59 protein-coding genes (1 of these 59 running past the window's edge) are annotated in these 55,070 nt (G+C 63.0%); 25 read left to right on the top strand and 34 right to left on the bottom strand.

All coding sequences use genetic code 11. The features are described from left to right. The 13 genes from cyoE to NAV32_RS04175 form a co-directional block, all read right to left on the bottom strand. Nucleotides 1–321 carry the beginning of a heme o synthase gene (gene cyoE, locus NAV32_RS04235; protein ID WP_256051552.1) on the bottom strand. It extends 579 nt beyond the left edge of the window, so only the first 321 of its 900 coding nucleotides appear in the window; its start codon is at nucleotides 319–321; its stop codon lies beyond the left edge, outside the window. A 16-nt stretch (nucleotides 322–337) separates the two neighbouring features. Then, nucleotides 338–1,426: a COX15/CtaA family protein gene (locus NAV32_RS04230; protein WP_256051551.1), complete on the bottom strand. Its 1,089-nt coding sequence runs from the start codon at nucleotides 1,424–1,426 to the stop codon at nucleotides 338–340. A 32-nt stretch (nucleotides 1,427–1,458) separates the two neighbouring features. Next, on the bottom strand, nucleotides 1,459–2,034 hold the full coding sequence (locus NAV32_RS04225; protein WP_256051725.1) for a hypothetical protein: 576 nt from the start codon (nucleotides 2,032–2,034) through the stop codon (nucleotides 1,459–1,461). After that, nucleotides 2,009–2,746, bottom strand: coding sequence for an SURF1 family protein (locus NAV32_RS04220; RefSeq protein ID WP_256051550.1), 738 nt, complete (start codon nucleotides 2,744–2,746; stop codon nucleotides 2,009–2,011). The genes NAV32_RS04225 and NAV32_RS04220 overlap by 26 nt, the downstream gene beginning before the upstream one ends. Before the next feature lie 100 nt (nucleotides 2,747–2,846). After that, complete coding sequence (locus NAV32_RS04215; RefSeq protein ID WP_272890143.1) at nucleotides 2,847–3,758, bottom strand: cytochrome c oxidase subunit 3; 912 nt, start codon at nucleotides 3,756–3,758, stop codon at nucleotides 2,847–2,849. Then, entirely contained in the window at nucleotides 3,755–4,327 is a 573-nt protein-coding gene (locus NAV32_RS04210; RefSeq protein ID WP_256051549.1) for a cytochrome c oxidase assembly protein, read from the bottom strand. Before NAV32_RS04210 ends, NAV32_RS04215 begins: the two co-directional genes overlap by 4 nt. A 26-nt stretch (nucleotides 4,328–4,353) precedes the next feature. After that, nucleotides 4,354–5,982 carry a cytochrome c oxidase subunit I gene (gene ctaD, locus NAV32_RS04205; RefSeq protein WP_256051548.1) on the bottom strand — a complete coding sequence of 543 codons (1,629 nt, stop codon included), beginning with the start codon at nucleotides 5,980–5,982 and terminating at the stop codon, nucleotides 4,354–4,356. 12 nt (nucleotides 5,983–5,994) lie between these two features. Continuing rightward, nucleotides 5,995–7,128: a cytochrome c oxidase subunit II gene (gene coxB, locus NAV32_RS04200; protein WP_256051547.1), complete on the bottom strand. Its 1,134-nt coding sequence runs from the start codon at nucleotides 7,126–7,128 to the stop codon at nucleotides 5,995–5,997. Nucleotides 7,129–7,365: 237 nt separating this feature from the next. Continuing rightward, nucleotides 7,366–7,632 (bottom strand): hypothetical protein, encoded by a 267-nt coding sequence (locus NAV32_RS04195; RefSeq protein ID WP_256051546.1) that lies wholly within the window; start codon nucleotides 7,630–7,632, stop codon nucleotides 7,366–7,368. Nucleotides 7,633–7,886: 254 nt separating this feature from the next. Next, entirely contained in the window at nucleotides 7,887–8,951 is a 1,065-nt protein-coding gene (locus NAV32_RS04190; protein WP_256051545.1) for a PA0069 family radical SAM protein, read from the bottom strand. 99 nt (nucleotides 8,952–9,050) lie between these two features. Next, on the bottom strand, nucleotides 9,051–9,326 hold the full coding sequence (locus NAV32_RS04185; RefSeq protein WP_256051544.1) for a YheV family putative zinc ribbon protein: 276 nt from the start codon (nucleotides 9,324–9,326) through the stop codon (nucleotides 9,051–9,053). Continuing rightward, nucleotides 9,323–11,371: an oligopeptidase A gene (gene prlC / locus NAV32_RS04180; protein ID WP_256051543.1), complete on the bottom strand. Its 2,049-nt coding sequence runs from the start codon at nucleotides 11,369–11,371 to the stop codon at nucleotides 9,323–9,325. The genes NAV32_RS04185 and prlC overlap by 4 nt, the downstream gene beginning before the upstream one ends. Nucleotides 11,372–11,464: 93 nt before the next feature. After that, nucleotides 11,465–12,463 carry a bile acid:sodium symporter family protein gene (locus NAV32_RS04175; RefSeq protein WP_256051542.1) on the bottom strand — a complete coding sequence of 333 codons (999 nt, stop codon included), beginning with the start codon at nucleotides 12,461–12,463 and terminating at the stop codon, nucleotides 11,465–11,467. 83 nt (nucleotides 12,464–12,546) lie between these two features. Here NAV32_RS04175 and NAV32_RS04170 point away from each other — a divergent pair, with 83 nt between their 5' ends. From NAV32_RS04170 to NAV32_RS04160, 3 genes are all read left to right on the top strand, one after another. Further along, nucleotides 12,547–13,362 (top strand): AraC family transcriptional regulator, encoded by an 816-nt coding sequence (locus tag NAV32_RS04170; protein WP_256051541.1) that lies wholly within the window; start codon nucleotides 12,547–12,549, stop codon nucleotides 13,360–13,362. A 45-nt stretch (nucleotides 13,363–13,407) separates the two neighbouring features. After that, nucleotides 13,408–13,947, top strand: coding sequence for a gamma carbonic anhydrase family protein (locus tag NAV32_RS04165; protein ID WP_256051540.1), 540 nt, complete (start codon nucleotides 13,408–13,410; stop codon nucleotides 13,945–13,947). 76 nt (nucleotides 13,948–14,023) lie between these two features. Further along, nucleotides 14,024–14,668 carry an HAD family hydrolase gene (locus tag NAV32_RS04160; RefSeq protein WP_256051539.1) on the top strand — a complete coding sequence of 215 codons (645 nt, stop codon included), beginning with the start codon at nucleotides 14,024–14,026 and terminating at the stop codon, nucleotides 14,666–14,668. 48 nt (nucleotides 14,669–14,716) lie between these two features. On the opposite strand, the gene NAV32_RS04155 is transcribed toward NAV32_RS04160, so the two are convergent. The 3 genes from NAV32_RS04155 to NAV32_RS04145 all read right to left on the bottom strand — a co-directional run bounded on the left by NAV32_RS04155 (nucleotide 14,717) and on the right by NAV32_RS04145 (nucleotide 17,885). Then, entirely contained in the window at nucleotides 14,717–15,439 is a 723-nt protein-coding gene (locus NAV32_RS04155; RefSeq protein ID WP_256051538.1) for a ferritin-like domain-containing protein, read from the bottom strand. Between the two features lie 12 nt (nucleotides 15,440–15,451). Further along, nucleotides 15,452–16,621: a hypothetical protein gene (locus tag NAV32_RS04150; RefSeq protein ID WP_256051537.1), complete on the bottom strand. Its 1,170-nt coding sequence runs from the start codon at nucleotides 16,619–16,621 to the stop codon at nucleotides 15,452–15,454. A gap of 202 nt (nucleotides 16,622–16,823) precedes the next feature. After that, nucleotides 16,824–17,885: an aminopeptidase gene (locus NAV32_RS04145; protein ID WP_256051536.1), complete on the bottom strand. Its 1,062-nt coding sequence runs from the start codon at nucleotides 17,883–17,885 to the stop codon at nucleotides 16,824–16,826. A gap of 130 nt (nucleotides 17,886–18,015) precedes the next feature. Here NAV32_RS04145 and NAV32_RS04140 point away from each other — a divergent pair, with 130 nt between their 5' ends. From NAV32_RS04140 to NAV32_RS04130, 3 genes are all read left to right on the top strand, one after another. Further along, nucleotides 18,016–18,441: a hypothetical protein gene (locus NAV32_RS04140; RefSeq protein WP_256051535.1), complete on the top strand. Its 426-nt coding sequence runs from the start codon at nucleotides 18,016–18,018 to the stop codon at nucleotides 18,439–18,441. A 63-nt stretch (nucleotides 18,442–18,504) separates the two neighbouring features. Further along, complete coding sequence (locus NAV32_RS04135; RefSeq protein WP_256051534.1) at nucleotides 18,505–18,915, top strand: DUF2846 domain-containing protein; 411 nt, start codon at nucleotides 18,505–18,507, stop codon at nucleotides 18,913–18,915. 14 nt (nucleotides 18,916–18,929) lie between these two features. Further along, nucleotides 18,930–19,925, top strand: coding sequence for an LLM class flavin-dependent oxidoreductase (locus tag NAV32_RS04130; protein WP_256051533.1), 996 nt, complete (start codon nucleotides 18,930–18,932; stop codon nucleotides 19,923–19,925). 306 nt (nucleotides 19,926–20,231) lie between these two features. Here the strand turns inward: NAV32_RS04130 and NAV32_RS04125 are convergent, their stop codons facing one another. The 5 genes from NAV32_RS04125 to NAV32_RS04105 form a co-directional block, all read right to left on the bottom strand. Further along, entirely contained in the window at nucleotides 20,232–20,447 is a 216-nt protein-coding gene (locus NAV32_RS04125) for a dodecin (protein WP_256051532.1), read from the bottom strand. A gap of 209 nt (nucleotides 20,448–20,656) precedes the next feature. Beyond that, the gene (locus NAV32_RS04120; protein WP_256051531.1) at nucleotides 20,657–22,429 is read right to left on the bottom strand and encodes an ABC transporter ATP-binding protein; all 1,773 of its coding nucleotides are present in this window, start codon (nucleotides 22,427–22,429) and stop codon (nucleotides 20,657–20,659) included. Then, nucleotides 22,426–23,577 carry a beta-glucosidase gene (locus tag NAV32_RS04115; protein ID WP_256051530.1) on the bottom strand — a complete coding sequence of 384 codons (1,152 nt, stop codon included), beginning with the start codon at nucleotides 23,575–23,577 and terminating at the stop codon, nucleotides 22,426–22,428. Before NAV32_RS04115 ends, NAV32_RS04120 begins: the two co-directional genes overlap by 4 nt. Nucleotides 23,578–23,617: 40 nt before the next feature. Further along, nucleotides 23,618–24,838, bottom strand: coding sequence for a UDP-galactopyranose mutase (gene glf, locus NAV32_RS04110; protein WP_256051529.1), 1,221 nt, complete (start codon nucleotides 24,836–24,838; stop codon nucleotides 23,618–23,620). Further along, nucleotides 24,826–26,010 carry a glycosyltransferase family 1 protein gene (locus NAV32_RS04105; RefSeq protein ID WP_256051528.1) on the bottom strand — a complete coding sequence of 395 codons (1,185 nt, stop codon included), beginning with the start codon at nucleotides 26,008–26,010 and terminating at the stop codon, nucleotides 24,826–24,828. The genes glf and NAV32_RS04105 overlap by 13 nt, the downstream gene beginning before the upstream one ends. A gap of 411 nt (nucleotides 26,011–26,421) precedes the next feature. Between NAV32_RS04105 and galE the strand changes: the two genes are divergently transcribed. The 4 genes from galE to NAV32_RS04085 all read left to right on the top strand — a co-directional run bounded on the left by galE (nucleotide 26,422) and on the right by NAV32_RS04085 (nucleotide 30,162). Next, nucleotides 26,422–27,465, top strand: a complete 1,044-nt coding sequence (galE, locus tag NAV32_RS04100) for a UDP-glucose 4-epimerase GalE (RefSeq protein ID WP_256051527.1) — start codon at nucleotides 26,422–26,424, stop codon at nucleotides 27,463–27,465. A 308-nt stretch (nucleotides 27,466–27,773) separates the two neighbouring features. Then, a complete protein-coding gene (gene yghU / locus NAV32_RS04095) occupies nucleotides 27,774–28,616 on the top strand; it encodes a glutathione-dependent disulfide-bond oxidoreductase (RefSeq protein WP_256051526.1) in 843 nt (280 codons plus the stop codon). Between the two features lie 232 nt (nucleotides 28,617–28,848). Beyond that, nucleotides 28,849–29,616, top strand: coding sequence for a hypothetical protein (locus NAV32_RS04090; RefSeq protein ID WP_256051525.1), 768 nt, complete (start codon nucleotides 28,849–28,851; stop codon nucleotides 29,614–29,616). 150 nt (nucleotides 29,617–29,766) lie between these two features. Next, on the top strand, nucleotides 29,767–30,162 hold the full coding sequence (locus NAV32_RS04085; RefSeq protein WP_256051524.1) for a hypothetical protein: 396 nt from the start codon (nucleotides 29,767–29,769) through the stop codon (nucleotides 30,160–30,162). Nucleotides 30,163–30,257: 95 nt separating this feature from the next. On the opposite strand, the gene NAV32_RS04080 is transcribed toward NAV32_RS04085, so the two are convergent. Beyond that, entirely contained in the window at nucleotides 30,258–30,761 is a 504-nt protein-coding gene (locus tag NAV32_RS04080) for a DUF4126 family protein (protein WP_256051523.1), read from the bottom strand. 188 nt (nucleotides 30,762–30,949) lie between these two features. Here NAV32_RS04080 and NAV32_RS04075 point away from each other — a divergent pair, with 188 nt between their 5' ends. Next, nucleotides 30,950–31,489, top strand: a complete 540-nt coding sequence (locus NAV32_RS04075; RefSeq protein WP_256051522.1) for a DUF421 domain-containing protein — start codon at nucleotides 30,950–30,952, stop codon at nucleotides 31,487–31,489. A gap of 196 nt (nucleotides 31,490–31,685) precedes the next feature. Here the strand turns inward: NAV32_RS04075 and NAV32_RS04070 are convergent, their stop codons facing one another. Then, complete coding sequence (locus NAV32_RS04070; protein ID WP_256051521.1) at nucleotides 31,686–32,549, bottom strand: SPFH domain-containing protein; 864 nt, start codon at nucleotides 32,547–32,549, stop codon at nucleotides 31,686–31,688. 25 nt (nucleotides 32,550–32,574) lie between these two features. Next, entirely contained in the window at nucleotides 32,575–33,018 is a 444-nt protein-coding gene (locus NAV32_RS04065; protein WP_256051520.1) for an NfeD family protein, read from the bottom strand. 298 nt (nucleotides 33,019–33,316) lie between these two features. Between NAV32_RS04065 and NAV32_RS04060 the strand changes: the two genes are divergently transcribed. Beyond that, nucleotides 33,317–33,943 (top strand): MEDS domain-containing protein, encoded by a 627-nt coding sequence (locus NAV32_RS04060; protein ID WP_256051519.1) that lies wholly within the window; start codon nucleotides 33,317–33,319, stop codon nucleotides 33,941–33,943. A gap of 48 nt (nucleotides 33,944–33,991) precedes the next feature. Beyond that, nucleotides 33,992–35,620, top strand: a complete 1,629-nt coding sequence (locus NAV32_RS04055; RefSeq protein ID WP_256051518.1) for a hybrid sensor histidine kinase/response regulator — start codon at nucleotides 33,992–33,994, stop codon at nucleotides 35,618–35,620. Nucleotides 35,621–35,660: 40 nt separating this feature from the next. On the opposite strand, the gene pbpG is transcribed toward NAV32_RS04055, so the two are convergent. Then, nucleotides 35,661–36,596, bottom strand: a complete 936-nt coding sequence (gene pbpG / locus NAV32_RS04050) for a D-alanyl-D-alanine endopeptidase (RefSeq protein ID WP_256051517.1) — start codon at nucleotides 36,594–36,596, stop codon at nucleotides 35,661–35,663. A 164-nt stretch (nucleotides 36,597–36,760) separates the two neighbouring features. Here pbpG and NAV32_RS04045 point away from each other — a divergent pair, with 164 nt between their 5' ends. Next, complete coding sequence (locus NAV32_RS04045; protein WP_256051516.1) at nucleotides 36,761–37,072, top strand: DUF883 domain-containing protein; 312 nt, start codon at nucleotides 36,761–36,763, stop codon at nucleotides 37,070–37,072. 170 nt (nucleotides 37,073–37,242) lie between these two features. Beyond that, on the top strand, nucleotides 37,243–37,854 hold the full coding sequence (locus NAV32_RS04040; RefSeq protein ID WP_256051515.1) for an NAD(P)-dependent oxidoreductase: 612 nt from the start codon (nucleotides 37,243–37,245) through the stop codon (nucleotides 37,852–37,854). A 6-nt stretch (nucleotides 37,855–37,860) separates the two neighbouring features. Here NAV32_RS04040 and aroE read toward each other — a convergent pair whose 3' ends face one another. Together aroE and hemF are read right to left on the bottom strand one after the other, a co-directional pair. After that, nucleotides 37,861–38,676, bottom strand: a complete 816-nt coding sequence (gene aroE, locus NAV32_RS04035) for a shikimate dehydrogenase (protein ID WP_256051514.1) — start codon at nucleotides 38,674–38,676, stop codon at nucleotides 37,861–37,863. Between the two features lie 25 nt (nucleotides 38,677–38,701). Beyond that, complete coding sequence (hemF, locus tag NAV32_RS04030; RefSeq protein ID WP_256051513.1) at nucleotides 38,702–39,616, bottom strand: oxygen-dependent coproporphyrinogen oxidase; 915 nt, start codon at nucleotides 39,614–39,616, stop codon at nucleotides 38,702–38,704. Between the two features lie 148 nt (nucleotides 39,617–39,764). Here hemF and NAV32_RS04025 point away from each other — a divergent pair, with 148 nt between their 5' ends. Continuing rightward, a complete protein-coding gene (locus NAV32_RS04025) occupies nucleotides 39,765–40,742 on the top strand; it encodes a quinone oxidoreductase family protein (RefSeq protein WP_256051512.1) in 978 nt (325 codons plus the stop codon). Nucleotides 40,743–40,821: 79 nt separating this feature from the next. Here the strand turns inward: NAV32_RS04025 and NAV32_RS04020 are convergent, their stop codons facing one another. The 3 genes from NAV32_RS04020 to NAV32_RS04010 all read right to left on the bottom strand — a co-directional run bounded on the left by NAV32_RS04020 (nucleotide 40,822) and on the right by NAV32_RS04010 (nucleotide 43,628). Next, on the bottom strand, nucleotides 40,822–41,379 hold the full coding sequence (locus tag NAV32_RS04020) for an L-threonylcarbamoyladenylate synthase (protein WP_256051511.1): 558 nt from the start codon (nucleotides 41,377–41,379) through the stop codon (nucleotides 40,822–40,824). A 49-nt stretch (nucleotides 41,380–41,428) separates the two neighbouring features. Next, complete coding sequence (gene dprA / locus NAV32_RS04015; protein WP_256051510.1) at nucleotides 41,429–42,517, bottom strand: DNA-processing protein DprA; 1,089 nt, start codon at nucleotides 42,515–42,517, stop codon at nucleotides 41,429–41,431. A gap of 85 nt (nucleotides 42,518–42,602) precedes the next feature. Beyond that, the gene (locus NAV32_RS04010; protein ID WP_256051509.1) at nucleotides 42,603–43,628 is read right to left on the bottom strand and encodes a LysM peptidoglycan-binding domain-containing protein; all 1,026 of its coding nucleotides are present in this window, start codon (nucleotides 43,626–43,628) and stop codon (nucleotides 42,603–42,605) included. 148 nt (nucleotides 43,629–43,776) lie between these two features. On the opposite strand from NAV32_RS04010, the gene def reads away from it, so the two are divergent. The 5 genes from def (at nucleotide 43,777) to NAV32_RS03985 (ending at nucleotide 48,626) form a co-directional block, all read left to right on the top strand. Continuing rightward, on the top strand, nucleotides 43,777–44,283 hold the full coding sequence (gene def, locus NAV32_RS04005; protein ID WP_256051508.1) for a peptide deformylase: 507 nt from the start codon (nucleotides 43,777–43,779) through the stop codon (nucleotides 44,281–44,283). A gap of 56 nt (nucleotides 44,284–44,339) precedes the next feature. After that, nucleotides 44,340–45,269: a methionyl-tRNA formyltransferase gene (gene fmt, locus NAV32_RS04000; protein ID WP_256051507.1), complete on the top strand. Its 930-nt coding sequence runs from the start codon at nucleotides 44,340–44,342 to the stop codon at nucleotides 45,267–45,269. Between the two features lie 5 nt (nucleotides 45,270–45,274). Then, a complete protein-coding gene (gene rsmB / locus NAV32_RS03995) occupies nucleotides 45,275–46,597 on the top strand; it encodes a 16S rRNA (cytosine(967)-C(5))-methyltransferase RsmB (RefSeq protein ID WP_256051723.1) in 1,323 nt (440 codons plus the stop codon). A 27-nt stretch (nucleotides 46,598–46,624) separates the two neighbouring features. Then, the gene (gene trkA / locus NAV32_RS03990; RefSeq protein ID WP_256051506.1) at nucleotides 46,625–47,998 is read left to right on the top strand and encodes a Trk system potassium transporter TrkA; all 1,374 of its coding nucleotides are present in this window, start codon (nucleotides 46,625–46,627) and stop codon (nucleotides 47,996–47,998) included. A gap of 310 nt (nucleotides 47,999–48,308) precedes the next feature. Next, complete coding sequence (locus NAV32_RS03985) at nucleotides 48,309–48,626, top strand: tetratricopeptide repeat protein (protein ID WP_256051505.1); 318 nt, start codon at nucleotides 48,309–48,311, stop codon at nucleotides 48,624–48,626. A 51-nt stretch (nucleotides 48,627–48,677) separates the two neighbouring features. Here NAV32_RS03985 and NAV32_RS03980 read toward each other — a convergent pair whose 3' ends face one another. From NAV32_RS03980 to NAV32_RS03970, 3 genes are read right to left on the bottom strand one after another with little or no spacing between them, the layout of a single operon-like run. Further along, the gene (locus NAV32_RS03980) at nucleotides 48,678–48,944 is read right to left on the bottom strand and encodes a PilZ domain-containing protein (protein ID WP_256051504.1); all 267 of its coding nucleotides are present in this window, start codon (nucleotides 48,942–48,944) and stop codon (nucleotides 48,678–48,680) included. A gap of 35 nt (nucleotides 48,945–48,979) precedes the next feature. Further along, on the bottom strand, nucleotides 48,980–49,867 hold the full coding sequence (locus NAV32_RS03975) for a lysophospholipid acyltransferase (RefSeq protein ID WP_256051503.1): 888 nt from the start codon (nucleotides 49,865–49,867) through the stop codon (nucleotides 48,980–48,982). A gap of 28 nt (nucleotides 49,868–49,895) precedes the next feature. Continuing rightward, entirely contained in the window at nucleotides 49,896–50,480 is a 585-nt protein-coding gene (locus tag NAV32_RS03970; RefSeq protein ID WP_256051502.1) for a DNA-3-methyladenine glycosylase I, read from the bottom strand. Between the two features lie 103 nt (nucleotides 50,481–50,583). Between NAV32_RS03970 and glyQ the strand changes: the two genes are divergently transcribed. The 4 genes from glyQ to NAV32_RS03950 are packed head-to-tail and all read left to right on the top strand — an operon-like array spanning nucleotide 50,584 to nucleotide 54,875. Then, nucleotides 50,584–51,531, top strand: a complete 948-nt coding sequence (gene glyQ, locus NAV32_RS03965; protein ID WP_256051501.1) for a glycine--tRNA ligase subunit alpha — start codon at nucleotides 50,584–50,586, stop codon at nucleotides 51,529–51,531. Then, a complete protein-coding gene (glyS, locus tag NAV32_RS03960) occupies nucleotides 51,528–53,582 on the top strand; it encodes a glycine--tRNA ligase subunit beta (RefSeq protein WP_256051500.1) in 2,055 nt (684 codons plus the stop codon). The genes glyQ and glyS overlap by 4 nt, the downstream gene beginning before the upstream one ends. 4 nt (nucleotides 53,583–53,586) lie before the next feature. Further along, a complete protein-coding gene (gmhB, locus tag NAV32_RS03955; RefSeq protein ID WP_256051722.1) occupies nucleotides 53,587–54,129 on the top strand; it encodes a D-glycero-beta-D-manno-heptose 1,7-bisphosphate 7-phosphatase in 543 nt (180 codons plus the stop codon). Next, entirely contained in the window at nucleotides 54,126–54,875 is a 750-nt protein-coding gene (locus NAV32_RS03950) for a lysophospholipid acyltransferase family protein (RefSeq protein WP_256051499.1), read from the top strand. Before gmhB ends, NAV32_RS03950 begins: the two co-directional genes overlap by 4 nt. 95 nt (nucleotides 54,876–54,970) lie before the next feature. Here the strand turns inward: NAV32_RS03950 and NAV32_RS03945 are convergent. Further along, the coding region (locus NAV32_RS03945) for a hypothetical protein (protein WP_256051498.1) at nucleotides 54,971–55,070 on the bottom strand (100 nt) is incomplete at its 5' end.

Here is a 55,070-nt window from a genome sequence, read left to right as displayed (position 1 = left end):
GGCAACGCTTAGCGCCAGGGCGAAGGCCAGCGCGGCGAAGGGTGAAACCCGCCCTTCGGCCAGAGGCCGCTTGTGGGTGCGGGCCATGACCGCGTCGATACGGCGGTCCACCACATGATTAACCGCCGCCGCTCCGCCGGCGCACAGGGCGATGCCAAGGTTGCCGAACAGCAGCACCGTCCAGGGCACGCCGGCGCGGGTGGCGAGAAACATGCCCACCAGCGAGGTGATCAACATCAGCAGCACCACCTTCGGCTTGGTCAGCTCCAGGTAATCACGCCAGCCTGCCGCGACGCTCGATTGGCTGAGTACTGTGGCCATGGGCTTCTCCTTGTGGTCATTGGCTGGGCAGTTCGACACCGCCTGCGTCATTCGGGTCGCGTGAAAGCGCGCCGGTACGGGTTGCAGCATGTGTCCGGGCAATGGCCTGTCGCGGCAAGCGCAGCCGGTAGTTGATCAACACCAGAACCAGCAGCAGGGCCGCGCCGCCGCCGTTATGGGCGACGGCGACAGCCAGGGGCAGGTTAAGCAAGACATTGCTGATGCCCAGCGCAACCTGCACGGCCAGCGCCGCCAACAGCAGCACGGCAAGCGGGCCAAGGCCGTGGCGATGAAGTCGCCAGGCCAGCGCCAGCAGCACCAGGGTGATCAACAGCGCACCGATCCGGTGGGCAACATGGATGGCCGTGCGCGCCTCGCCATAGAGCAACCCGCCGAGGTAGTTGGGGCCGATGTCGTGATGGGTCAGATCGAAGGCGCGGGCAAAGTCCATCTGCGGCCACCATTGGCCGTGACAGGTGGGAAAGTCCGTGCAGGCCACCGCCGCATAGTTGCTGCTGACCCAACCACCCAACGCGATCTGCCCGATCACCAGCGCCATGGCCAGACCGGCGAACAGCCGCAGCCCCGGCGCCATCGGCACAGATAACGGCGGCAGGCGCCCGGACAAACGCAGGCACAGCAGAAACAGCAAACTCAGGGTGGCAAAGCCGCCCAGCAGATGGGTCGTCACGATCTGCGGCCAGAGCTGCAGCGTCACCGTCCACATGCCGAAGATGGCTTGCGCGATCACCACGGCGAGTAGCAGCAGCGGCAGCTTCACCGGCTGGCCCGCTTCACCGCGACGGCGCAGCGCCTGCACCGCCAGCCCGAGGATCACCAGCCCCAGCGCGCCGGCGAAGTAGCGATGGACCATCTCGTTCCAGCCCTTGCGCACCTCCAACGGCGCATCCGGGAAGCGTTCGGCAGCCAGCACCTGCTTGTGCTCGCTCATCGGCACAGCGAGAAAGCCGTAGCAGCCGGGCCAGTCCGGGCAACCGAGGCCGGCGTGGGTCAGCCGCGTATAGGCGCCGAGCAGCACCACCACCACAGCCAGGGCAGTGGCGATCAGGGCGAGGCGATAACCGGGGCGTGGTCCTGACTGCATAAGCTCCTCGTTCTCCAGCTTCGGGCTGTTGCTCAACCTATCTGCGAAATCTTCAGCAGGTACTTCAGATCGTCGAGAATCGCCTTGCCATCAGCATCCGCCGCGTAGCGCAGCACCAGGTTGCCGTGGGGATCGACGATCCACAGCTGCGGCCCGGCCGGTGCTTCGGGATTGGTCGAGTACGCCGCAGCATCCAGGGCATAGCGCATCAACTGCGGATATTCACGTTGCAGGCGCTGCTCGTAGTCGGCATCCAGCGTCTGCGCCGCGGCCAGCGCATGACCGGCGCGGGCGGCTTCGCGGGCCAGTCCGATGTTGATCTGCCGCGCCAGATAGACCAGTTCCCGGCAACTTTCGTTGCAGCCGTCCGGTGCCGTGACCAGCAACTCCCAACGCGCCTCGCCTGCCGCCGCCACACCGAGTGCCTCCCGTCCCTGGCCGTTGGCGACCAGCACGCCGTCGTAGCTGCGGGTTTCCGGCACCCAGAAACCGAAGCGATACATGGCCGAGGCGAGCAGCATCGGCACCAGCACCACGCCAATGATCAGCAGCAGTTGCAGGCGACCACGGCCCCGCCGTGGCTCAGGTTGAGTGGCGGTCGGATTCATGCCTGGCATGGCGGTTCTCCCGTGCCTGATGCACGCCCAGATAAATGAACAGCGCCAGCAGCGCAGCGGCCAGCGCAAACCATTGCACGGCATAGCCCCGGTGCTGCGCCGGGCTCATGCTGGTGACCGGCCAGTCGGCACGATAGGCCGCCGGCCCCGGTTCGAGTCGCAATTCGTAGGCAACGCCCTCGCGGTCGAGGGCTTCCCACAACTCTGCGATGTCCACGTAATTGATCAGCCGGGGCCAGCCTTCGGCCATGCCCCGGTCGAGGACGAAGGGCTTGCCGGAGGGTACATAGGCCCAGGCGGCCAGCTTCAGCGCCTGGCCAGGCGTGTCGAATTCGGGCGGAATACGCCGGTCCGGCCAGGGAATCCAGCCGCGGTTGACGATCATCCAGAGCCCGCTGGCCTGATCCTGAAAAGGCTGCAGCAACTCGACCCCGACCTGGCCGTCGCGGGTACGGCTGTCGAGCAGAAAGCTGTGCTCGGCATCGAAACGGCCCTGCAGGTGAACGCGGCTGTAGGCGGGGTCCGTGAGCCCGTCCAGCTCGGCAGGCGACAATGGCCCGAGCTGCGCGCGCGCTTCCTGCCGCTCCAGCATGTCGCGCTTCTGTTCGCCGCGTTCGAGTTGCCAGAATCCCAGCCAGACCAGCACCGGCAGCAGAGCCAGCATCACCAGCGTCGGCAGCAGCCCCGGCCTGAAACCCCTCATGGCTTGCCCTCTTCTCGTTCGATACGCCTGGCACTCCACTTGTCTCCCGCCGTCGTCACAATTGGCTTCGCCGTCGCCTTGCAGCCTGCGATCAGGCGCTTCAAATCACATAAACGAAAATGAACAACCCCAGCCAGACCACATCGACGAAGTGCCAGTACCAGGCCGCCGCTTCGAAGCCGAAATGCTGCTCGTTCGTGAAGTGCCCCCGCAGGATACGCACCAGCATCACCGTCAGGATGATCGCGCCGATAGTGACGTGGGCGCCGTGAAAACCCGTGAGCATGAAGAAGGTCGCGCCGTAGATACCCGAACCCAGCGTCAGCCCCAGCTCACTGTAGGCGTGAACATACTCTTCGATCTGCAACGCGATGAAGGCGGCTCCGAGCAGCACAGTCAGCCCCAGGCCGATCTTCAGTTGCTTGCGGTTGTCCTTCTTCAGCGCATGGTGAGCCCAGGTCAGGGTGAAGCTGGAACTCACCAGCAGGATGGTATTGATAAGAGGCAGGCCCCAGGCACTGATGACACCCTCCGGGGCCGGGTAGAGTTTCGGGTCGGGGTTGTTCAGCAACGGCCAGGTGTACTCGAAGCCCGGCCAGAGCATGTTGCTGACGCCCTTGTCGCCCTCACCCCCGAGCCAGGGACCGACCCAGTAACGGATGTAGAACAGCGCTCCGAAGAAGGCGGCGAAGAACATCACCTCCGAGAAGATGAACCAGGTCATGCCCCAGCGGAACGAACGGTCCATCTGCGGGCTGTAAAGACCCGAGCGGCTTTCCCTGACCACCGCACCGAACCAGCCGAACATCATCCAGGCGATCAGCAGGGCGCCAACGAAGAAGATCAGCGGGCCGTTGGAGTCGGCGCGGTCGGCCTTGAGGTCGTTGAACCAGCTGCCCAGGCCGTAGACGGTCACCAGCAGCGCGACGGTGGCGATGATCGGCCATTTGCTTTGGGCGGGGACGTAGTACTGCTCATGGCTTTCAATTGGCTGATGGCTCTCGGTGCTCATTGCAGACTCTCCTTGGCCGTGGTCGCAGGCAGAACGGCGACCGGAGGCTGGCGGGACGTGATATCGAACAACGTGTAGGCGAGGGTCAGGTGGTGTACATCGGCCGGCAAGTCGCGGTCGACGATGAAGCGCACCGGCATTTCGATGCGCTCACCCGGTTGCAACACCTGCTGGGTAAAGCAGAAACACTCGGTCTTGTGGAAATACGCCGCAGCCTTGGAAGGCGACACGCTGGGTACGGCCTGGGCGGACATCGGCTTGTCCGTGGGGTTATAGGCGATGAAGCGGATTTCCTGGCTGGCGCCGGGGTGTACCCGGAGCTGATCGTCGACCGGACCGAACTCCCAGACCATGCCCGCGGCATTGGTGGCGAGAAATTGCACGCGCACCTCTCGCGCCTCGTCCACCGTCTGCGCCCCCTGATAGGCGCCGGCGGTTTTGCCGTTGATGCCGAACGCCTTGCACATCACGTCGTAGATCGGCACCAGGGCAAAGCCGAAGGCGAACATCGCCACGACGACGAACAGCAGACGGCGAACCAGGCGGGCAAGCGGCAGTTCAGTGCTCATGACGGCTTCCTCCAGCAGGCTCGATGCTAATCATGCTTCGGGCCCGTCCGATGCTCATGCAGGGTGTGCATGTCCGGCGGCGTGGTGAAGGTGTGATAGGGCGCCGGTGAGGGCACGCTCCATTCCAGGCCTTCGGCGCCGTCCCAGGGCTTGGCCGCGGCAGCCGGGCCGCCACGGATGCACTTGATGACGATGAACAGGAACAGCAGTTGCGTAGCGCCGAACATGAAAGCGCCCACCGACGAGATCATGTTGAAGTTGGCGAACATCATGTTGTAGTCCGGGATACGCCGCGGCATGCCGGCCAGGCCGACGAAGTGCATCGGGAAGAACGCCAGGTTCATGCCCACGAACGACAGCCAGAAATGCAGTTTGGCCAAGGTCTCGTCGTACATGTGCCCGGTCCACTTGGGCAGCCAGTAGTAGGCGGAGGCGAAGATGCCGAAGATCGCGCCGGGCACCAGCACATAATGGAAGTGCGCCACCACGAAGTAGGTGTCGTGGTACTGGAAGTCCGCCGGGGCGATGGCCAGCATCAGCCCGGAGAAACCGCCGATCGAGAACAGAATCACAAAGGCCACGGCAAACAGCATCGGCGCCTCAAAGGTCAGCGAGCCACGCCACATGGTCGACACCCAATTGAACACCTTCACGCCGGTGGGCACCGCGATCAGCATGGTCGCGTACATGAAGAACAGCTCGCCGGTCAGCGGGATGCCGACGGTGAACATGTGGTGCGACCAGACGATGAACGAGAGGAAGGCGATGGCGCCGGTGGCGTAGACCATCGAGGTGTAGCCGAACAGCGGCTTGCGCGAGAATGCCGGGATGATCGAGCTGACCGCGCCGAACGCCGGCAGGATCATGATGTACACCTCGGGGTGGCCGAAGAACCAGAACACGTGCTGGAACAGCACCGGATCACCGCCGCCCGCCGCGCTGAAGAAGCTGGTGCCGAAGTGGATGTCCATCAGCATCATGGTCACCACGCCGGCCAGCACCGGCATCACCGCGATCAGCAGAAAGGCGGTGATCAGCCAGGTCCAGACGAACAATGGCATCTTCATCAGGGTCATGCCCGGCGCACGCAGGTTGAGCACCGTGGCGACCACGTTGATCGCACCCATGATCGAGCTGATGCCCATCAGGTGGATGGCGAAGATGAAGAAGGTCACCGATTCCGGCGCGTAGGTCGTCGACAGCGGCGCGTAGAAGGTCCAGCCGAAGTTCGGCCCGCCACCTTCCATGAACAGCGTCGAGACCAGCAGCCCGAATGCTGCCGGCAGCAGCCAGAAGCTGAAGTTGTTCATCCGCGGCAGCGCCATGTCCGGCGCGCCGATCATCAGCGGAATCATCCAGTTGGCCAGCCCGACGAAGGCCGGCATTACCGCGCCGAAGACCATGATCAGCCCGTGCATGGTGGTCATCTGGTTGAAGAATTCCGGCTGCACGATCTGCAGGCCCGGCTGGAACAGCTCGGCGCGGATCACCATGGCCATTGAGCCGCCCAGCAGGAAGGCCGCGAAGCTGAACCACAGGTACATCGAGCCGATGTCCTTATGGTTGGTGGTCAGCAGCCAGCGCGAGAGGCCCTTGGCCGGGCCGTGGTGATGGTCGTGTCCGGCATGACCATGGTCGTCGATCACTGCACTCATCAGCCTGTCCTCTTATTGGGTGGCTTCTTCGGCCTGTTTGAAATCGAGCACGTCTTTCGGCGTGACCATCTCGCCCGTGTCGTTGCCCCAGGCGTTACGCTCGTAGGTGATGACGGCAGCCAGATCAACTTCCGACAGCTGCTTGCCGAACGCCGCCATGGACGTTCCCGGCTTGCCGTTGACGACGATATCGATATGCGCCTCGATGTCCTGGGTGACCATCTGCGAGCCCTTGAGCGCAGGGAAGGTCGGCGGCATGCCCTCGCCACTGGCCTGGTGGCAGGCCACGCAGGCGGTGCGGTAGACCTGCTCACCGCGCTCGGTCAGCTCCTCGATCGTCCATTCCTTGCTGGTCAGCTCGGCCAGCTTGGCGGCTTCGGCCTTCTTCTCGGCAAGCCAGACGGCGTAGTCTTCCGGCGAGCGCACATCCACCACCACCGGCATGAACCCGTGGTCCTTGCCGCACAGCTCGGTGCACTGGCCGCGGTAGATGCCGGGTTCCTCGACACGGGTCCAGGACTCGTTGATGAAGCCGGGGATGGCATCCTTCTTCACCGCCAGCGCCGGTACCCACCAGGAGTGGATGACGTCTGCGGCTGTGATCAAAAAGCGCACCTTGGCGCCGGTGGGAATCACCATCGGCTCATCCACTTCCAGCAGGTAGTGCTCACCCTTGGGTGCCAGGTTGTTGATCTGGTCGCGTGGCGTGGTGAGGTTGCTGAAAAACTCCACATCCTCGCCCAGGTACTTGTAGTGCCACTTCCACTGGTAGCCGGTGACCTGGATATCGACGTCGGACTCGGTCGAGTCGTAGATATGAATCAACGTTCGGGTCGCCGGCACCGCCATGCCAACCAGGATCAGCAGCGGTATGACTGTCCAGGCCACCTCGACCTTGGTGTTTTCATGGAAGTTCGCCGAATGAGGATGCTTGGAGCGTCGGTGCGCGATCATCGAATAGATCATGACGCCGAACACCAGCGCACCTATGACTACACAGATCCAGAAGATCGCCATGTGCAGGTCGAATACGGAGCGACTGACATCGGTAACGCCGGCTGGCATGTTCACGTCCCAGGCGGCATGCGCCTGGCCGAACAATAACCACAGCCCGAGACTCATCCAGAACATTGGATGTCGAGACATTGCGGGTTCCCCTTATGGTTCTTGTTATCCCGCCGACCGCTTCGCTCCGCCGATAATCGGCTGATCCGGGCCTGAAGCCTTGGCCCCGGTGGTATCAGCTACGTTTTCGATCAGACCGATCTGCTCTGGCTGCGCCACCGAGACTCCAGTGGCCAATCCTTCGCCTGCACGCACAGTCGGATTGCACTCAAGTACCCCTACGCTTCGGAGTATAGACAGCGATTGCCGACTGGCAATTCAAGGGCTTTCCACCGCTGCTTCGGACCTTGCGGCAATGCCATCGTTCTTCTTCACGCCACGAATGTTCATCAACGCCAGACAAATCTGCAGAACGATCAGCGCCCAGGCACTGGCGTACCAACCCCAGATTACCCAGAGCAGGTTGCTCAGCAGAAAGCACCAGAAACCGAGCGTCCGGCGGCCAGGCCGCAGCGAGCCGATCAGCCACGCTGCAGCTACCGTGACCACCATTGCAGGCCATTGCAGCAGGTCGATCCAATCCATATTGCCTCCCACACCAAGAACGAAACCGGGCGTCCGTTCCGACCTTGATTGGTGCGATGCGCGCCCGGGAGAGTTCCATATTGCCGTGGGAAAACCCGCCAGCTCGTAGGGCGGATGTCGCTTTTTACATCCACCGCGCCGCCACTTGGTAGTCGCCGCACGGTGGAGCGCCACCCGGTGGAGCGCCACCCGTGGATCGGTAAAGCGCGATCCACCCTGCGTACAGGCCGCTGTGAGCGCCCTCAGCCCCGCCGCTAGAGCAAACTCATCTGCTGCCCCGGCGGAGCAAAGCGGCTGCAATCGAGCCCCGCATTCTGTTCGCGACGATTGAAGCCCAGGCGCTTGCAGGCCAGGCGGAAGCGCTGGGCCAGCAGCTCGGCGAACTGGCCTTCGCCGCGCATGCGGCTGCCGAAGCGACTGTCGTAGTCCTTGCCACCGCGTGACTGGCGAACCAGGCTCATCACATGCGCGGCACGCTGCGGGAAGTGCTCGGTCAACCATCCCTCGAACAACTCGGCTACCTCATGAGGCAGGCGCAGCAGCACATAACCCGCCGACACTGCACCCGCTTCGCGTGCCGCTTCGAGCAGGCGCTCCAGCTCCATGTCGTTGATCATCGGGATCATCGGTGCGCACATCACACTGACCGGCACGCCGGCTTCATGCAGCGTGCGCAACACGCGCAGCCGCGCGGCGGGCGAGGCAGCACGGGGTTCCATGATGCGCTTAAGTTCGTCATCCAGCGTGGTCAGGCTGACCGAAACACTGACCAGTCGCTGCTCGGCCAACGGCACCAGCAGATCCAGATCGCGCAGCACCAGCGAGCCCTTGGTGATGATGTGCACCGGATGCTTGAAACGCAGCAAAATCTCGAGTGCCTGGCGGGTCAGCCGCTGTTCGCGCTCCAGCGGCTGATAGGCATCGGTATTCACCCCCAGCGCGATGGGCTGCGGTACGTAGCCCGGTCTGCTCAGCTCCTGTTCCAGGCACTCGGCAAGGTTGGTCTTGGCAATCAGCCGGGTCTCGAAATCGATACCTGGCGACAAATCCCAATAGGCATGGCTGGGGCGGGCGAAACAGTAGATGCAACCATGTTCGCAGCCACGATAGGGGTTTACCGACCGATCGAAGCCGACATCCGGCGACTTATTGCGACTGATGACGGTCTTGGCTGTCTCGCGACGAACTTCAGTGGCGCGCGTGGGTGGCACCTCCTGCTCCCAGCCATCGTCACAGGACTCGCTGAGGGTCGGCGCGAACCGATTGTGCGGATTGATCGCGGTGCCGCGACCGCGCGGGGTGTTTTTCGGCGTGAACATGAACGGCTCCGAATACTGTTTTTATATACAGTATCAGAGCCGTTTCCTACAGCGTTAACCGGGCTACGCCCGCTCGTCGCCCCGCGTGGGGAACGAGCCTTACTCGGGGGTCTTCTTCAACTTCGGATTGGGGAAGAACTGCACGGTCTGCACCTGCGTCTCCGGTGCTTTCGGCTTGGCCTGATTGACCCGCGTGCCCAGCTCCGAGGGCACCGACTGTCCCTGAGCATTGAGGGTGTCGGCATAGCCGCAGACCACGCATTCGCGGTGCGGCACGTCATCCACATCCCACATCTTGATACTGTCGGTCGCACTACAGGCCGGGCACACGGCGCCGGCGATAAAGCGCTTGGTCACTTTCGGTGCGTCGCTCATGCCACTTTCTCCGTCAGGCCAAGGTGGCGCAGCAGCGCGTCGGTGGACGGCTCACGGCCTCGGAAATCGACAAACAGGACCATCGGCTCCTGCGAACCGCCGCGGGCCAGGATGGCGTCGCGGAAGGCGCGGCCGGTTTCGGGGTTGAACACGCCTTCTTCCTCGAAGCGCGAGAAGGCATCGGACGACAGCACTTCGGCCCACTTGTAGCTGTAGTAACCGGCCGCATAGCCACCCGCGAAGATGTGCGCGAAGCTATTGGGGAAGCGGTTACTGGCCGGCGGACGCATCACCGAGACCTCATCGCGGATGCCTTCGAGCACCTCAAGCACGCTGCGCCCGTCGCCGTGGGTGGCGTGCAGCTCGAAGTCGAACAGTGAGAATTCCAGCTGGCGCACCATCATCAGTCCCGACTGGAAATTCTTCGCCGCCAGCATCTGCTCCAGCTTGTCCTGCGGCAGGCGCTCACCGGTCTGGTAATGACCGGAGATCAGCGCCAGGCCTTCCGGCTCCCAGCACCAGTTCTCCATGAACTGGCTGGGCAGCTCGACGGCATCCCAGGCCACGCCGTTGATGCCTGAAGCGCCGGCATGCTCGACCTGGGTCAGCAGGTGATGCAGGCCGTGGCCGAATTCGTGGAAGAGGGTGGTCACTTCATCGTGAGTCAGCAGCGCCGGGCGTTCGCCCACCGGCGGGGTGAAGTTGCAGACCAGGTTGGCCACCGGCGTCTGCAGAGTGCCCAGGCAGGTGCGACGCTTGTCGCGGGCACCGTCCATCCAGGCGCCGCCGCGCTTGTTGGCGCGGGCGTAGAGGTCGAAGAAGAAGCGCCCCACATGCTCGCCGTTTTCGCGGATCTCGAACAGACGCACGTCCGGGTGCCAGCTGTCGAAGTGCTCCAGCTCGTGGATTTCGATGCCGTAGAGCCGCTGGACAATGGCGAACAGCCCGGACAGCACCTTGTCGATGGGGAAGTATTCGCGCAGCGCTTCCTGATTGAGGCTGTAGCGCTGCTGGCGCAGCTTCTCACCGAAGTAGCCGACATCCCAGCTCTGCAGATCGGCCACACCGTTTTCGGCGGCGAAGGCGCGCAGCTCCTTCAGATCGCGCTCGGCGAACGGCTTGCTGCGCTTGGCCAGGTCGCGCAGGAAACCCAGCACCTGATCGGTGCTTTCGGCCATCTTGGTGGCCAGCGACAGCTCGGCGTAGTTGCCGAAACCCAGCAGCCTGGCCAGCTCCTGACGCAGGTCGAGGAGTTCATTCATCACCGGGCCGTTGTCGAACTGGCCGGCGTTCGGCCCTTGATCGGAGGCGCGGGTGGAGTAGGCGACGTAGACCTCTTCGCGCAGCGCGCGGTTGTCGGCGTAGGTCATCACCGCGTAGTAGCTGGGGAATTCCAGGCTGATCAGCCAGCCGTCCAACTCCTTGGCCTTGGCCGCTTCAGCCATCTGCGCCTTGGCCGAGTCGGTGATGCCGGCCAGCAGGCTTTCGTCGGTGACGTGCTTGGTCCAGGCCTGGGTCGCATCCAGCAGCTGGTTGGAAAACGTGCTGCCCAGCTCGGCAAGCTTCATCTGAATGGCGCCAAAGCGCTGCTGCTCCACGGGCGGCAGGTCGATGCCGGACAGGCGGAAATCGCGCAGGGCGTGTTCGAGGATGGTCTTCTGCGCCACGTCGAAGCCGTCCGCTTCGGGGCTCAGCGACAGCGCCTGGTAGGCGGCGAACAGGTCGGCGTTCTGGCCGAGTTCGGTGGCATACGCGGACAGCTTGGGCAGGCAGGCCTCGTAGGCGCTGCGCAGCTCGGCGTTGTTGCATACCGCATTGAGGTGGCTGACCGGCCCCCAGGCGCGGCTCAGGCGGTCGTTCATCTCGTCCAGGCCGACCACCAGTGTGGACCAGTCGAGGCTCTCGGCCGGGCGACTGAGCAGTTCCTGCAAGGCGACGCGGTTATCGCCGAGGATGCTGTCCACAGCGGGTTCGACATGCTCGGGGCGGATCTCGGAATAGGGCGGCAGGTCGAAATCGCGAAGCAGCGGATTGTTGGCGGTCACGGCATTGGCCCTTTCTGATGGATACCCCCGGCATGTTAAAGACAAATGCCTGACCGCGCAGCTTGGAATCGGACCGATAGCGCTTCCCTATACCTATGACGTAGCGGCTTCGGAAACCGGCTTCGGCTCCTCATCACGCTGCGCATAGCGCTGGGCGAGCACCGCGCAGACCATCAGCTGAATCTGGTGGAAGATCATCAGCGGCAGGATGATCATCCCCACGGCACTGCTGGCGAAAAGCACCTGGGCCATGGGCACGCCGGTGGCCAGGCTCTTCTTCGAGCCGGCGAAGAGAATGGTGATGCGGTCTTCGAGGTTGAAGCCCAACCGCCTGGCAAGCCAGTGCGTCAGCCAGAGCACGAGTGCCAGCAGGGCACAGCAGACCAACGTCAGTGCAACCAGTCGCGACAGTGGAATGAGTTGCCACAGCCCCTCGACCACCGCGTCGCTGAAGGCGGTATAGACCACCAGCAGGATGGAACCCTGGTCGACGGATTTCAGCCAGCCCTTGTTGCGCGTCACCCAGGCGCCGATCCAGCGCCGCGCAAACTGCCCGGCAATGAAGGGCACCAGCAGTTGCAGCACGATCTTGCCGATGGAGTCCAGCGTCGATCCGGCTTCACCTTCCACACCCAGCAGCAGCATCACCAGTACCGGCGTGAGGAAGATGCCGAGCAGGCTGGACGCCGCCGCACTGCAGATCGCAGCCGGGATGTTGCCACGCGCCAGCGAGGTGAAGGCAATGGCCGACTGCACCGTGGCGGGCAGGGCACAAAGGTAGAGAATGCCCAGGTAAAGCTCGTTCCCCACCATGGGTGTCAGCAGCGGCTTGAGTGCCAGGCCCAGCAGCGGAAACATCACGAAGGTGCAAGCGAATACCAGCAGGTGCAGGCGCCAGTGTCCGGCCCCGGCCAGGATGGCTTCACGCGACAGCTTGGCGCCGTGCATGAAGAACAGCAGGGCAATGGCCAACGTCGTGGCCCAGCCGAAGATCACCGCGCCCTGGCCTTCGCAGGGCAGGAAGGTGGCGATGGCGATGACCGCCAGCAGGGCGAGGGTGAAGTTATCGAACAGCAGGCGCAAATGGGCCATGGCGAGAATCCTTGTACTTGCGGGTAACAGGCGGCGACCTTATCGTGACCGGCATCTTCCGACTAACGCCAAGCAGGCATGAAATGTCGCCAACCGGACAAGAAGCTGCATTGCTTGCGCGCCTCGACGAGCTCCGGCAGCTGCCAAGGCCCGTCTATGGCCAGCTCGACTCGCCGCCCAATCTCAAGCTCGGCTATCGTCACAGTCATCCCTGGATACAGCTGTCCCACGCCGTGGAAGGTGTACTCGAGGTACGTACCGACCGCGGGCGCTTCATTGCGCCGCCGCTGCGCGCCGTGTGGATTCCCGCGGGCATTACCCATCAGGTGTTCTGCGCCCCGGATACCTGCATCCGCAGCCTGTACATCGACCGCAGCGTGGCTGGCGATGCACCCGAGCGCTGCCGCGTGCTGCAGGTCAGCCCGCTGCTGCGCGAACTGATCCAGCAATTCAGTACACTGCCCGAAGCCTACGCGGAGAGTGGCCCGGAAGGCCGTCTGGTGCAGGTGCTGCTGGATCAACTCGGCAGCGCACCGGAGGTCGAACTGGTGCTGCCATTGCCGGTCGAGCCACGCCTGCGCCAGTTGTGCCGCAGGCTGCAGGCGCGTCCCGATTCACGCGAGCGACTGGTGGACTGGAGCCAGACGCTGGGGCTTTCCGAACGCACCCTGAGCCGGCTGTTCATGCGCGAGACCGGGCTGAGCTTCCGCGCCTGGCGGCAACGCCTGCGCCTGCTCAGCGCCTTGCCGGCACTGGAGCGCGGCGAGCGCGTCACGGACGTGGCGCTGGGCTGCGGTTACGAATCACTTTCAGCTTTTATTGCGGCCTTCCGCGAACAGTTTGGCGCAACGCCGGGCGAGTTCTTCCGCCCGGGCTCGCCAGGCATGGACAATCCATAGGGCGGCCAAAGCGCACCGCCATTCACCGCCGCATCAGGAGACCCGATGAGCATCCGAACCTACCAGAACCACACCCCAAGGCTCGGCCAGCGCGTATTCGTCGACCCCAGCGCCGTGCTGATCGGCGATATCGAGATTGACGAAGACAGTTCGGTGTGGCCGCTGACAGTGATCCGCGGAGACATGCACCGCATCCGCATCGGCGCGCGCAGCAGCATCCAGGACGGCAGCGTGCTGCACATCACCCACGCCGGGCCGTTCAACCCGGACGGTTTCCCGCTGGTCATCGGCGACGAAGTGACCGTCGGGCACAAGGTCACGCTGCACGGCTGCACCCTGGGCAGTCGCATCCTGGTGGGCATGGGTTCCATCGTCATGGACGGCGCGGTGGTGGAAGACGACGTCATCATCGGTGCCGGCAGCCTGGTACCGCCAGGCAAGACGCTGGAAAGCGGCTTTCTCTACGTCGGCAGCCCGGTGAAACAGGCCCGTCCGTTGACCGACAAGGAGCGCAGCTTCTTCAGCTATACCGCCGGCAACTACGTGAAGTTGAAGAACATGCATATAGCGGAAGGGACGCCGTAGGACCGAATTTGTTCGACCCTACGCTGCGCCCTATAGAATTCCACCCCAACGCAACGCAACGCAACGACGAGTTCTCATGCACCACTCCACCATTCTTTTCGACCTTGACGGCACTCTCACCGACCCGCGCGAGGGCATTACCCGCTCGATCCAGCATGCACTGGCCAAGCTTGATATCAACGAGCCGGATCTGGCCAAGCTGGAACCCTTCATCGGTCCGCCGCTGTTGCAGGCGTTCATGCAGTTTTACGGCTTCGACGAGGCACGCGCGTGGCAGGCGGTGGAGTTCTACCGGGAGCGCTTCAAGACCCAGGGCCTCTACGAGAACCTGCTGTTCGACGGTGTGCTGGAGATGCTCGAACACCTGCGCGGGCAAGGCCGTACGCTGTATGTGGCGACCTCCAAGCCCTCGGTGTTTGCCCGCGAGATCGCCCGCCACTTTGCCTTCGATCAACACTTCAAGGTGATCTACGGCAGCGAGCTGGACGGCACCCGTACCAACAAGGTCGAGCTGATCGCACACCTGCTTGCCGAAGAAAAGCTGGAAGCCGCTCAAACCCTGATGATCGGGGATCGCAAGCATGACCTCATCGGCGCCCGCCAGAACGGCCTGCAAGCTGCTGCCGTCGGCTACGGCTTCGGCAGCCACGCCGAGCTGATGGCCGAATCGCCGGCCTATTACTACGCCACGCTGAACGAACTGCGCAGCGCCTTCGCCTGATAAAAAAGACGCGCCCGAAGGCGCGCCAAGTGAAGCGCACGCAAGGATCTACTTGATCTGCACGATCAGGTCGCGGCGGACCAGGGTCTTGATCTTCACCAGATGGTCATCTTCCTGTTCCTTGGCCTTGTGAAAGCTCTTGGCGATGTTGGGATGACCACCAGCCTCGGCCAGTTCGATAAGCAGCTCCCAGGCCGCGTTGTCTTCCAGCTCGATGGTTAGCAAGGCGCCCATGCCCTGGGCGACGTTGGTGCGCGGGTCGGTGAGGACTTCCATCACACCCATGGATTTCACCCCGGCCACATCGGCACAGGGCGTCATCGCCGTGGGGTCTGCGCCCAGCGTCTCGATGGCCTCGCGCACCAGGTTCATGTGCTCGAACTCTTCGTCGCGAATGTGCTTGAGCACCTGGATCAGGTCCGAGTTGGCGTCCTCCAGTGCCTTGGCCTTGGCGATCATCGCGTCGTACAGGCGCACGCCGCTGCGCTCGAAGGCCAGGCGCTCACCCAGCTTGTCGATAAGAATTTCCGGGCTCTTGCCCAGGGCCTTGTCGAAGGTGGTCTTGAGCATGCCCTTGGCCGACCCCGGCACGGGTACCGAACCGATGCGCTCGGCTTCTTCGGTGCGCTTGACCCGTTCGAGCATGGCGCCCTTTTCGTTGCCGGGCACGTCCGGACGGATCTGCTCGACCGCTTCGAGCAGGCTTTTGGTGTCCTTGGGGGACATCTGTACCCCGGTCATATTGGTGCCTACTTTGGCTGCAGTTGCCATATCGAAATCTCCTCAGGAATGCTTGCGCATGAGTTCGCCACCCGGCGCCCACTGGTAACCCGCCGAAACGATGTCCGAGGCGAGCCCTTCCGAGGCGAGGTGGTTGCGATAGTCGAGCGAAGACTTCGGCTCCTTGGCCTTGTCCACATAGACCGGGCCGGCGGTGCGCAGGTTGACCTCGGCGGCCAGCACCTGACGGACGAACTCGCGCTGGCTCTTGAACTCGACCATTTTCGGCAACGGGCCGGCGAGAATTTCGGCGGGGTCGCGCCCTTCGAGCTTCTTGAACCATTCGCAGGCGACATTCAGGTGGCCCAGCTCGTAATCCAAGAAGCGTTCCCAGATCGCCTTGATCCGTGGATTGGTCTCTTGTTCGGCGCAGCTGGCGTACATGTAGACCTCCATCGCCTCGTGCACCAGCCACTTTTCCAGATGGCTCTCGCTGGGGTCGGACAGCGAGCCATACTGAGTCACGTGCTGCTCTTCCACCGAGGCGATCTCGGCGTACAGCTGGCGCGCCAGCGGATCGGCGAACAGCGGGCCGATGTTCATGTAGTAATCGTGGGTCTGGTATTCCGCGCCAGTGATCAGCGCCGCGTGGATCTTGGTGATCAGCGCCGCTTCCTGTTTCTCGTAGTGGTCACGGATGTCGTTTTCCGGGTGCCGGTGATGCTCGGATGTCTTGCGACCGGGCACGATGTCGGTATAGCCCTGCAGGATGTTGTTGGCATCCTTGCCTTCCAGGCGATCAAGCATCGCCGAGTAGCGGTACAGGTGATCGAAGTCTTCCAGCAGACCGAAACGATAGGTCTGCGCCTGATAGGGGTCCGGCTCGTTCTGCGCGACCGCGGCGGTCACTTCGATGGCGACCTGTTCGTAGGCCACGGTGGTTTCCAGCGGTGAATGATCGGCGCCGATCAGCCAGTTGACCATGGTGGCCTGGTGTTGCTCGACGCGACGGATCTCCGCCAGTGGCAGGCGCAGCTCCTTGTTGAAGCGCGCAATACCATGCTTGAGGCGCAGGGCGTCTGTTTCGACACCATTCATGATGATGATGCGGACGCGGGTAAAGGCATCGTCATCGAGCTTGCTGATCGGCTTGCCGGCCATTTCCTTCCATGTGAATTTCTGCTTCTCCAGGGGCGTGCCTTTGTTGTCTAAAATTCCGGATATGGTCTCCATGGAGCCTCCGTTGTTATGCGTGGGAATCAGGCATCGGTAATCGCTCCATGAACATGGGCGATCTATAAAGGGGACCGAGGAGACAGCAAAAGGATTCGCGCCATTCATCGGCAATGGCGTGATCGTCGCCGATGACCCGCAAACGTGTGGGCTTCGCTAACGGCCACAAGCGCATTGGCTGGCGTATCGCCGCTTCGTCTGCTTAGTTCGCAAGCTGCCTCAAGCGGGCTTCCCGTTCGTCGGTAGGGCGTTTGGCCAGCCCCGCCACTGCAGCATGAAAGCGCTGCCAGTCCCTGCCGTTCTGCTCGAACAGCGCCGCAAAAGCCGGCACCCAGCGGTCATACAGGCCGAACGGCAGCAGGCTGGCGTTGTTCAGCGGCTGGGCGAACCAGCGATCGAAGCGCCGATCGCCATTCCACTGGCTATCGCGCAGGGTCCGGTAGGCCTGACGCAGGCGCATGAACTCGAATTGCTTAAGCTGTCGCATCTCGCTTTCGGAGCGTTGTGAGGCGTACAGCTCATTCAGCCGCTCACGGGTGGCCAGCAGCAATTCGACCAGTTGCCGGTAATGCCGTTGAGCTTGCTGGTCCTGCTCCGGCAAGCCGCGGCTGATCCGCCACTGACGCAAGCCTTCGCGCTCAACGAAGCTGGCGTAGGACTCGTTGAACGCCGTGTCGCCCGGCAGGTACAACTGCTGGTGCGCCAGCTCGTGGAAGATCAGCCCGGCCAGCTGCTCGTCGTTGCGCCGCAACATGGTGTTGAGCAACGGGTCATCGAACCAGCCGAGGGTCGAGTAGGCTTCCACGCCAGCGACATGGGTATCCAGCCTTTCAGCCTGCAACCGCGCCGCCGCACCACGCGCCGCACCCTGGCGGTAGTAGCCGCGGTAGGCCACGCAGCCGGCAATGGGGAAGCAGTGTTCACGCGGTGACACGGAGAATTCCTCGGTGGCGAACAGGCTCCACACCACATAGGGCCGCTGCAGGTCGGCATAAAAGTGATAGCTGTCATTGTCCGGCAGGCCCAGCGCCCGGCTGGCGAAATCACGCGCCAGCAGGGCCTGTTCGAGGCGCTGACGCAGGTTGGCATCCTGGGCTTCATCGGCGATCAGGGCAGCCACGGGCTGACGCTGGCGCAACACCTCCAGCTGCCCCACCGCCAGCTGACCGTAGTAACTGCTACAGCCATTCAGACCGGCGGCAAGCAGCAGGGGAACCCAGCGCAGGTGAAGGCGGTCGATCAAGGCGGCGTTGGGCTTCGGCATTGGGGAACCGGTTGCTGAATGGGGCTGGCGCCTGGTGCGCAGCGGGCACCCTACCGAGCCGATGCCGCGCGTTGCAATACCGGGCGCACCATCGCCTCTTGTTCCTGATTTATCCAGCCGGAGCTTTTCCATGCGCCGTATCGCCCTCACCCTGTTCGTTTCGAGTCTCGCCGGCTGCTCGCTGTGGATGCCCAAACCCGACCCCGCTCAGGCGTGGATCGAACTTGCGCCGCTGGAGAAGACCGACCTGCAGGCGCTGGCGGTAGACGGGCGCAGCCTGGAGGACGATCGCTATTTCCAGGTCCGGCCCGGCAGCCGCACACTGGAGATGCGCTATCGCTTCCAGGTCGGGAGCGCCGATATCGGCCCAAACAGCGAACCGCTGCAGCGCGACTGCAAACTGAGCCTCGAATACGACCGCTTCACCGCCGGCGCACGCTATCGCCTGGTCGCTGGCGGCTACGGCTTCCGCCCCTGGGCCAGACTCTACGACCAGCATCAGACACTGCTGGCGCGTGCCACCGAACAGGGTTGCGGCAACCTCGCCAAACGCTGAGCGCGTTGAAAAGAACCGACATCTGGCGCAGGCTCCGCTGTAGCCAACTCGGAGCTTGCCACCATGCGCCTGCCGCTCATCCTCCTGCTTGCCCTCACCCTGGGTGGTTGCGCCAGCCCGCTGCCGCCCCCCGACCCGAACATGGCCTGGGTGGACATGACGGCCCAGACCACCGATATCTTCATGTCCGACCGCCTGGACGGCAAACGGACCTATGATGGTCGCTATTTCCAGGTGCCACCGGGGGCGCATGAACTTGAAGCGCGCTACGAGTTCGAGATCAGTAGCGGCGGTTTCGGCCTGTTTGGCGAAACCCACACCATGCGCTGCACCCTGGTGGTGAATTACGACAACTTCGAAGCCGGCAAGCGCTACCTGTTCCAGGCCCGCTCACTGGGCTTCACTCCCCAAGGCTGGCTGCGCGATGAACAGCGCAATGTGCTGGTGCAGGCCGAAGCCGAACACTGTTACTGAATTCGAGGTAGACGATGTCCCGTATTTCCCAGACCCTGTTTTCCGCTCTGGATCTGGCACCCATCCGCGACGATGGCACGCCGGCAGAGGCGCTGCACAACGCCCTGGCGTTGGCGCAGCACGTGGAAAGGCTCGGCTTCGAGCGTTTCTGGGTGGCCGAGCACCACAACATGGACGGCATCGCCAGCGCCGCGACGTCGGTGCTGATCGGCTATCTAGCCGCTAATACTTCACGGATTCGCCTTGGCGCCGGTGGGGTGATGCTGCCCAATCATGCGCCGCTGGTGATCGCCGAGCAGTTCGGCACCCTTGAGGCGCTGTACCCCGGTCGAATCGAGCTGGGTCTGGGCCGCGCTCCGGGCGCCGACCAGTTCACCGCCCATGCGCTGCGCCGCGACCGCATGGGCAGCGCCGATGATTTTCCTGCCGATGTCGAAGAGCTGGAACTGCTGCTGGGTCCGCGCCAGCCCAACCAGCGAGTGATCGCCATGCCCGGCGTGGACAGCAACGTGCCGATCTGGCTGTTGGGTTCCAGCCTGTTCAGCGCCCAGCTGGCGGCGGCCAAAGGCCTGCCCTACGCCTTCGCCTCGCACTTCGCGCCGCGCTTCATGCATCAGGCGATCAAGCTCTACCGCGACAACTTCACGCCGTCCCGAGTGCTCGACAAGCCCTACGTGATGCTCGGCGTGCCGCTGATCGCCGCCGACAGCGACGAGCAGGCCGAATATCTGGCCACCAGCGTCTACCAGCGCATCCTCTCGCTGATTCGTGGCCAGAGCCTGGTGCTGCGCCCGCCGGTCAAGAGTATGCAGGGCCAGTGGCTGCCCCATGAACAGCAGGCGGTGGGTGACTTCCTCGGGCTGGCGCTGATCGGCGGGCCGGAGAAGGTCAGAGCACGTCTGGATGTGCTGCTGGAACAGACCCAGGCCGACGAACTGATCTTCACCTGCGACCTCTACGAGACCGCCGACCGTCACCGTGCCTTCGAGATTCTCGCCGGGCTGAAGTGAAGGCTATGCCCCAGTTACGTGTTGGTGAAGTAATGCTGCTTTTGTACGGATTTATCCGCGAAATTCGCGGCTGAAGCCGCTCCCAAAGAAGGCTCCTCACACCTCAAGTGCCTGCAACAGCTAACAGGGACATCGCCAAGTAAAGCCCGGCCTGCAGTCGCTGACGGTATGCCGCAGGCGGAACACGTTCGGCCCAGATTGGCGGTCATCCCGAAAGCGCTGGCGCCGGCACGACCGTAAGCAAGGGCCGGATTTATCCGGCCAGCGGCCTCATAGGCCTAACGCGTTCAGCCCTCCGACAACCTATCAGCTGCCGTTGAGACGGAAACCGATCTTCACCGTGACCTGAAAGTGCGCAACCTGGCCGTCCGTGACGTGCCCGCGGATCTCGCCCACCTCGAACCACTCGACGTTCTGCAGGGTCTTGCTCGCTTCCGCAATGGCGTTGCGAATGGCCTCATCGACGCTGTTACGCGACGAGCCGACGATCTCGATCTTCTTGTAGGTGTGATGGTCCGACATGAATGCCTCCTTCTGGTGCGCGAGCCTCCGCTCGGATGGTTGCCTCCTGCCTGGATTGAGGCTAGCAAAGCCCGGCGAAGTTCAGGCGTAGGGTGGATAACGCGAAGCTTATCCACCGTCTTTTTCCGGGTCTCTTCCACGACGCGTGGAAAATGCTTCGCAGTTTTCCACCCTACGCCGTGCCACGTGCTTCATACGGCGGGATCAGATTACGCCTTGAAGCCCTCGGCCTGCATGCGCCACAAAGCATCGAACTCGCCGCCACGCGTGCGCAGTTCATGGGGCGGGCCGTCCTCGACGATCTGCCCGTCGCGCAGCACCACGATGCGCTCGAAGTTGGCCAGGGTGGACAGCCGGTGCGCCACCGCCACTACGGTACGGCCCTGGATCAGCTGGTTCAGCGCATCCTGGATTTCCGCCTCGGACTGGGTATCCAGTGCGGAAGTGGCCTCGTCGAGGATCAGGATCGGTGCATCCTTGAGGAAGGCGCGGGCGATACCCAGGCGCTGGCGCTGGCCCCCGGAGAGCATCACCCCGCGCTCGCCGACCAGCGTCTGATAACCCAAGGGCAGCGCGCGGATAAAGGCGTCGCAGAAGGCGTGCCGTGCTGCCTCAAAGACCTCCTCGTCGCTGGCCTCGGGACGGCCATAGCGGATGTTTTCCAGAATGCTGCGGTTGAACAGCGCGGTTTCCTGGGGCACCACGGCAATCTTCCCGCGCAGGCTGTCCTGGCTCACATGCCGGATATCCTGCCCGTCAATCAGGATCTGTCCGGCCTGCACATCATCCAGCCGCTGCAGCAGCGCCAGCAGGGTCGACTTGCCGGAGCCTGACGCGCCGACAATGCCCACCGACTGCCCCGCCGGAATGCGCAGGCTGAAATCCTCGAATACCGGCCCACGTTCCGGGTAGGCGAAGCGGATATGCTCGAAGTCGATATCGCCTTCTTCCAGCGTCAGCGCCGGCTCCGGGTCTTCCAGGCCGTGGGGCTGGTTGATGATGCGCAGGGTGTCGGCGATGGCGCCGATCTGCTGGGTGGTATCCACCAGCGCCAGGGCGAGGTCACGCGAGCCGTGCAGAATGCGGAAGGTCAGAGCGCTGACCAGCACCACGTCACCGGCGGTCACTTCGCCGCCGATCCAGCTGCGAATCGCCCAGACCAGCATGCCTCCGGCCATCAGCGACAGGCAGATGTCGTGCATCACCCGCGCCTTTTCCAGATACATCCAGCTGCGCCGCTGCGCGCGGGCTTCGTAGCCGATTTCCTGCGCCAGGCGCTCGGCCTCGCGGTCCCGGGCGGAGAAGGCCTTGATGGTCCAGACGTTGGACACTGCATCCACCAGCTCGCCACCGACCCGTGCGGCCTGGGCGGCAAAGCGCTGATGCTTGCTGCGCCCGCGAATGCCAAAGCCGGTGATCAGCAGCGCCACCAGCAACACGAACAGCACCAGCGCCACGGCCATGCGCCAGTCCACGGTAAGCAGCACCACCACCGCACCGATGAAGTCCACGATGGGCGGCACCACCTTCCAGGCCAGACCACCGTAAATCGCGCCGGCAGCCTGCCCAACGGCGGAAATGCGATTGCCCAGCGAGCCGGCAAAATGCTCGTTGAAGTAGCGCATGGGGTGGCCGGTGAGGTACTGGAACAGATCGACGCGGATATCCACGCAACTGGCCACCACGGTACGGCAACCCAGCCAGCCGCCCAGCCGCCAGAACACGTTTTCCATCACGATCAGTCCGAGGAACAGCCACAACGGCAGCCAGACATTGGCCGCACCCCGGTTGCTGCCGCTCTGTGCCATGGCATCGACCAGCAGTTTCATGCCGTACTGCACGGCCACTGCGCAGATCGAGGCGCTGACTACCAGGCTCAGCAGGCCGCCGAAGTGCCAGGGTCGTGCGCGAACGTAGCGCCAGAGGAACGCCAGCGGTCTGCTGGGCATCACCTCGGCATCCGCCCGCGCCGGGGCGTTCATGCGATGACCCGGTCCGCAGGTGTTCGGGGTTCCTGAACGCCGAAGCGGGTCTGCTGCAAACGCAGCTCATCGACCAGGCCACTGTGCACCTCTCGCCGTCCTGCCGCATCGGCAAAGCCCAGCAGGCCGGTCGGGCAATGACGCTCGTCATCCCAGCCGGGGTAATCGAGGACGGGGTAGAGGCAAATCCCTTCTACCGGCACGCCGCGCTGCTGGGCGAGCCCCACCTGCTCGCTGACATAGCGCAGCCAGTCGCCGCGCAGGTCACCTTCGGCGCCGGTTTCAGCCACCAGCAGCGGACGCCCATAGCGCTGGTGAATTTCAGCGAGGATGCCGACAAACGGACGGTAATCCGGGTGGCCACGCTCGATGGTCGGCCCGCCCAGATACCACTGGTTGTTCGAGTAGTAGTTGATGCCGAGAATATCGAGGTATTCCGGCTTGCCGCCCAGGCCGGGCCAGGCCTTGCCGCAGAGCATGTCCCACGCCTCGAACTGGCCCAGACGGGCGTTCTCCGCCTCACGCTGCGGACCGGGACGGTCGTTGCCGGCACGCACATGAATGGCCGGGTCAACCTGAACGAAGCGTGCCTGTGAATCCACTTCGCGAATCGCCTCGATGGCGGCGATGCTGGCACGTATCAGCTGGTGCTTGAGTTCGGCGCCGCGTCCGCTGGCCATGGGGTTCAACAGTTCCTTGTCGCCACCGGCCCAGGCCCAGAAGGAGATCTCGTTGATCGGTGCATAAAAGGCCGCACGGTCGGTTTCATCGCGGATCAGCCGTGCAGCGGCGGCGGCGAAACGGGCGAAACGTTCAACGAAACCGGGCCGCCAGATATCCACATCGTCCGGCCAGCCGTAATGGCACAGATCCCAGATCACCTGAGTGCCGGTGGCATGCGCCGCATAAAGTTGCGGCAGAAAGCTGGACCAGTCGTACTCACCCGGCCGGCGCTCGATCAGATGCCAGCGCAAACCGTCGCGCACGGTGCGGATACCGTAGCGCTGCAGCGCGGCATAGTCCTGCTGCGCCCAGCGGTCATGTCCCGTGGCAGCCAGCAAGTCGAGCCGGCGACCGTCTGCGCGGCGATGGGTAGAGCACTCGAAACCGCCAAGAAAGAAACTGTTGAACAGACTGGGGTGATGCATCCTGACCTCTGTCTCCGGTGAATGACGCCTTTCGCGGCAACTATGACCGCGCAGCCAATCCAGGCGTTTCGAGCGGCACCCGTTCGGCTTCCTCGATGCGCTTGTACAGCGCCAGCGCCTGACCGATTACCTGATCCATGTTGTAGTACTTGTAGGTGCCCAGCCGCCCGACGAAAGTCACGCCCGGCGTCTGCTCGGCCAGCTGCTGGTAACGCTTGTACAGCTCGGCGTTCTCCGGCCGCGGGATCGGGTAGTAGGGATCGCCTTCGGCCGAGGGGTATTCATAGGTGATGCTGGTCCTGGGGTGAACCTGCCCGGTGAGGTGCTTGTATTCGCTGATGCGCGTGTAGGGCACGTCCTCGCTGGGGTAGTTGACGGTGCCGACCGCCTGGAACTGCGCCTGATCGAGCTGTTTGTGCTCGAACTTCAGCGAGCGGTAGGGCAGCTTGCCGAAGCGGTAGTCAAAGTACTCGTCGATGGGCCCGCAGAAAATCAGATGATCGTGCTGCACTTCGTTGCGGATCTCGCGGTAGTCGGTGTTGAGCATCACCTTGATATTCGGGTGCGCCAGCATCCTCTCGAACATCTTCGTGTAGCCGTGCTTGGGCATCTGCTGGAAGCTGTCGGTGAAGTAGCGATCATCGGTGTTGGTGCGTGTGGGAATGCGTGAGGTCACCGACTTGTCCAGCTGCGACGGGTCCAGGCCCCACTGCTTGCGGGTGTAGCCGCGGAAGAACTTCTGGTACAGCTCGCGGCCGATGCCGTTGATCACCACATCTTCGCTGGTCTGGATGTTCTCCACCGGTTCGGCACGGCTGGCGAGGAAATCTGCCGCTTCCTGCTCGGTGGTCATGTTCAGACCGTAGAGCCTGTTCAACGTGGTCATGTTGATCGGGATCGGCACTTCCTGTCCGTCTACCTGCGCCAATACACGATGCTCGTAGGGGCGCCACTCGGTGAAGCGCGACAGGTAGTCAACGATGCGCTGGGCATTGGTGTGGAAGATGTGCGGGCCGTAACGATGGATCAGCACGCCGGCCTCGTCGTGGTAGTCGTAGGCGTTGCCGCCGATATGCGGGCGGCGGTCGACCACCAGCACACGCTTGTTCAGCCCGGCCGCCAGGCGCTCGGCCAATACGCTGCCGGCGAAACCGGCACCGACGATGAGGTAGTCGAAGCCACGCGTACGCGCCGGCGGCTGTTCGCCGGAGCCGCCGCCAAGACGTTCCGGGTTGCTGTCCTGCGGGCTCATATCGCGCATTGCATCTTCTCCTTCATCAGGGACCAGGTGTGATCCCAGGACATGTCGCCAAGGATCTCGTCGGCCTTGGCCAGCAGCGCATCACGGTCCTCGGCATCGGCCAGCGCAGCCTCGCATGCGGCGACGAAGGCCTCGGCGCTGTCGGCGATGCGCACGATGCCGGTGTCGCCATACGTGCGCACCACATCGGTAATCGGCGTGGAGACCACCGGGCAGCCGCCCGCCAGGTATTCGGGCGTCTTGGTCGGGCTGATAAAACGGGTCGAGTCGTTCAGCGCGAACGGCATGATCGCCACGTCCCAGCCGGACAGGTATTGCGGCAGCTCGTCGTAGGTCTTGCCACCGAGATAGTGGATGTTGTCGCGTTGCGGCAGCAGCTCAGGATCGATCTTCACCACCGGGCCGATCAGCACGATCTGCCACTCCGGCTTCATCCGCGCGACCTGCTCAATCAGTTCGAGGTCCAGGCGCTCATCGATCACGCCGTAGAAGCCCAGACGCGGGTGAGGAATTTCGGCCTGGTCGTACGGGTCATGCTGCGGACGGCGCGCAGCGGCAAAATGCTCGACATCGACGCTGCTGGGAAATGGATGGGCATTGTCATGACGCTGGCGCTTGGCCTCAAACAGGCTGTGGCCACCGGTAAACACCAGATTGGCACGGCGCATCAGCTCAACTTCGCGTTCGATCAACTGCGGTGGCGCACCATGAAAAGCCGACAGCTCGTCCATGCAGTCATAGATGGTCAGCTTCGGTTGCAAATGGTTGGAAAACGCCAGACTCATCGGCGTGTAGTACCAGAGCAGCAATTCGCTGACGCCGAGCTTGGCCAGATAGCCATCCAGCAGGCTGCGCTGGACACGCTCGGCGGCTTCGCCCACACAACCGGCAGGAAGACGCGGAATCAGCACTTGCACGCCATTTTCCTCGGGACGCACCTCCAGCCAGGGCTGGGCATCCTCGGTGGGAATCGGTTCCTCGCAGAACAGCACGTTGAAATCCCGGGCGAAGCGCGACATCAGATGCTGCGGGCGCTGATAGACGAAGCTCCAGCGCAGGTGGGACAGACACAGCAGTGTCGGCACCTGCTCATCAAAAACCACTTCGGCCGGCTCGGCAGACTTGTGGGGGGATTTGCCAATCTCGTACTGAAAGGGGCCTGCCCAGCTCATGAGAAACCTCGGTACGGGTGGCGGTGCTGTCAGCGTCCCGTCCGCTGCATCGCGCGTGAATTCGGCGCTGCCCTGCGCAACATATAAGGCGTGCACGGCAGCCAATAGTTCGGTTTCGGGCGCGCCGTTCGCCGGTAATGGACGACACAAAGCCGCCGGCGGTTCCCCTGTTCCACGTCCGCACACCCTCCGTCATCTGCCGGTCGGCGGACGGGTTGAACTTGCCTGGCATCCTGTCCGTCATCTACTGCAGGACGCCTGATTTCGACTCGACCCCCGCTTTGCGCGCACAACCGTTCCTGCGCCCGGCCCGGTCGATCCCACTCTGGAGATGCTCTGCGGCGCTGTCTTGACGACAGCCTCGGTGTGTTCCGTGCGCGTCCACTAATTGCATTGCGGAGGTGGATATAGATGATTCTGGTCACTGGCGGTGCGGGGTATATCGGCTCACATGCCGTACTGGAGCTGCTTCTGGCAGGCGAGGAAGTGCTGGTACTGGACAACCTTTGCAACAGTTCGAAAACCGCACTCGAGCGTGTCTCGCACCTGAGCGGACGGACGCCGCAGTTCGTCAAGGGCGACGTGCGCAATCGGGCGCTGCTGACCGCGCTGTTCGCCTCTTATCCAATCCGGGCGGTGATGCACTTCGCCGGGCTCAAGGCCGTGGGCGAAAGCGTGCGCGAACCCCTGCGCTATTACGAAACCAACGTCAGCGGCAGCATCGCGCTGTGTCAGGCGATGGCCGAAGCAGGGGTCTTCCGGCTGGTGTTCAGCTCCTCCGCGACGGTCTACGGCAAGTCGCCGGTGATGCCGATCACCGAGGATCGACCGACCGGCACACCGACCAACCCCTACGGCCAGTCCAAACTGATGGCCGAAAGCGTGCTCAAGGGCCTGGCCGAATCCGACCCGCGCTGGTCCATCGGCCTGTTGCGCTATTTCAATCCGATCGGCGCACATGAATCCGGGCTGATCGGCGAAGACCCCAACGGGGTGCCGAACAATCTGCTGCCCTACATGCTTCAGGTGGCCGTCGGGCGGCGCAAACAGCTCAACGTCTACGGCGCGGACTACCCGACCCCGGATGGCACCGGCATTCGCGACTACATCCACGTGGTGGATCTGGTGAAAGGCCATCTCAAGGCGCTGGATCGGCTGGAGCAGGTCCGCGGGGTCAGCGTGTGGAATCTTGGCACCGGCAAGGGTCATTCGGTACGCGAGATGATCACCGCCTTCGAGGAAGTCACAGGCCGGCACCTGCCGCACGCGATCAAACCGCGCCGGGCGGGCGACATCGCCCAGTGCTGGTCCGACCCGAACAAGGCCTGGGCGGAACTCGGCTGGCGCGCGGAAAAGGATCTGGTCACCATGCTCGCCGATGCCTGGCGCTGGCAGAGCAACAATCCGCGCGGTTACGCCACCGAAACGAAATTGCCGGCAGCCATGGCCAGCTGATCGCGTCGTCATTCCCTGCCGCTACGGTGCATGGAGCGCACCCCGCGAGGCTTCCCCCGGCCACCAGGGCTGTATCGAAGTCGATTCAAGTGCCGACCAGGGCACGACCTTTACGGTCAGGGTACCGCTGACGCCGAACGACCAAAGCTCTGCTGTGTGATGATCGGCGCGGATGCCCTGTACGCTCTGGCGGCGCCTGTCAGACAGTCCTCGCGCGTGCGCACGCCCGACTTGACCGCTTTGGTTTCAACCTCGCCGCAATGGCGTAGCATGCTGCGCAGCCCCTGTAACCGCTCAAGGAGACCGCCATGTCCGATCCCACTTACGCTCCGCCGAAGGTCTGGACCCACGACGCGCCTTCCGGCGGCAAATTCGCCAGCATCAATGCGCCAACTGCTGGCGCACGGGTCGAGCAGGCGTTGCCGGTGGGCAGGCATCCGCTGCAGCTCTACTCATTGGCCACGCCCAATGGCGTCAAGGTCAGCATCATGCTTGAAGAGCTGCTCGCCCTCGGCCATGCCGGCGCCGAGTACGACGCCTGGCTGATCAGGATCGGTGATGGCGATCAGTTTTCAAGCGGCTTCGTCGAGGTCAACCCCAACTCGAAAATCCCTGCGTTGGCCGATCACAGCGTCGAAGGTGAGCCCCTGCGGGTGTTCGAGTCCGGCTCGATTCTGGTCTACCTGGCAGAAAAATTCGGTGCCTTTCTGCCTACCGAACTTCGGGCACGTACCGAGACCCTGAACTGGCTGTTCTGGCAGATGGGCTCGGCACCTTTTGTCGGTGGCGGCTTCGGGCATTTCTACGCCTACGCGCCGGAAAAATACGAATACCCGATCAACCGCTACGCCATGGAGACCAAGCGCCAGCTCGATGTTCTGGATCGCCAGCTGGCTGAAAACCGCTACGTCGCAGGGGACGAGTACAGCATCGCCGACATGGCGATCTGGCCCTGGTATGGGGTTCTCGCTCTCGGTGAGCTGTACGAGGCGGGGGAATTCCTCTCCGTTGAGCGTTACCGCCATGTGCAGCGCTGGGCCAACGAGATTGCCGCACGGCCTGCCGTGGTTCGCGGGCGCAAGGTCAACCGCACCTGGGGCGAGGAGTCGGAACAGGTCCCCGAGCGTCACAGTGCGGCAGATCTGGACTGAGTCGCAGCCCGCTCCGGTTCAGGTGGAAACGGCACAGCCTTTCCACCTTCCCCGCGTAATACAACCCCGCCGACCGCTGATCCTCCACGCTGAACTCTGGCAGTAGCCGCGCACTCAAGATTCCATGAGCGCTGCTTTTGCCTGACTGTATCACTGGCCATGCGCACTGCCGTCGTGCCGGGGTAGCACAGTGCACGGCAACCCGGTTGTTCAACACAACGTGAGGTGGATCATGAGACATACACTGGTAGCAGCGTTTGCAACGCTGACCGATGCCAACCGCACCCGTGGCGACCTGATGTCGCGCGGCATTCCACGGGAACAGGTTCACGCTGTAGGCGCCGACACCGCAGAAATCCATGCCTACGACAGCCCCTACTCCACCACTGATGACCGCCTGGATCGCACCCAGCATGATTCCCGGGTCGCGCAGTTCTTTCAGTCGCTATTCGGCAACGAACCCCATGAACAGCATCGCCACTACGCGACGGCCTATCCAGATGCGATACGCCGCGGCGCCCTGGTGATTGCCGTGGACGTGACCGACGAAGATCAGCTGATCAGGGCGCGCGATGCGCTGGAGTACAACGGCGCCATCGACATCCACGAACACGGAGGCGGTACCGTCGATACGGCGGCAGCGCACGGCTATGCCGGCCCTACCAGCCCCTATGCAGGCGCGACCGGCGGTGACAGTCATCTCGACAAGCACTTTGCTGGCTCCGCAGCCGCTACGCCAGGCGAGTCGCTCGCTGCAGGTCCGGCGAGCGCAGGCCACACCGATACCGTCTCGACCGACTATGACGACAGAAGCTCTGCCGACACCGGACGCTACGACATTGGCGGTGCCGCCAAACGAGCCGGTACGGGCTACCCTGAAACCACCGCCACCGCAGCCCCAACCGGCGCCGGAACCACAGGCCATGGCACCCCAGGCGTCGACACCGCTCCGCCCGGAACGAGTCGCGAGCGCATCTGCGTGATCCAGCGTCCAAGCTGACAGCGATCCACAGGTAGCGATCCACAGGTAATGACGGGCCGCACGATGCGTGCCCGTTGTTTACCGGAACCCCTGCGGCGATTGGCGCGGCAACAGCACGATAAACCTCGCGTATTCTGGCCGTTGCCCATGCCAGCCGAGAGCCACGCCATGAACATGCCGAGAACCGTCACGTCCTGCCTGCTGGTTTGCCTGCCTGTGTTGTCCAGCGTCTGGGCCGCCGCACCGGCCATGGACCAGACGCAAGGGGACTCAAAAAGCGCCTTTGTACTGCATGAAGGCGGCAATATGCACACCGATCAGCAGGCCCTGCGCGAACGCCGCGCCAAAGCGCTCGAACGTGAACAGCGCGAAGCTGTCGACGCCCTGATGGCGGCCAAGTACGCGATCACCCGAAAATACCTGGCCAAACTGCCGGCCCATGAGCGAGAGGCCATGCAGGCCGAACTCGCCGAACAACACGCCACCTTCGCCTATCGCTATCCCGCGGCTCATGCCCGCCTGCTGCAGAGCACCCCCCACAAGACCGGCGTCTCCGCAGACTGACTCAGCCGCGTGGAAAACGGCAACGCCCGTTCCACGCCTTTGCGCAGCATCGCTGCTTTGCCGGACAAACCCTGCAAGGTTTACGGCCTGATGCTTTATCGCCCGCGCCGGCCCGCGCCCAGCGCCTGCCGCAACCCGGCCTTGCCAAGGCTCAGCGCCAGACATTCCTCGGTTAACCCGAGTGCTGCGTTGAGCAGCGGCCTTGGCTGATAAGGCTTGCGCAGGCCCAGCCCGACCTTTGCAGCAATCAGCGCCGCCGTCGCGCCGAGCAACGCCGGCAGCAATACCGGCTCGCGCCGCACACCCGCCAGCGCCGCTGCACTTACGCTGCCAGAGAGCGCGCGAAACATCATCGAAGGGACAATCGTGCGATCCGGGGCAAAGGGCATCTTGTCGCCGAGCATCTCGCTGGCCGCCAGTGGCACCAGCGCCTTGCGCGCCACGTTCGACGTCAGCCACTGTGCCGCCTCGCCCGCACCGTCGAGATCATCCCGTCCGTCCAACGCCCGGCTGACCATCGCCGGCGCCAACAGGCTGCGCATGCCCGTCACCGCCCCGATCGCCACGGCGGCCCAAAACAGATTGCTCGAAGTACTCATGCAGGTGTCCCCGGTGGCTGTCTAGTTTCCGACCGGGCCGAGTGAGGGGCGTTCAACGGAGGCGAGCGCCGGGGTGAGTGGCTCCTCTTGCGCACCTTCTTCCTATCGGGTGGCCGCTCGGTAGCGTTGGCTGCAATTCCCTCCACCAAGCCCGGTCTACCCTGTACAAGTCAGCTTGGGAGGTGGATGTGGAAAGCATGTTTTTCAGTAGCGCAACGGCGCTGCTACGCACTCTGGTGGTTGGCGTGCTGGCCTATATCAGCCTGGTACTGCTGCTGCGCCTGTCGGGACGGCGGACGTTGTCGAAGATGAATGCCTTCGATCTGGTGATCACCGTGGCGCTGGGCTCGACCTTTGCCACCATCCTGCTGAACCAGGATGTGTCGCTGGCGCAGGGCGTGCTCGCACTGGCGTTGCTGATCGGGCTGCAGTACGTGGTTACCTGGTCGAGTGTGCGTGCGGCGTGGTTTCGCAAGATGATCACCGGCGAACCGGCGCTGTTGTTCTATCGCGGGCGCTTTCTCGGCGATGCGTTGCGGACAGCGCGGGTGACAGAAGACGAGGTGAGGGCGGCGATTCGCAGCAGCGGGATGGCGGCGCAGAAGGGCATCGAGGCGGTGGTGCTGGAGACGGATGGCAGCTTCAGCGTCATTCAGGACGGTGCACAGGGTGGCTGTTCATCGCTGGATGGGGTGACGGCTCCGCACTCAGGCGAGCAGCGCGGCTAGCGCCTCACCGAACCGTGGCGGTGGCCGTCGCAGAACAATCCCAGGCGGGTGCGGATGCCAGATTCCGCGCGCCAGGGTCTCTCACGCTTGTTGCATCGCCGCAACACTCGACCACCTGATGCGCACGCGCACGGGCTGGCGGTCGATGCGGCAAGCTGTGACGGTCTTGTTTCTAGTTGGCGCAGCGATCAGCCGATCAGCCACGCGCGCCAAGCTTGCCGACCACACCACGCAAGGTTTCCTGAATGTCGGCAGGCAGCAGCACCGTCTTGGCGTTGTTGCTCTGGCTGAGTTTGTCCAGCGCGGCGATGTATTTCTCGCCCAGCAGGTACATCATCGGACCGCTTTCGCTGCCGATGGAGCTGCTCACCCGGCGAATCGCCTCCGCCGAGGCTTCAGCCAGCATGACCTGGGCATCGGCATCGCGCCGGGCCGATTCCAGACGGGCCTCGGCTTCGAGGATGGCCGCCTGCTTGGCGCCCTCGGCACGGGTCACGGTGGCCTTACGCTCGCGTTCGGCAGCGGCCTGCAGCTCCATTGCACGCTGCATGGATTCCGACGGCTTGATGTCCTGGATTTCCACCGACTTGACGGTCAGGCCCCAGTCCACCGCTTCGTCGGCAATGCTTTCACGCAGGCGTGCCTTGATCCGGTCGCGCGAAGACAGCGCTTCGTCCAGTTCCATCTCGCCGACGATGGAGCGCAGGGTGGTCATGATCAGATTACGGATCGCTTCGGAGAAATCGGTGATGCCGTACACCGCCTTGACCGGGTCGGTGACCTTGATAAAAGCAATCGCGTTGGTGAGGATCACCGCATTATCGCGCGTGATGACTTCCTGTTCCTGCACGTCGAGGATGATGTCCTTGGTCACCAGCTTGTAGGCCACTCGATCCAGGTAGGGAATCAGGATGTTCAGCCCCGGACGCAGGGTGCTGTGGTATTTGCCGAGGCGCTCGACCACCCATTCCTCACCTTGGGCGACCAGGCGTACGCCCTTGGCAATGGTGACGACGATGAAAACAACAATGACAGCAGCAATGATCAGTCCCGCATTCATATCTCTATTCCTTTAAAAAATCTTCTCAGGCCTTGACGACCTTCAGATAGCTGCCTTCGACGGACACCAGCCGCACGCGCTCGCCGGCACTGATCGTTTGATCGGCCACGCAGGCCCACTCCTCGGCGCCGAGGATAGGCCGCTGGAAACGCACCTTGCCACGCTGAAAGGGTTCGACCTGGCCGACCAGCAGGCCCACCTCGCCGATCACTTCGCCGGCAGCGGTGCCGATCAGCGTCCTGTGCCGACTGGGCCGGAAGACCCGGAACCACACCACCACCATGGCCAGCGATGCCAGTGCCCAGATCAGCAACTGCACGGTCAGTGACAGTTCGCCGGCCACCAGCAATACGCCGCCGACCAGCAGGGCGCCGAGGCCGAACCAGATCACGAAGAACGAGGGAATCACCAGCTCCAGCATGATCAGCAGCAAACCGCCGACCGCCCAGTACCACCATTCGATAGTCATTTCGACTCCCTTGCCAGACTGCATGCCTGCCGACGCCGGCGCAGCAACATGAGCGGCGCCGGATCGGGCTGGGCGAGTATGGGCGTTATTGTCTGTCGATTACCCGAAGCCTGTCATTCATTTGCGTTACCGCAATAGCGCCGCTGACCGACAATCGGCACCAAAGTCTCAACCGCTCATCGAGAAGAGAGTCCGAGTGCTGGGGTGCGACTTTGCTTTAGGCTGTAGAATCTGGGCTTCGCCACCGTCGGCTACATTCTTGGCTGCCTGAGCGTGGTCTCAACTCTGGAGATAAGTAATGAGCGCCCTCTCACTGGCTGGCACCCCCATCGAGCATTTCCATGTTTGCGCATTCTTCGATAGCCGCGAGCAGGAATACGACGTGCTGATCCCCTTTTTCAAGGAAGCGCTGGACCAGGGCGAGAAGAACATCCATATCCTCGATCCTGCCACCCTGTCACAGCACAGAGAGCGTCTCACAGCAGGCGGGATCGATACCCACGCCTGCGAAGCCTGTGGGCAGCTGGAGCTGCAGTCCTGGCAGGGCGTTTACCTGGACGAAAACGGCGCTTTCGAAAAGGATCGCATGCTTGCGACACTGGATGCCGTTTGCAAGAAGGCAACCGAGGCGGGTTATTCCAGGGTTCGAATCATGGGCAACATGGACTGGGCGTTCCGTGGCGCGGCGGTGAACAAGGATCTTCTCGCCTACGAGGCAGAGGTCAACGAAGTACTGTTGAAAAATCGCCAACCGGCGATTTGCGTCTATGACATCGCCAAGCTGAACGGCTCGATGATGATGGACCTGCTGCGCACCCATCCGCTGACACTGATCAACGGCATCGTGCAGGAAAACCCTTTCTACACGCCTGCAACCGAGATGCTCGAAGAACTCCGTAACAGGGAAACCGGCGCAGCCGCGTAGCGCCTTATGCCAAACAACTCACAGCCCTTGTGCTGGCCGAACCGTTAGATGAACCAACCGATGTCGGAACACCAGGATAACGCCAACGCAGACCGCAGCCTCCGTGATCTGATGGGCCTGCTGGCGCTACCTGCGTTGTGGGCGGGACGCGACGGAGCCGCCATTCTGCAGATCACCATTGAGGCGGTCGAGCGCATCGTGCCGATGCGTTTCACCATGGTCGACGTCAAGTTGCTGCCGGACACTCCCAGCCACATCGTGTTGCGTCTGGACGGCCAATACATCGACGCAGCCGAACGTAGCGAATGGGAGGCCGCAACCCGCGAATGGGAACAGACGCGCCTGCCCGATGGGCGTGTTCATCTGCTATTCACGCCGCGCCAGCCGATGCGCATCGTGCGGCTGAGCATGGGCTACGGCAAGTTCGGCGGAAACATCTGGTTTGGCTCCAAGCAGCATGATTTTCCCAGTGAACCCCAACTCGCCTTTCTACGCGCCGCCGCATCGCTGGCAACCACAGGTTTGCAGACCGCCCGCGCCCACCATGAGCGCGAGCAGGCCAGCCGCGCCAAGGACGAGTTCCTCGCCATGCTGGGGCACGAGCTGCGCAATCCTCTGGCGCCGATCATCACCGTGCTGGACCTGCTCAAACTGCGCAGCAAGGGCCAGCAACTGCCTCGCGAGCACCAGATCATCGAACGCCAGGCAAAACATCTATCCAACCTGCTGGATGACTTGCTGGACGCGACCCGCATCATTCAGGGCAAGGTCGAACTCAAACGCGAGCCGCTCGATCTGTGCAGCGTGATCCATCGAGCGGTCGAAGCCAGCGATACGCTGGTTCAGGAGCGCCGCCACAGCTTGACGATACGCCTGCCGGAACAGGCGGTATGGGTCTACGGCGACCCGACCCGGCTGATGCAGGTGTTTGCCAACCTATTGTCGAATGCGGTGAAGTACACCGATCCCGGCGGCAAAATCGAAATTGCCATGCAAGCCAGCGAAGGGCAGGTGGCGATCACCGTGCAGGACAACGGTTCAGGTATCAGCCCGACGCTGTTTCCCAGGCTCTTCAACATATTCGAGCAGGGCGCAGCCACCATTGACCGCGGCAAGGGCGGGCTCGGTATCGGCCTGGCGCTGGTTAAAACCTTCGTCGAGCTACATGAGGGTACGGTGATGGCCCGCAGCGAGGGCATCGGCTGTGGCTCGGCGTTCACGGTCTCGCTTCCCCGCCTGAGCCTGCCGAACAGCCTTCAAAACCTGCCTGACTTCACGCCCGCAGCCGCTGGCTCGGCGTTTCGCATACTGCTGGTCGACGACAACATCGATGCGCTGGAAAGCCTGCGTGACTATCTGGCTCACCACGGCCATGAGGTCGTCGCCACCAGCGAGCCGCTGCAGGCATTGCAGATCACCCAAACGTTCCACCCCGATGTCGCTGTGCTGGATATCGGCCTCCCAGGCATGGACGGCTACGATCTGGCCGCTGCTCTGCGAGGCAGGTTCTCCCAGGAAGAACTGCGTCTGGTGGCACTCACCGGCTATGGCCAGACCCGTGATTTCGAGCGTTCGAAAGCCGCAGGCTTTGACACGCATCTGGTCAAACCGGTCTCGCTGGAAGCCCTGGACGCAGCCATTGCCGGCCTCAGCCAAGCTGCCGAGCCACTACCTTAGCGTCACTGCCTCAGCCGCTTGCAGCGAAACCCGCCTTTGCTCAGCGCGCCTCGGCCATCGCCGCGTTCCCCGGTTGCCCGGCCAAGCGGCGCTCGACCTGCTTCTGCGCCTTGTAGGCCAGGGCAGCCGGCGCCACCGGTGTGGCCTTGCCGGTTTCCAGCCACTTTTTCAGGCGATTCGCATCGGCCATGTGGGTGTACTTGCCGAAGGCGTCCAGCACCACGAAGGCCACGTCACGCTGGTCCATCACGGTACGCATTACCAGACAGTGACCGGCGGCGTTGGTGAAGCCGGTCTTGCTCAGCTGGATATCCCAGTTCGGCTTGCGCACCAGCGCATTGGTGTTGCGAAAGCCGAGGGTGTAGTTGGGCTTGCGGAACGCCACGGTCTTTTCCGACCGGGTGCTGAGTTGCTCGATCAGCGGGTAGGCCTGGCTGGCGCGCAGCAGCTTGACCAGATCGTTGGCGCTGGAGACATTGCGCTCCGACAGGCCAGTAGGCTCGACGTAGCGGGTACTGCTCATGCCCAGTTCGCTGGCCTTGAGGTTCATCGCCTGGATAAAGGCCGCATAACCGCCCGGATAATGGTGCGCCAGGCTCGCCGCCGCGCGGTTTTCCGAGGACATCAGGGTCAGCTGGAGCATCTCGCGGCGACTGATCTCGCTGCCAATGCGGACTCGCGAGAAGACACCCTTCATCTCGACCGCATCGCGTATGGTGATCGGCAGGTATTCATCCAGCGGCAGCTTGGCATCAAGCGCCACCATGGCGGTCATCAGTTTGGTTACCGAGGCGATAGGCACCACCAGATCGGGGTTGCTCGCATACAGGACCTGATTGGTTTTCAGATCGACCAACAGTGCGCTGCCGGAGGCGAGCTCCTGTTGGGCCGCTGCCGGAGCCGCTACCGCAGCGGGACCGATGATGGCACTGCTGCAGGCCAGCAGCAGGCCGAAAATGGAATGGCGAAGTTTCACAATGATTACCAAAATAAAATGACGAAATGGACGGCCACGCGGCGCGCAGTATACGGAAAGCTGTCGCCCACAGGTTCATGCCGGTGGGAGTGTAGAAGAGAATCGCCGCACCTTCAGGCCATCAAGCGGTCCAATCAGCAGATATCAATCCAGGGGAGAACACCATGTCCCGCTTCAGCAGCAAAACCACCACCCGCGACGAGATCGAACGCGAAATCCATAACCTCATGAGTGCGCTGGACGAGCTCAAGCGCGAAGCAGGCCGAGGCTCGCGCCATAAACTCGACGATCTGCGCTCGCGTGCCGAGTCGCTTTGGCAGGATAACCATTGGGACGAGCATTGCCAGGCGCTGTCCCGGCGCAGCCGCGAAGCCACACGCATGGCCAGCGACTGTGCCCGCAAGCATCCCTTGAGCACCCTGGCGCTGGCGGCCGGTGCCGTGGCCCTGATTGGCTACCTCGCTACACGTCGCTAGCAGGCCGTTGAAAAACCACCTGCGTTGGCAATACTGCGTTAAAAACAGGCTCGGAAATGCTCATTTAGAACACTAAACTCGTACGCGAGCCCGGTCCGTTCCTCGCCTGTTTTTGCCTTGTCTTGCCTGCCTCGCCTACTTTTTTCAAAGGCCTGCTGAAGGACGTAGCCATGCTCAACGCCGAAACCCCGCGTCTCAAGTTCGCGCTCTACGGGGCGCATTCCAGTCTGGGCAACGCGGTGCTGTGCGAGCTGTTGAGCCGGCAGCACGAGGTTGTCGCGCTGATCAATGACTTCAATTCCATGACTGCCCGACCAGGGCTGCGCACCAAGGCCGGCGATCTGTTCAATGCCACCAGCGTGTCACGCAGCGTGGCTGGCATGCATGGAGTCATCTGCCTGTTCGACAGCCCTTCGGTTCCGACGGCGCCCGATGCCAGCGTCGTTGGCCGGCCGCAGGACTTGTATCAAGCGGTGTTCTCGTTGCTTTCGGGCATGACCGACGCCGGCGTCCAGCGCCTGCTGCTGGTGGCCGACTTCAACGCCCACGCCGATGAGTCGGAGCTGGCAGCCGCCCGGCAACTGATCGCCTCGCATCCGCTGAAGTGGACGCTGGTGGATGCCAGTACCGCCGGCGAGGACCTGTCCATCGAAGACTACAGCGATATCGACGGACTGCCCAGCAATGATCCTCGCGTGCAGCTACGACGCATCGCCGCCGGCATGGTCGATGAGTTGGAGCGCCCACAACACCTGCATCAGCAGATCCAGTTTCACTTCTAAAGACTTTTAGCCTTGTAGCTCGCGACGCAACGCCAGCAACACCGGCGTCGACTCAGGGCGTACACCGCGCCAGAGCTCGAAGGCCGCCGCCGCCTGCTCCACCAGCATGCCCAGGCCATCGCGGCTGTGCGCGCCAAGATCGCTAGCCCATTGGCAGAACGACGTGGGTTTCGCGCTATACATCATGTCGTAGCAGAAGGTTTGGCCGGCAGCGATCAGCGCGTCGGCCAGCGGCGGCAGCTCGCCGGCAAGGCTGGCCGAAGTGCCGTTGATGATCACATCGAATGCACCATCGAGCTGCTCGAATGCGCTGGCGCTGACCGGGCCCAGCTCGGCAAATTCTTCGGCCAGTTGCTCGGCTCTGGCCCGCGTGCGGTTGGCAATCACCAGTGACTCAGGGGCTTGCGCCAGCAAGGGTTCAAGCACGCCACGCACCGCGCCACCGGCACCCAGCAACAGGATTCGCTTGCCCTGCAAGGTCACTCCGGCGTCCAGCAGGTCGCGTACCAGGCCGATGCCATCGGTGTTATCACCCAGCAGGCGTCCGTCGTCGAGCTTGTGCAGGGTATTCACCGCACCGGCCCGTCGCGCGCGCTCGGTCAACTGGTCAGCCAGCCGCCAGGCTTCTTCCTTGAACGGTACGGTGACATTGGCACCGCGCCCGGTGACGAAAAATTGCCGGGCAAAACCGGGAAAATCGTCCAGCGGCGCCAGCAAGGCTTCATAGCTGAGAACCTGGCCCGTCTGCTGCGCAAACAGACGATGAATCTGCGGCGACTTGCTGTGGCCGATGGGGTTGCCGAAAACACCGTAGCGGTCCATGAGTAGGCTCCAAGCTGCAAGGAAATCAGGCGTCGGCGAGCCAGTCGCGGTCCTGTAGAAAATATTCGGTCAGCCGCGCTTCCGGCGTGCCGGGGGCGGGATGCTTGTCATAACCCCAACTGACCTGCGGCGGCAGCGACATGAGAATTGACTCGGTACGCCCGCCCGATTGCAGGCCGAACAGCGTGCCACGGTCGTAGACCAGGTTGTATTCCACGTAGCGACCGCGGCGCAGCAGCTGGAAATCACGCTCACGCTCGGCGAAAGACGTGGCCTTGCGGCGGCGCACGATGGGCAGGTAGGCCTCCAGATAGGCGTCGCCGACGGCGCGCATAAAGGCGAAGCTGGTATCGAAATCCCACTGGTTGAGATCGTCGAAGAACAACCCGCCAACGCCGCGCGGCTCGTTGCGGTGTTTGATATGGAAATAGCGGTCGCACCATTCCTTGTAGCGCGGATAGACGTCGGCACCGAACGGTGCGCAGGCGTCGCGGGCGATCCGGTGCCAGTGAATGCAGTCTTCCTCATTGCCGTAGTAGGGCGTCAGGTCGAAGCCACCGCCGAACCACCAGACCGGCTCTTCACCCTCTTTCTCTGCGATGAAGAAGCGCACATTGGCATGGGACGTCGGCACGTAGGGGTTGTGCGGGTGAATCACCAGCGACACGCCCAGCGCCTCGAAACCGCGGCCGGCCAGTTCGGGACGATGAGCGCTGGCCGAGGGCGGCAGCCCGCTGCCATGCACATGGGAGAAATTAACCCCGCCTTTTTCAATCAGGCCCCCGTTCTCGATCACCCGAGTACGGCCACCGCCGCCACCGGGGCGAGCCCAGGCGTCCTCGACGAAACGGGCATCGCCATCCTCGGCTTCCAGCGCCGTGCAGATGCGATCCTGCAGATCGAGCAGGTAGGTTTTGACGGCTTCGGTCCGGTCGTTCACGAAATCACCTTGGCAAGAAGTGGCGCGGCACATCCCGGACGAACGCGGGGATGAGCGAAAATGGTGCGCAAGCATATCATCCGCCCTGGTTGACGAATGCCGCGCGGAGCGGTTGGATAGGTTCTTTGCGTCCGCTCAGGAGCCCCTTATGTCGCAGCGTATCCAGTTCAGCCAGCACGGTGGTCCCGAGGTTCTCGAGCAGGTTGAGGTCGAGGTTCCGGCCCCAGCCGCCGGCGAAGTGCGCGTACGCAATCACGCCATCGGCCTGAACTTCATCGACACCTATTTCCGCAGTGGTCTCTATGCACCACCGAGCCTGCCATCGGGTCTGGGCAACGAAGGCGCCGGTGTGATCGAAGCGGTCGGCGAAGGCATCGAACAGTGGCAGGTGGGTGATCGCGTGGCCTACGCCACCGGGCCGCTGGGTGCCTACGGCGAACACCATGTGCTGCCGGCGCGGCATCTGGTGAAGCTGCCGGATGCCATCAGCTTCGAGCAGGCGGCAGCGGTGATGCTCAAGGGTCTGACCACGCAATACCTGCTGCGCCAGGTGCATCCGTTGCAGGCCGGCGAAACCATTCTGTTTCACGCAGCGGCCGGTGGCGTCGGCTCGATTGCCTGTCAGTGGGCGAACGCGCTGGGCGCACAGCTGATCGGTGTGGTCGGCTCGGCAGAGAAGGCCGAGCGCGCAAAAGCACTGGGGGCTTGGGCCACTATCGACCGCACCCGCGAAGATGTGGTGCAGCGCGTGCTGGAGCTGACCGGTGGCCAGAAGTGTCCGGTGGTCTACGACTCGGTGGGCAAGAGCAGCTGGGAGATTTCCCTGGATTGCGTTGCTCCGCGCGGACTGTTGGTCAGCTTCGGCAACGCCTCCGGCGCGGTGACCGGGGTCAACCTGGGCGTACTGGCGCAGAAGGGCTCGCTGTTCGTCACCCGCCCGATCCTGGCCGGCTACGCAGACACCGCACCGAGGCTTCAGGCCATGGCTGCGGAGCTGTTCGAGATGATCGCCAGCGGTCGGATCAGTGTCGAGATCGGCCAGCGCTTTGCGCTCGGCGAAGCCGCCAAAGCCCAACGCCTGCTGGCAGAAGGGCGCACCACGGGATCGACGATCCTGTTGCCGTAAGGCTGGAAGGCTGGCCGAATTCATTCGTCCCTGGTTCGTGAAGGCCGAACACGTTCGGCCCTTGCAGCACCATCCATGTCTAACTCGCCCGTATGACTTCGCCGTTGCGCACATCCCGGATGGTGCTGGGATTTCGGCGACCACCCAGCGAGCCAGCAAGAACAGCATCGAGCTGGCGCGGGAAATACTGCTCCACGCGCAAGCGCGAACGAGCAGAAGGGCGACCGGCGGGATTGGCCGAGGTGGACACCAGCGGGCCGGTCAGTGCGCAAAGCCTGGCCACCAGCGGATGATCGCTAACCCGCAGCGCCACACTGTCGTGCTGTCCGGTGATCCACTCGGGCAGACGCTGACGGTGCGGCACCAGCCAGGTATTGGGTCCCGGCCAACTACCGGCCAGGCGATCCAGCCAGCGTTCGGGTAGATCATCGAGAAGAAAGTCGAAAGCCTCGATATCGCCAGCGACCAGGATCAGACCTTTTTCCACCGGTCGATCCTTGAGCGCCAGTAGCCGGTACACCGCTTCGCTGTCCCAGGGATCGCAGCCCAGACCCCAGACCGCCTCGGTAGGGTAGGCAATTACACCACCGGCCCGAACCACGCGCGCCACTTGCTGCATGCGCCAATTGCCGACCATCTCGACCTCTGCTCAAGGAAAACCCGCGCAGTTTACCTGAGCTGACGTCTCAACCGCTGCGCGCTACCCACAGCCCGTATTCGCATGCCACCCGCTCGTCGATCTCCAGTTCAGTGAGTTCGGCCAGCACCTGTGTCAACGGCTGGCCCAAGGCTTGGGCGAGGGCTTCGCTGCTCATAGGCGCCGCATGCAACTGGGCGAGCAACGGGTGTCGTTCGTCCTCGGGCATGACGCTACCCGGTACAACCTGCTGCCAGCCACGCAGGGCCTGGAGGATATCGTCGACGCTCTCCACCAGCGCCGCGCCCTGACGAATCAGCTGATGGCAGCCGCGTGCGCCGGGATGATGGATGGAGCCGGGAATGGCGTACACCTCACGCCCCTGCTCGGCAGCCAGCCGCGCGGTGATCAACGAACCGCTGGAGGGGCTCGCCTCAACCACCAGTACGCCCAACGCCAGGCCACTGATGATCCTGTTCCGGCGGGGAAAGTTGGACGCATGCGGCGGGCAATCCAGTGGCAGCTCTGACACCAGCGCACCGCCGCCTTCGACAATTCTGCTGGCCAGACCGACGTGCCGCGCCGGGTAAAGTCGCTGCAACCCTGTACCCAGGACCGCAACGGTGCGGCCATCGACATCCAGCGCGCCCTGATGCGCCGCCCCATCAATGCCCAATGCCAAACCACTGGTGACGACGAAGCCACCCCGCGCCAGACTGCGGGCGAAACTCAGAGCATTGTCCAGCCCCGCCCGCGAAGCGCGGCGGCTGCCAACCATGGCCAGCTGCGGGCGTTCAAGCAGGCTGGCGTCGCCCTCGACGAACAGCAGTGGTGGAGCATCCGGCAGTTCGGCCAGCAGCGCAGGGTAGGCGGGGTCGTCCCACATCAGCAGATGGTGGTCGGGCTGCTCCAGCCAGGCCAGCGCGGCGGCAGCACGTTCGCGGATCGATGTGCTACGGCGGGGTTCGGCACAGCTGGCCGGCAGGCCCAGCGAACGCCAGGCGCTGGCCGGTGCGCTGAGCGCGGATGAGGCATTCGGGAAGGCTTCGAACAACCGGTGCAAACGTCGCGGCCCCAGGTCGGGCAACAGATGCAGTCGCAGACGCGCTTCAAGCTCGGCGGGAGAAATGGCAGGCATGGCAGACGTCCTTGTTTCCTTGCGCCGCATCCGTGCGACGACTCGATAAACTGAAAGCCCCGCATCAGCGGGGCTCGACACGTTGTCAGGGGTTGCGGATCTTGTCCTGCACCGCCAGCGAACGCGTGGCCTGCAACACGAGGCCGTAGCTGAGCTTTTCGTAGGTGCGGAATACCATTAGCAGGCCGGCACGCTCATCGGGAATCTTCACGTTCTCGCCGGTAACCCGGTCGCGCACGGTTTCACCGGTTTTATACACGGCCAGCACGTTGCCATCCTTCAAGCCGTCGCGGGCGCCCTTGTTCAACGTGACCACATCGAACTGGCCGATCTGGGTTACACCGCGCGGTATGTCGAGAATCACGCCGTTGATGTCCTCTTCCGGCTCGCTGGGCATGAAGGTGGATGTGATGGCCCGCTCCTCGCTGGGGAACAGGCGATCACCGATGCGCGCCTCCTGAGTGACGCGGGTCAGCATCATGGTGGCAATGTCTTCTTCCATGTCGAGAATCTCGGCGCTGCCGACATCATCGGCGTTGATCCCGAGAAATTCCTGAGTGTCCGGGTCCACGTAGGTCTTGCCCTGACGGAAGATGCCGTAGACCGGGATATTGTCCTCGAAGACGCCACGACCATAGACACGATCACCCGAACCGCTGATGACGCGTTCGGCATTGCCCGCGACGATATAAGGCGCACCCTTGAACTGGTCCACACTGTCGATGATGCGGTTGCTCAGCAGAAAGCTGTTGATGGCTTCCAGCGGGATGGTCGGAATGGCTTCGGCCATCGGCGTGGTGCGCACGGTGGGGGACAGCTTGATGGTGCCGCGCGAAGTGCCGCGATTGAGCATCAGCCGCGGCTGGCCATCGACATAGACCAGGCTGAGGCTGTCGCCGGGATAGATCAGGTGCGGGTTTTCCACCTGGGGGTTGGCATGCCACAGTTCCGGCCATTTCCAGGGTTCACGCAGGAATCGCCCGGAGATGCCCCAGAGCGTATCGCCCTTGACCACGGTGTACTGCTCGGGGTGATCGGCCTTGAGCTGAACCTCGGCCTGGGCAATACCGCCGACCGCCACCAGCAGCAGGGCGAGTAGTGATTTCCTCATGTGGTGAATCCCTTTATGATGTGCCTTCACGTAAAGCGCCCTGGCGCCGCGGTAATCCTTGTGGAAAGCGGCGTTAAGCCGTTTACAAGCTGCCCGGCATCTTAGCAGCGGCTTTTGAATTTATTCCATAAGTGCATCACAAACGTATATGGCGATTCTGAACATCCTGGAGTTTCCCGATCCACGCCTGCGTACCATCGCCAAGCCGGTCGAAGTGGTCGATGACGACATTCGCCAGCTGATCGACGATATGTTCGAAACCATGTACGACGCGCCGGGCATCGGCCTGGCCGCAACCCAGGTCAACGTTCACAAGCGCGTGGTGGTGATGGACCTGTCGGAAGACAGGAGCGAGCCACGGGTCTTCATCAATCCCGAGTTCGAATTTCTCACCGACGAGATGGACCAGTATCAGGAAGGCTGCCTGTCTGTGCCGGGTTTCTACGAGAACGTCGATCGCCCGCAGAAATTGAAGATCCAGGCGCTGGGCCGCGACGGCCAGCCGTTCGAGCTGATTGCCGAAGGCCTGCTGGCGGTGTGCATCCAGCACGAATGCGATCACCTCAACGGCAAGCTCTTTGTCGACTACCTCTCCACACTCAAGCGTGACCGGATCAAGAAGAAGCTGGAAAAACTTCACCGCCAGCAGGCTTGATCTCCCTATTCCAAAGGCTTGCAGCAGCAAGCCTTTTTTATTGACGGGTCCTTCACATGCGCATCGTTTTCGCCGGCACGCCGGAATTTGCCGCTCAGCACTTACAGGCACTGCTCGATGCAGGCCATGTCATCGTCGCGGCTTATACCCAGCCGGACCGTCCCGCCGGTCGCGGACAGAAACTGATGCCCAGCCCGGTCAAGCAGCTCGCCGTTCGCCACAGCATTCCCGTGTATCAGCCGCAGACCCTGCGCGATCCCGCTGCCCAGGCCGAGCTCGAAGCCCTGCAGGCCGACCTGATGGTGGTGGTCGCCTATGGCCTGATTCTGCCGCAAGCGGTGCTCGACATGCCGCGCCTGGGCTGCATCAACAGCCATGCCTCGCTGCTGCCGCGCTGGCGCGGTGCGGCGCCGATCCAGCGCGCCATCGAGGCCGGCGATGCCGAGTCCGGGGTTACCCTGATGCAGATGGAAGCCGGCCTGGATACCGGCCCGATGCTGCTCAAGGTGAGCACGCCGATCAGTGCCGAGGACACCGGCGGCAGCCTGCACGACCGCCTCGCCACTCTGGGCTCGCAGGCACTGGTGCAGGGCGTGGCGGCGCTGGCAGCCGGCAAACTGCACGGCGAAACCCAAAACGACGACCTCGCGACCTACGCGCACAAGCTGAACAAGGACGAGGCGCGCATGGACTGGACGCGGCCAGCGGTCGAACTGGAGCGGTTGGTCCGGGCGTTCCATCCCTGGCCGATCTGCCACGCCAGTCTCGAAGACGCGGTGGTGAAGATTCACGCAGCACAGCTCGGCGCAGGACAGGGCAGCCCCGGGCAGATCATCGCCGCCAGCAAGCACGGTCTGGAAGTCGCCTGCGGTCAGGGGTCGCTGTTGCTGTCCCGACTGCAACTGCCGGGCGGCAAGCCGCTGAATTTCAGTGACCTGTACAACAGCCGGCGCGAGCAGTTCGAGCCAGGCAAGGTGTTTGAATAATGGCGATGAATCCCCGGCTGGCCGCCGCCCGTGCGCTGGCGGCCGTGCTCTCTGGCAAGGCTTCGCTGGGCAGCAGCCTGCCGGAAATGCTGGACAAGGTCGAAGCGCGTGACCGCGGCCTGACCCAGGAACTGGCCTTTGGCACCGCGCGCTGGCAACCGCGCCTGGCGGGACTGGCCGCCAGGTTGCTGCAGAAACCCTTCAAGGCCGCCGACCGCGATGTCGAGGCGTTGCTGCTGGTCGGCCTCTACCAACTGTTCTACACCCGTATTCCACCCCATGCGGCCATCGGCGAAACCGTCGGTTGTGTTGAAAAGCTGAAGAAGCCATGGGCCAAGGGGCTGCTCAATGCGGTGCTACGCAGCGCCCAGCGTGAAGGCGAGGCGCTGCTGGCGGAACTGGAGCACGACCCGGTGATCCGCGTGGCGCATCCGCGCTGGCTGCAGAAGTCACTCAAGGCCTTCTGGCCGGAGCATTGGGAAGCTATCTGCGCCGCCAACAACGCACATCCGCCGATGATGCTGCGGGTCAATTGTCGTCAGGCCAGCCGTGACCAATACCTGGCTGAACTGCAGGCTGCCGGTATCGAGGCTTATCCCTGCCAGTTCAGTGAAGACGGCATCCGCCTGGCTGTGCCCTGCGACGTACAGCAGCTACCCGGCTTCGCCCAAGGCCGGGTCAGCGTGCAGGATGAAGCGGCGCAACTGGCTGCCGGGCTGCTGGAACTCAAACCCGGCCAGCGTGTGCTGGACGCCTGTTGCGCGCCGGGCGGCAAGACCTGCCATATCCTCGAACGCGAGCCGGGGCTGGCCGAAGTGATTGCCCTGGACCTGGAACCCAAGCGTCTGCAGCGCGTACAGGAGAATCTGCAGCGCCTGCAGCTCAAGGCCACGCTGACCGCAGCCGATGCCCGCGACACCGGAGCCTGGTGGGATGGCAAGCCCTTCCAGCGAATCCTGCTGGATGCGCCCTGCTCAGCCACCGGCGTGATTCGTCGCCACCCCGATATCAAACTGGCTCGCCAGGCCGACGACATCGCTCCACTGGCGATCCTGCAGGGCGAAATGCTCGATGCGCTCTGGCCCACCCTGGAGGTCGGCGGCGTGCTGCTGTATGCCACCTGCTCGGTGCTGCCGACGGAGAACCGTGAAGTCATCGAAGCCTTCCTCACCCGCACACCCGGCGCCCGTGAGCTGGACCTGGCGGGCAGTTTCGGGATCAAGCAGTCCCGGGGCCGGCAGCTATTGCCGCAGGAAGGCGGGCACGACGGTTTCTACTACGCCAAACTGATCAAGATTGCCGCCCATCCCGGCGGCCCGAATGCCTGAGCCAGCGCTCTTCAGAGGAGTGACCGCGTGAAAATCATCATTCTCGGTGCAGGTCAGGTCGGCGGCACCCTGGCGGAAAACCTTGCCAGCGAAGCCAACGACATCACCGTGGTCGATACCGATGTCGATCGCCTGCGCGCCCTCGGTGATCGCCTGGATATCCGTACCGTTATCGGTCACGCCTCGTTTCCCACAGTGCTGCGTCAGGCCGGCGCTGACGATGCCGACATGCTGGTGGCGGTCACCAACAGCGACGAGACCAACATGGTCGCTTGCCAAGTCGCCTTTACCCTGTTCAATACGCCGACCAAAATCGCTCGTGTACGCGAGCCTGCCTACCTCATTCGCAACAGCCTGTTCAGCAACGAGGCGATTCCGGTGGACGTGCTGATCAGCCCCGAACAGGTGGTGACCAACTACATCAAGCGCCTGATCGAATACCCCGGCTCGCTACAGGTCATCGACTTCGCCGAGGGCAAGGCACAGCTGGTGGCCGTGCGCGCCTACTATGGCGGCCCGCTGGTGGGGCAGGAGCTGCGCCAGATACGCAAGCACATGCCCAACGTCGACACCCGCGTTGCGGCAATCTTCCGCCGCAATCAGGCAATCCTGCCGCAGGGCGACACCGTGATCGAGGCCGATGATGAAGTCTTCTTCATCGCGGCCAGAGGCCACATTCGCGCCGTGATGAGCGAAATGCGCCGCCTCGACGAAAACTACAAGCGCATCGTCATCGCCGGCGGCGGGCATATTGGCGAGCGCCTGGCCGAAGCCATCGAAAACCGCTACCAGGTGAAAATCATCGAGGTGAATCCGGCCCGCTGCCGTTACCTCTCCGACACCCTGGACAGCACCATCATCCTCCAGGGCAGCGCTTCGGACCGGGATCTGCTGATGGAGGAGAATATTCGCGATGTCGATGTTTTCCTCGCCCTGACCAACGACGACGAAGCCAACATCATGTCGTCTTTGCTGGCCAAGCGCCTCGGCGCTCGCAAGGTGATGTGCATCATCAACAATCCGGCCTACGTCGACCTGGTCCAGGGCGGCGAAATCGATATCGCCATCAGCCCGCAGCTGGCCACCATTGGCACCCTGCTGACCCACGTCCGGCGCGGCGACATCGTCAGTGCCCACTCGCTGCGGCGTGGCGCCGCCGAAGCCATCGAAGTGATCGCCCACGGCGACCTGTCCTCAAGCAAGGTGATCGGTCGTCCGATCGGCAAGATTGCCCTGCCGTCAGGCACCACCATCGGTGCGGTGATTCGCGACGAACAGGTACTGATCGCCCACGACAACACCGTGATCGAATCCGGTGATCACGTGATTCTGTTTCTGGTGGACAAGAAGCAGATCCGCGCCGTCGAGCGGCTATTCCAGGCCGGCCTGACCTTTTTCTGAGCCGTGCGCTGACCCTGTATGGAGCCGTCTGCCGCTGGCCGTGGCGCATGTTCTTTGAAGGCGCCGTGAACCAACTCCGGTAGCCCCTCGGATGGGGTTCGCGCGCGTTTCCGACCGCCGATGCTTCTTCAATCAGTGGCGTATTCACGAGTAGGCCACGCCGGATGAGCTGTTCAACCGTCCGCACTCGGGAATCTCAACGCGGTCGACGAGGCGCACCAGCAGGAAGTGGTTCCATGGCATGCTGGTTTTTCGTCATCGGCAAAGCGATGATGCCGTTCGTTCAGCCATGCTGCGAAGGAGACTCTGAATGCTTGAATCACTGGAAAAGATGCTGGCACAGGGCATGGACAACCCCATGCTGCGTTTCGGTCTGGGCAAGGGTTATCTGGATGCCGGCGATGCCGAGCGAGCCGCCACGCACTTTCGGCGGTGCGTCGAGCAGGACCGCAAATACTCCGCCGCCTGGAAGCTGCTGGGCAGGGCATTGCAGCTCAGCGGCGACAATGCCGGTGCACGCGAGGCCTGGAAGCAAGGCCTGGTGGCCGCACAAGCGCATGGCGACAAACAGGCCGAAAAGGAGATGGACGTGTTCCTGCGCAAGCTGGACAAGGCGCAGCGCCCCTGATCTTCTTCACCGTCTTGGGCCCGCACCTGACCCGGTAGGGCCGAACGAGAGTCAATCCGGCAGGATGAAACGCAGTCCTACACCTTCGGCATCCACCCGCATCACTTCCATTTGCAGCTCGGGGGCGGGGATGGGCAGATCTTGTACCTGGCCACGGACGATGATGCCTGGTCGCAGCGATACCAGGTCCGGGTGTTTGACGTAGACGCCACTGTCAGAAAGATCGCGGGTCTGCGCCAGCACGTCACCGAAGGTTTCGTGACTGATGCGAATTCGGCATTTCATGCTGGCGCGTGGGTGCATACGCTGGTTTGTCACGGATCCCTCCTGACCGGCTTATTGTTGTGCTTGTTTCAATACCAGCGGGCTTCGCCGACCGGACGCTTCTTAAAGCGCTTCATGGTCCACATGTACTGGGTCGGCCAGCGGCGCACGTAACTTTCGATCATGCGGCTCATGGACGCAACGGCAACATTGATGTCTTCGCTGTACATCTCGTCCGGCGCGGCTTCGAGGATCACCCGGAACCCGGACCCATCCTCCAGTCGCAACGCATGCAGGAACACGCCCACTGCCTTGCCGCCAGTGAGCATACCGGGCACGAATTTGCTGGTCAGTGCCTGAGTGGCGAAAAACGGCACGAAGACGCCAGAGTTTTCACTGGGCTCGGGATCGGCCGGAATCCCCACCGAACCGCCACGGCGCACTTCCTTGATCACGCTGATGATGCCCTCGCGTGTCGAAGGCGCGACCCGATTGCCCAACTGCACCCGCTGCTTCTGCAACAACTCGTCTACCGCCTTGAGCTTGGGCGGGCGATAGAAAATGACCGGTTTGCATTGCGCGCAGTAGAAGTGATTGAGCACTTCCCAGTTGCCCAGATGGCTGGTGATACCGACCACGCCCTTGCCGGAAGCCAGTGCCTGTTCGAGAACCTCCAGACCCTCCACTTCCTTGACCAGCTGCAGGGTCTTGTCCGCCGGCCAGATCCAGGCGCAGGCGCTCTCGGTAAAGGTTTTGCCGATCTGCTGCAGGCAATCGCGCAACAAGTGCTCGCGGCGCTCGTCGTCAAGCTCGGGAAAACAGTGGGCGAGGTTGATACGCGCCACTTCTCTCGAGCGATTAGGCAGTTTCCACATCAGCCAGCCGATCAGTGCGCCGAGGCGCTGCACCATCGACCAGGGCAGCAGGGCGAACAGCCTCAGGAATCCGACTATCAGCGCACCTTTGAACCTATCCAAGGCCTACTCCCGACAAAAATCAAAGTGGCTAGTGTACCCCCATCGGCAAGTTCGACGCCGCCGAAGCGGCCAGCGACGCATGCCGATGGCAGTCGGTGGTGTGATCCATGACCAGTCCGCAGGCCTGCATGTAGGCGTAACAGATGGTCGGGCCGACGAAGCTGAAACCGGCCTTTTTCAAGGCCCGACTCATCGCCTCGGCTTCTGCGGTGATAGCCGGCACATGCTGATGCGTCGGGAAGTGATTGACCAACGGCTTGCCCCCCACAAAAGACCAGAGAAAACTCGCCGGGTCCTCCAACCGCAGCCACGCGCGGGCATTAGTGCGTGCGGCTTCCAGCTTGCGTCGGTTACGGATGATACCGGGGTCCTGCAGGCGCTCGTCGATCTCGGCATCGGTCATCTGCGCCAGACGCTGCGGATCGAAGCCGAACAACACCTGCCGATAGCGCTCACGCTTGCGCAGCACGGTGATCCAGGACAGCCCGGCCTGAGCGCCTTCGAGAATCAGAAACTCGAACAGTACCTGTGGATCGTGGGTCGGAACGCCCCATTCGTGATCGTGATAACCGATATACAGCGGATCCTCGCTGCACCAGGCGCAACGTTGCATGGGCGGCTCCTTGAAAGGTACGGGCTGCCCGTGCCAGCGTCGGGAAAGCACGGGAATCGGGTATACTCCGCAGCTTTCCGTCGAAGCCAGCACAGGTGAAATTTTGAGCCAGACTACGCCTGCCGTGCGCACCTTCCAAGACCTGATCCTCGCCCTGCAAAGCTACTGGGCCGAGCAGGGCTGCGTGGTCCTGCAGCCCTATGACATGGAAATGGGCGCAGGTACATTCCACACCGCCACCTTCCTGCGCGCCATCGGTCCCGAGACCTGGAACGCCGCCTATGTGCAGCCTTCTCGCCGCCCGGCCGACGGCCGCTACGGCGAGAACCCCAACCGCCTGCAGCACTATTACCAGTTCCAGGTGGTATTGAAGCCCAACCCGGACAACATCCAGGATTTGTACCTGGAATCGCTGCGCCATATCGGTGTGGATACTTCGGTACATGACGTACGCTTTGTCGAGGACAACTGGGAATCACCGACCCTCGGCGCCTGGGGCCTGGGCTGGGAAGTCTGGCTCAACGGCATGGAAGTCACTCAGTTCACCTACTTCCAGCAGGTCGGCGGTGTCGAGTGCTACCCGGTCACCGGCGAGATCACCTACGGTCTCGAGCGCCTGGCCATGTACCTGCAGGGCGTCGACTCAGTCTACGACCTGATCTGGGCGGACGGCCCGTTCGGCACCGTGACCTATGGCGACGTGTTCCACCAGAACGAGGTGGAGCAATCGACCTACAACTTCGAGCACGCCAACGTACCGAAGCTGTTCGAACTCTTCGATTTCTACGAGAGCGAAGCCAACCGGCTCATGCAGGCTGAATTACCGCTGCCAGCCTACGAAATGGTGGTCAAGGCCTCGCACACCTTCAACCTGCTCGATGCCCGCCGCGCCATCTCGGTCACCGCGCGCCAGCAGTACATCCTGCGTGTACGCAGCCTGGCGCGCTCGATTGCCCAGAGCTACCTGATGGCCCGGGCCAAACTCGGCTTCCCCATGGCCACCCCCGAACTGCGTGACGAAGTGCTGGCCAAGCTGGAGGCTGCAGAATGAGTGCACTGGATTTCCTCGTCGAACTGGGTACCGAAGAACTGCCACCCAAGGCCCTCGCCAAGCTGGCCGAAGCCTTCTGCGCCGGTATCGAGAAGGGCCTGAAGGACGCCGGCCTGGGCTTCGCCAAGGCGCAGGCCTATGCCGCGCCGCGTCGCCTGGCTGTAGTGGTCGAGCAACTGGCAACCCAGCAGCCCGATCGCAGCATCAACCTCGACGGCCCGCCGATGCAGGCCGCCTTCGACGCCGACGGTGAGCCGACCCAGGCTGCCCTGGGTTTCGCCCGCAAGTGTGGCGTGGACCTGGCCGAGATCGATCGCAGCGGACCGAAACTGAAGTTCAGCCGCACCATCGAGGGCCAGCCGGCTGCCGAGCTGTTGCCGGGTATCGTCGCAACCTCGCTGAACGATCTGCCGATCCCCAAGCGCATGCGTTGGGCCGCGCGCAAGGAAGAGTTCGTTCGTCCGACCCAGTGGCTGGTGATGCTCTTCGGCGAGCAGGTGATCGATTGCGAGATCCTTGCCCAGCGCGCCGGGCGCGAATCCCGCGGCCACCGTTTCCATAGCCCAGGCCAGGTGCACATCTCCAAGCCGACCAGCTACCTGGAAGACTTGCGTGGCGCCCATGTGATCGCCGACTTCGCCGAACGCCGTGAGCTGATCGCCAAGCGCGTCGAGCAGCTGGCTGCCGAGCAGAACGGTACGGCCATCGTGCCGCCGGCATTGCTCGACGAAGTGACTGCGCTGGTCGAGTGGCCAGTGCCGCTGGTCTGCTCGTTCGAGGAGCGCTTCCTCGAAGTGCCGCAGGAAGCGCTGATCACCACCATGCAGGACAACCAGAAGTACTTCTGCCTGCTGGATGCCAACGGCAAGCTGCTGCCGCGCTTCATCACCGTGGCCAACATCGAATCCAAGGACCCGGCGCAGATCGTCTCCGGCAACGAGAAGGTGGTGCGCCCGCGTCTGACCGACGCCGAGTTCTTCTTCAAGCAGGACAAGAAGCAGCGCCTGGAAAGCTTTAACGAGCGGCTGAAAAATGTGGTCTTCCAGGCACAGCTCGGCAGTGTCTACGACAAGGCCGTGCGGGTTTCCCGATTGGCCGCGTTCATTGCCCAAAGCACTGATGGTGACGCCAACCGTGCAGCACGCGCCGGTCTGCTGAGCAAGTGCGACCTGGCCACGGAAATGGTCGGTGAATTTCCCGAGATGCAGGGCATTGCCGGCTACTACTACGCCCTCAATGACGGCGAGCCGGAAGACGTCGCCCTGGCGCTGAACGAGCAGTACATGCCGCGCGGCGCGGGCGCAGAACTGCCGAGCACCCGCACCGGCGCCATCGTCGCAGTAGCGGACAAGCTGGATACGCTGGTCGGTATCTTTGGCATCGGCATGCTGCCTACCGGCAGCAAGGATCCCTATGCACTGCGTCGTGCCGCTCTGGGCATTCTGCGCATTCTGATCGAGAAGCAGCTGGACCTGAATCTGGTCAAGGCCGTGGAGTTCTCCATCACCCAGTTCGGCAATCAGGTGAAAGCACACGGGCTGGCCGAACAGGTGTTGGACTTCATCTTCGACCGCCTGCGTGCACGCTACGAAGACGAAGGCGTTGACGTGGCCAGCTATCTCTCGGTACGTGCCGTATCACCGGCCTCCGCACTGGATTTCGATCAGCGCGTGCAGGCCGTTCAGGCCTTCCGCACGTTGCCCGAGGCTGCCGCACTGGCCGCGGCCAACAAGCGTGTCTCGAACCTGCTGAGCAAGTTTGACGCCGCTCTGCCGGAAACCGTCGAGCCGCGCTGGTTCGACAACGCCACCGAATTCTCGCTGTATTCGGCGCTGCAACAGGCCGAACAGGCCGTGCAACCGCTGGCACAGGCGCGTCAGTATCGCGAAGCACTGGAACGCCTGGCGCATCTGCGTACACCTGTGGATGCGTTTTTCGAGGCGGTACTGGTCAATGCCGAAGAGCCTTCGGTACGCGCCAACCGCTATGCCCTGCTGGCCCGTTTGCGAGGACTGTTCCTTGGCGTCGCCGATATTTCCGCACTTGGCTAAACCCGTGAAGCTGATCGTGCTCGACCGTGATGGCGTCATCAACGAAGACTCTGACGCCTATGTGAAAAGCCCGAATGAGTGGATTCCGATCCCCGGCTCACTCCAGGCCATCGCACGGCTTTGCAAGGCCGGCTGGACAGTGGCGGTGGCCACCAACCAGTCCGGTCTGGCACGTGGCAAGTTCGACGCCATTACCCTGGAAGACATGCATTTCAAGATGCAGCAGCTGGTGATGGAGCAGGGCGGGCGTATCGACCTGATCGTGCATTGTCCCCACGGCCCGGACGACGGCTGCGAGTGCCGCAAGCCGAGGCCCGGACTGTTTCGCACCATCGCCGAACATTTCAGCCTGGCTGATCTGCAAGGCGTTCCGGTAGTGGGCGATAGTTATCGGGATCTGCACGCAGGCATGCATCTGGGCGGTAGGCCTTATCTGGTCAGAACGGGCAAGGGCATGCGCACTCTGGAAGGTACATTGCCACCCGGCACCCAGGTTTTCGATGATCTGGCAGCAGTGGTGGATCACTTGCTGGGGAGCACCGCATGAAAGCTCTACTCCCCCTGCGCATTGCCTTGTTCTACTTCCTGCTGTCGTTCACCGCATTCGCCTGGTGCCTGGTATGCCTGGTGTTTGCGCCGTTCATGTCGTTCCGCACGCGTTATCGCTTCGTGGTGCAGAACTGGTGCCGCTGCGCCGTATGGCTGGGCGAAACACTGGTGGGCCTGCGCTATGAAGTACTGGGCGCAGAGAACATCCCCTCACAGCCCTGTGTGATTCTGGCCAAGCATCAGAGCACTTGGGAAACCTTCTTCCTGTCGGCCTATTTCGAGCCCCTGACCCAGGTGCTCAAGCGTGAGCTGCTCCGTGTGCCCTTTTTTGGCTGGGCCATGTGGCTGCTCAAACCCATCGCCATCGATCGTGACAATCCCAAGGCTGCGCTGCGGCAGGTGGCCAAACAGGGTCAGGAACGCCTGGAGCAGGGCGCCTGGGTGCTGATCTTTCCGGAAGGTACCCGCGTGCCAGTCGGGCAGCAGGGCAAGTTTTCCCGCAGTGGCGCCTCGCTGGCGGTCAATGCCGGGCTGCCGGTACTGCCCATCGCTCACAACGCCGGCATGTTCTGGCCCAAGGCGGGCTGGAGCAAGAATCCCGGGGTCATTCAGGTGGTGATAGGTCCGGCCATGCATGCCGAAAGCGAAGGGCCTCGCGCAGTGGCAGAGCTCAATCAACGTGCCGAAGACTGGATCAATATGCAGGTACGCCAGCTCGAAGCCCAGCACCAACCGACTCCTTAGCGTAAGGACCGTCACGGCTACCGATACACCCTCGTAAAAACAAAAGGGGGAGCAGATCGAAATCTGCTCCCCCTTTTTCGTTGCAACCGCAGCAGTTATGCGACAGGCGAAGTACTGCGGATCAGGTGATCGAAGGCGCTCAGGGAAGCCTTGGCGCCTTCGCCCAGGGCGATGACAATCTGCTTGTAAGGCACC

This window comes from Stutzerimonas stutzeri, assembly GCF_024448695.1.
Taxonomy (GTDB): domain Bacteria; phylum Pseudomonadota; class Gammaproteobacteria; order Pseudomonadales; family Pseudomonadaceae; genus Stutzerimonas; species Stutzerimonas stutzeri_T.
Note: the sequence above shows the minus strand (reverse complement) of the source record. Positions and strands in the feature narration are given on the sequence as shown.

Excerpts from the sequence above, each read along its gene's own strand:
- NAV32_RS04210 (WP_256051549.1), bottom strand. The coding sequence starts at position 4,327 with ATGAGCACTGAACTGCCGCTTGCCCGCCTGGTTCGCCGTCTGCTGTTC.
- NAV32_RS04115 (WP_256051530.1), bottom strand. The coding sequence starts at position 23,577 with ATGCATCACCCCAGTCTGTTCAACAGTTTCTTTCTTGGCGGTTTCGAG.
- NAV32_RS04150 (WP_256051537.1), bottom strand. The coding sequence starts at position 16,621 with ATGGAGACCATATCCGGAATTTTAGACAACAAAGGCACGCCCCTGGAG.
- NAV32_RS04090 (WP_256051525.1), top strand. The coding sequence starts at position 28,849 with ATGAGACATACACTGGTAGCAGCGTTTGCAACGCTGACCGATGCCAAC.
- coxB (WP_256051547.1), bottom strand. The coding sequence starts at position 7,128 with ATGTCTCGACATCCAATGTTCTGGATGAGTCTCGGGCTGTGGTTATTG.
- NAV32_RS04190 (WP_256051545.1), bottom strand. The coding sequence starts at position 8,951 with ATGTTCACGCCGAAAAACACCCCGCGCGGTCGCGGCACCGCGATCAAT.
- NAV32_RS04185 (WP_256051544.1), bottom strand. The coding sequence starts at position 9,326 with ATGAGCGACGCACCGAAAGTGACCAAGCGCTTTATCGCCGGCGCCGTG.
- NAV32_RS04065 (WP_256051520.1), bottom strand. The coding sequence starts at position 33,018 with ATGACTATCGAATGGTGGTACTGGGCGGTCGGCGGTTTGCTGCTGATC.
- yghU (WP_256051526.1), top strand. The coding sequence starts at position 27,774 with ATGTCCGATCCCACTTACGCTCCGCCGAAGGTCTGGACCCACGACGCG.
- NAV32_RS04040 (WP_256051515.1), top strand. The coding sequence starts at position 37,243 with ATGCTCAACGCCGAAACCCCGCGTCTCAAGTTCGCGCTCTACGGGGCG.
- NAV32_RS04060 (WP_256051519.1), top strand. The coding sequence starts at position 33,317 with ATGAGCGCCCTCTCACTGGCTGGCACCCCCATCGAGCATTTCCATGTT.
- NAV32_RS04165 (WP_256051540.1), top strand. The coding sequence starts at position 13,408 with ATGAGCATCCGAACCTACCAGAACCACACCCCAAGGCTCGGCCAGCGC.
- NAV32_RS04230 (WP_256051551.1), bottom strand. The coding sequence starts at position 1,426 with ATGCAGTCAGGACCACGCCCCGGTTATCGCCTCGCCCTGATCGCCACT.
- NAV32_RS04105 (WP_256051528.1), bottom strand. The coding sequence starts at position 26,010 with ATGAGCTGGGCAGGCCCCTTTCAGTACGAGATTGGCAAATCCCCCCAC.
- fmt (WP_256051507.1), top strand. The coding sequence starts at position 44,340 with ATGCGCATCGTTTTCGCCGGCACGCCGGAATTTGCCGCTCAGCACTTA.
- NAV32_RS04130 (WP_256051533.1), top strand. The coding sequence starts at position 18,930 with ATGTCCCGTATTTCCCAGACCCTGTTTTCCGCTCTGGATCTGGCACCC.
- NAV32_RS04025 (WP_256051512.1), top strand. The coding sequence starts at position 39,765 with ATGTCGCAGCGTATCCAGTTCAGCCAGCACGGTGGTCCCGAGGTTCTC.
- NAV32_RS04170 (WP_256051541.1), top strand. The coding sequence starts at position 12,547 with ATGTCGCCAACCGGACAAGAAGCTGCATTGCTTGCGCGCCTCGACGAG.
- NAV32_RS04085 (WP_256051524.1), top strand. The coding sequence starts at position 29,767 with ATGAACATGCCGAGAACCGTCACGTCCTGCCTGCTGGTTTGCCTGCCT.
- NAV32_RS04220 (WP_256051550.1), bottom strand. The coding sequence starts at position 2,746 with ATGAGGGGTTTCAGGCCGGGGCTGCTGCCGACGCTGGTGATGCTGGCT.
- NAV32_RS03970 (WP_256051502.1), bottom strand. The coding sequence starts at position 50,480 with ATGCAACGTTGCGCCTGGTGCAGCGAGGATCCGCTGTATATCGGTTAT.
- NAV32_RS04120 (WP_256051531.1), bottom strand. The coding sequence starts at position 22,429 with ATGAACGCCCCGGCGCGGGCGGATGCCGAGGTGATGCCCAGCAGACCG.
- NAV32_RS04080 (WP_256051523.1), bottom strand. The coding sequence starts at position 30,761 with ATGAGTACTTCGAGCAATCTGTTTTGGGCCGCCGTGGCGATCGGGGCG.
- ctaD (WP_256051548.1), bottom strand. The coding sequence starts at position 5,982 with ATGAGTGCAGTGATCGACGACCATGGTCATGCCGGACACGACCATCAC.
- NAV32_RS03985 (WP_256051505.1), top strand. The coding sequence starts at position 48,309 with ATGCTTGAATCACTGGAAAAGATGCTGGCACAGGGCATGGACAACCCC.
- NAV32_RS04140 (WP_256051535.1), top strand. The coding sequence starts at position 18,016 with ATGCGCCGTATCGCCCTCACCCTGTTCGTTTCGAGTCTCGCCGGCTGC.
- NAV32_RS04010 (WP_256051509.1), bottom strand. The coding sequence starts at position 43,628 with ATGAGGAAATCACTACTCGCCCTGCTGCTGGTGGCGGTCGGCGGTATT.
- NAV32_RS04055 (WP_256051518.1), top strand. The coding sequence starts at position 33,992 with ATGAACCAACCGATGTCGGAACACCAGGATAACGCCAACGCAGACCGC.
- rsmB (WP_256051723.1), top strand. The coding sequence starts at position 45,275 with ATGAATCCCCGGCTGGCCGCCGCCCGTGCGCTGGCGGCCGTGCTCTCT.
- dprA (WP_256051510.1), bottom strand. The coding sequence starts at position 42,517 with ATGCCTGCCATTTCTCCCGCCGAGCTTGAAGCGCGTCTGCGACTGCAT.
- NAV32_RS04175 (WP_256051542.1), bottom strand. The coding sequence starts at position 12,463 with ATGGCCCATTTGCGCCTGCTGTTCGATAACTTCACCCTCGCCCTGCTG.
- NAV32_RS04195 (WP_256051546.1), bottom strand. The coding sequence starts at position 7,632 with ATGGATTGGATCGACCTGCTGCAATGGCCTGCAATGGTGGTCACGGTA.
- NAV32_RS04045 (WP_256051516.1), top strand. The coding sequence starts at position 36,761 with ATGTCCCGCTTCAGCAGCAAAACCACCACCCGCGACGAGATCGAACGC.
- NAV32_RS03950 (WP_256051499.1), top strand. The coding sequence starts at position 54,126 with ATGAAAGCTCTACTCCCCCTGCGCATTGCCTTGTTCTACTTCCTGCTG.
- NAV32_RS04070 (WP_256051521.1), bottom strand. The coding sequence starts at position 32,549 with ATGAATGCGGGACTGATCATTGCTGCTGTCATTGTTGTTTTCATCGTC.
- NAV32_RS04145 (WP_256051536.1), bottom strand. The coding sequence starts at position 17,885 with ATGCCGAAGCCCAACGCCGCCTTGATCGACCGCCTTCACCTGCGCTGG.
- aroE (WP_256051514.1), bottom strand. The coding sequence starts at position 38,676 with ATGGACCGCTACGGTGTTTTCGGCAACCCCATCGGCCACAGCAAGTCG.
- galE (WP_256051527.1), top strand. The coding sequence starts at position 26,422 with ATGATTCTGGTCACTGGCGGTGCGGGGTATATCGGCTCACATGCCGTA.
- NAV32_RS04155 (WP_256051538.1), bottom strand. The coding sequence starts at position 15,439 with ATGGCAACTGCAGCCAAAGTAGGCACCAATATGACCGGGGTACAGATG.
- NAV32_RS04225 (WP_256051725.1), bottom strand. The coding sequence starts at position 2,034 with ATGAATCCGACCGCCACTCAACCTGAGCCACGGCGGGGCCGTGGTCGC.
- NAV32_RS04125 (WP_256051532.1), bottom strand. The coding sequence starts at position 20,447 with ATGTCGGACCATCACACCTACAAGAAGATCGAGATCGTCGGCTCGTCG.
- NAV32_RS04135 (WP_256051534.1), top strand. The coding sequence starts at position 18,505 with ATGCGCCTGCCGCTCATCCTCCTGCTTGCCCTCACCCTGGGTGGTTGC.
- def (WP_256051508.1), top strand. The coding sequence starts at position 43,777 with ATGGCGATTCTGAACATCCTGGAGTTTCCCGATCCACGCCTGCGTACC.
- glf (WP_256051529.1), bottom strand. The coding sequence starts at position 24,838 with ATGCGCGATATGAGCCCGCAGGACAGCAACCCGGAACGTCTTGGCGGC.
- NAV32_RS04215 (WP_272890143.1), bottom strand. The coding sequence starts at position 3,758 with ATGAGCACCGAGAGCCATCAGCCAATTGAAAGCCATGAGCAGTACTAC.
- NAV32_RS04020 (WP_256051511.1), bottom strand. The coding sequence starts at position 41,379 with ATGGTCGGCAATTGGCGCATGCAGCAAGTGGCGCGCGTGGTTCGGGCC.
- glyS (WP_256051500.1), top strand. The coding sequence starts at position 51,528 with ATGAGTGCACTGGATTTCCTCGTCGAACTGGGTACCGAAGAACTGCCA.
- NAV32_RS04160 (WP_256051539.1), top strand. The coding sequence starts at position 14,024 with ATGCACCACTCCACCATTCTTTTCGACCTTGACGGCACTCTCACCGAC.